Source organism: Mycobacterium sp., from assembly GCF_965277065.1.
Taxonomy (GTDB): domain Bacteria; phylum Actinomycetota; class Actinomycetes; order Mycobacteriales; family Mycobacteriaceae; genus Mycobacterium.
Window position 1 is genome coordinate 1,312,230 of sequence record NZ_CBDIBT010000019.1, and the last position, 57,671, is coordinate 1,369,900.

54 protein-coding genes and 1 pseudogene (2 of these 55 cut by a window edge) are annotated in these 57,671 nt (G+C 66.8%); 31 read left to right on the plus strand and 24 right to left on the minus strand.

The features are described 5' to 3' along the window. A protein-coding gene (locus ACQY5A_RS23635; protein WP_428342688.1) for a hypothetical protein crosses the window boundary here: on the minus strand, positions 1-445 show its 5' portion. It extends 782 nt beyond the left edge of the window; 445 of the gene's 1,227 nt are visible here — the first part of the coding sequence; it begins with the start codon at positions 443-445; its stop codon lies off the left edge, out of view. Between the two features lie 38 nt (positions 446-483). Between ACQY5A_RS23635 and ACQY5A_RS23640 the strand changes: the two genes are divergently transcribed. After that, positions 484-1,095 carry a TetR/AcrR family transcriptional regulator gene (locus ACQY5A_RS23640; RefSeq protein WP_428342689.1) on the plus strand — a complete coding sequence of 204 codons (612 nt, stop codon included), beginning with the start codon at positions 484-486 and terminating at the stop codon, positions 1,093-1,095. 75 nt (positions 1,096-1,170) lie between these two features. Continuing rightward, positions 1,171-1,656 carry a nuclear transport factor 2 family protein gene (locus ACQY5A_RS23645; RefSeq protein WP_428342690.1) on the plus strand — a complete coding sequence of 162 codons (486 nt, stop codon included), beginning with the start codon at positions 1,171-1,173 and terminating at the stop codon, positions 1,654-1,656. A gap of 24 nt (positions 1,657-1,680) precedes the next feature. Here ACQY5A_RS23645 and ACQY5A_RS23650 read toward each other — a convergent pair whose 3' ends face one another. Beyond that, the gene (locus ACQY5A_RS23650; protein WP_428343311.1) at positions 1,681-2,337 is read right to left on the minus strand and encodes a L,D-transpeptidase family protein; all 657 of its coding nucleotides are present in this window, start codon (positions 2,335-2,337) and stop codon (positions 1,681-1,683) included. A gap of 161 nt (positions 2,338-2,498) precedes the next feature. Between ACQY5A_RS23650 and ACQY5A_RS23655 the strand changes: the two genes are divergently transcribed. The 7 genes from ACQY5A_RS23655 (at position 2,499) to ACQY5A_RS23685 (ending at position 10,187) form a co-directional block, all read left to right on the plus strand. Beyond that, positions 2,499-4,952, plus strand: a complete 2,454-nt coding sequence (locus ACQY5A_RS23655) for an ATP-binding cassette domain-containing protein (RefSeq protein WP_428342691.1) — start codon at positions 2,499-2,501, stop codon at positions 4,950-4,952. Next, positions 4,952-5,434: a hypothetical protein gene (locus ACQY5A_RS23660; RefSeq protein WP_428342692.1), complete on the plus strand. Its 483-nt coding sequence runs from the start codon at positions 4,952-4,954 to the stop codon at positions 5,432-5,434. The genes ACQY5A_RS23655 and ACQY5A_RS23660 overlap by 1 nt, the downstream gene beginning before the upstream one ends. A gap of 26 nt (positions 5,435-5,460) precedes the next feature. After that, positions 5,461-6,126, plus strand: a complete 666-nt coding sequence (gene bluB, locus ACQY5A_RS23665) for a 5,6-dimethylbenzimidazole synthase (RefSeq protein WP_428342693.1) — start codon at positions 5,461-5,463, stop codon at positions 6,124-6,126. 67 nt (positions 6,127-6,193) lie between these two features. Beyond that, positions 6,194-6,952 (plus strand): hypothetical protein, encoded by a 759-nt coding sequence (locus ACQY5A_RS23670; RefSeq protein ID WP_428342694.1) that lies wholly within the window; start codon positions 6,194-6,196, stop codon positions 6,950-6,952. A gap of 91 nt (positions 6,953-7,043) precedes the next feature. After that, positions 7,044-8,453, plus strand: coding sequence for a sulfatase family protein (locus ACQY5A_RS23675; protein ID WP_428343312.1), 1,410 nt, complete (start codon positions 7,044-7,046; stop codon positions 8,451-8,453). 34 nt (positions 8,454-8,487) lie between these two features. Continuing rightward, positions 8,488-9,291: a trehalose 2-sulfotransferase gene (gene stf0, locus ACQY5A_RS23680; RefSeq protein ID WP_428342695.1), complete on the plus strand. Its 804-nt coding sequence runs from the start codon at positions 8,488-8,490 to the stop codon at positions 9,289-9,291. Between the two features lie 5 nt (positions 9,292-9,296). Further along, on the plus strand, positions 9,297-10,187 hold the full coding sequence (locus ACQY5A_RS23685) for an amidohydrolase family protein (protein WP_428342696.1): 891 nt from the start codon (positions 9,297-9,299) through the stop codon (positions 10,185-10,187). A gap of 1 nt (position 10,188) precedes the next feature. On the opposite strand, the gene eccE is transcribed toward ACQY5A_RS23685, so the two are convergent. From eccE to ACQY5A_RS23750, 13 genes are all read right to left on the minus strand, one after another. Then, positions 10,189-11,175, minus strand: a complete 987-nt coding sequence (gene eccE, locus ACQY5A_RS23690) for a type VII secretion protein EccE (protein ID WP_428342697.1) — start codon at positions 11,173-11,175, stop codon at positions 10,189-10,191. After that, entirely contained in the window at positions 11,172-12,563 is a 1,392-nt protein-coding gene (gene mycP / locus ACQY5A_RS23695; protein ID WP_428342698.1) for a type VII secretion-associated serine protease mycosin, read from the minus strand. The genes eccE and mycP overlap by 4 nt, the downstream gene beginning before the upstream one ends. Beyond that, positions 12,560-13,984 carry a type VII secretion integral membrane protein EccD gene (gene eccD / locus ACQY5A_RS23700; protein WP_428342699.1) on the minus strand — a complete coding sequence of 475 codons (1,425 nt, stop codon included), beginning with the start codon at positions 13,982-13,984 and terminating at the stop codon, positions 12,560-12,562. Before eccD ends, mycP begins: the two co-directional genes overlap by 4 nt. Before the next feature lie 74 nt (positions 13,985-14,058). Then, positions 14,059-14,928 carry an ESX secretion-associated protein EspG gene (locus ACQY5A_RS23705; RefSeq protein ID WP_428342700.1) on the minus strand — a complete coding sequence of 290 codons (870 nt, stop codon included), beginning with the start codon at positions 14,926-14,928 and terminating at the stop codon, positions 14,059-14,061. 55 nt (positions 14,929-14,983) lie between these two features. Further along, positions 14,984-15,274: a WXG100 family type VII secretion target gene (locus tag ACQY5A_RS23710; RefSeq protein WP_428342701.1), complete on the minus strand. Its 291-nt coding sequence runs from the start codon at positions 15,272-15,274 to the stop codon at positions 14,984-14,986. Between the two features lie 27 nt (positions 15,275-15,301). Next, on the minus strand, positions 15,302-15,595 hold the full coding sequence (gene esxG / locus ACQY5A_RS23715; RefSeq protein ID WP_285186679.1) for a type VII secretion system protein EsxG: 294 nt from the start codon (positions 15,593-15,595) through the stop codon (positions 15,302-15,304). Positions 15,596-15,644: 49 nt separating this feature from the next. Beyond that, positions 15,645-17,072, minus strand: coding sequence for a PPE family protein (locus ACQY5A_RS23720; RefSeq protein ID WP_428342702.1), 1,428 nt, complete (start codon positions 17,070-17,072; stop codon positions 15,645-15,647). Between the two features lie 2 nt (positions 17,073-17,074). Further along, positions 17,075-17,380 (minus strand): PE family protein, encoded by a 306-nt coding sequence (locus ACQY5A_RS23725; RefSeq protein WP_428342703.1) that lies wholly within the window; start codon positions 17,378-17,380, stop codon positions 17,075-17,077. 25 nt (positions 17,381-17,405) lie between these two features. Next, positions 17,406-21,368, minus strand: a complete 3,963-nt coding sequence (gene eccCa / locus ACQY5A_RS23730; protein WP_428342704.1) for a type VII secretion protein EccCa — start codon at positions 21,366-21,368, stop codon at positions 17,406-17,408. Next, complete coding sequence (eccB, locus tag ACQY5A_RS23735) at positions 21,365-22,945, minus strand: type VII secretion protein EccB (RefSeq protein ID WP_428342705.1); 1,581 nt, start codon at positions 22,943-22,945, stop codon at positions 21,365-21,367. The genes eccCa and eccB overlap by 4 nt, the downstream gene beginning before the upstream one ends. Then, positions 22,942-24,783 carry a type VII secretion AAA-ATPase EccA gene (eccA, locus tag ACQY5A_RS23740; RefSeq protein WP_428342706.1) on the minus strand — a complete coding sequence of 614 codons (1,842 nt, stop codon included), beginning with the start codon at positions 24,781-24,783 and terminating at the stop codon, positions 22,942-22,944. The genes eccB and eccA overlap by 4 nt, the downstream gene beginning before the upstream one ends. A 269-nt stretch (positions 24,784-25,052) precedes the next feature. Further along, the gene (locus tag ACQY5A_RS23745; RefSeq protein WP_428342707.1) at positions 25,053-25,958 is read right to left on the minus strand and encodes a class I SAM-dependent methyltransferase; all 906 of its coding nucleotides are present in this window, start codon (positions 25,956-25,958) and stop codon (positions 25,053-25,055) included. A gap of 120 nt (positions 25,959-26,078) precedes the next feature. Next, on the minus strand, positions 26,079-26,972 hold the full coding sequence (locus tag ACQY5A_RS23750; RefSeq protein ID WP_428342708.1) for an oxygenase MpaB family protein: 894 nt from the start codon (positions 26,970-26,972) through the stop codon (positions 26,079-26,081). A gap of 71 nt (positions 26,973-27,043) precedes the next feature. Here ACQY5A_RS23750 and ACQY5A_RS23755 point away from each other — a divergent pair, with 71 nt between their 5' ends. Next, positions 27,044-27,685, plus strand: a complete 642-nt coding sequence (locus ACQY5A_RS23755; RefSeq protein ID WP_428342709.1) for a TetR/AcrR family transcriptional regulator — start codon at positions 27,044-27,046, stop codon at positions 27,683-27,685. A 4-nt stretch (positions 27,686-27,689) separates the two neighbouring features. Here the strand turns inward: ACQY5A_RS23755 and ACQY5A_RS23760 are convergent, their stop codons facing one another. Beyond that, entirely contained in the window at positions 27,690-28,265 is a 576-nt protein-coding gene (locus ACQY5A_RS23760) for a VOC family protein (protein WP_428342710.1), read from the minus strand. Positions 28,266-28,404: 139 nt separating this feature from the next. On the opposite strand from ACQY5A_RS23760, the gene ACQY5A_RS23765 reads away from it, so the two are divergent. The 5 genes and pseudogenes from ACQY5A_RS23765 to ACQY5A_RS23785 all read left to right on the plus strand — a co-directional run bounded on the left by ACQY5A_RS23765 (position 28,405) and on the right by ACQY5A_RS23785 (position 33,646). Next, positions 28,405-29,046: a TetR/AcrR family transcriptional regulator gene (locus tag ACQY5A_RS23765; RefSeq protein ID WP_428342711.1), complete on the plus strand. Its 642-nt coding sequence runs from the start codon at positions 28,405-28,407 to the stop codon at positions 29,044-29,046. Between the two features lies 1 nt (position 29,047). After that, entirely contained in the window at positions 29,048-30,181 is a 1,134-nt protein-coding gene (locus ACQY5A_RS23770; RefSeq protein WP_428342712.1) for an alpha/beta hydrolase, read from the plus strand. Next, positions 30,157-30,559: pseudogene (locus tag ACQY5A_RS23775) on the plus strand (hydroxyacid dehydrogenase); the annotation flags it as partial. The gene ACQY5A_RS23770 and the pseudogene ACQY5A_RS23775, both read left to right, overlap by 25 nt. Before the next feature lie 80 nt (positions 30,560-30,639). Next, complete coding sequence (locus ACQY5A_RS23780; protein WP_428342713.1) at positions 30,640-32,814, plus strand: acyl-CoA dehydrogenase; 2,175 nt, start codon at positions 30,640-30,642, stop codon at positions 32,812-32,814. 322 nt (positions 32,815-33,136) lie between these two features. Then, positions 33,137-33,646, plus strand: a complete 510-nt coding sequence (locus ACQY5A_RS23785; RefSeq protein ID WP_428342714.1) for a DinB family protein — start codon at positions 33,137-33,139, stop codon at positions 33,644-33,646. Positions 33,647-33,664: 18 nt separating this feature from the next. Here the strand turns inward: ACQY5A_RS23785 and fadD2 are convergent, their stop codons facing one another. Then, positions 33,665-35,341 (minus strand): long-chain-fatty-acid--CoA ligase FadD2, encoded by a 1,677-nt coding sequence (gene fadD2, locus ACQY5A_RS23790; protein ID WP_428342715.1) that lies wholly within the window; start codon positions 35,339-35,341, stop codon positions 33,665-33,667. Positions 35,342-35,407: 66 nt separating this feature from the next. On the opposite strand from fadD2, the gene ACQY5A_RS23795 reads away from it, so the two are divergent. From ACQY5A_RS23795 to ACQY5A_RS23820, 6 genes are all read left to right on the plus strand, one after another. Continuing rightward, positions 35,408-36,628: a DNA polymerase domain-containing protein gene (locus ACQY5A_RS23795; protein WP_428342716.1), complete on the plus strand. Its 1,221-nt coding sequence runs from the start codon at positions 35,408-35,410 to the stop codon at positions 36,626-36,628. Between the two features lie 23 nt (positions 36,629-36,651). Continuing rightward, the gene (locus ACQY5A_RS23800) at positions 36,652-37,629 is read left to right on the plus strand and encodes an ABC transporter substrate-binding protein (RefSeq protein WP_428342717.1); all 978 of its coding nucleotides are present in this window, start codon (positions 36,652-36,654) and stop codon (positions 37,627-37,629) included. Positions 37,630-37,631: 2 nt separating this feature from the next. Beyond that, positions 37,632-38,243: a 5-oxoprolinase subunit B family protein gene (locus ACQY5A_RS23805; RefSeq protein ID WP_428342718.1), complete on the plus strand. Its 612-nt coding sequence runs from the start codon at positions 37,632-37,634 to the stop codon at positions 38,241-38,243. A gap of 4 nt (positions 38,244-38,247) precedes the next feature. Continuing rightward, positions 38,248-39,123 (plus strand): 5-oxoprolinase/urea amidolyase family protein, encoded by an 876-nt coding sequence (locus ACQY5A_RS23810; RefSeq protein WP_428342719.1) that lies wholly within the window; start codon positions 38,248-38,250, stop codon positions 39,121-39,123. A gap of 32 nt (positions 39,124-39,155) precedes the next feature. Further along, entirely contained in the window at positions 39,156-39,701 is a 546-nt protein-coding gene (locus ACQY5A_RS23815) for a GNAT family N-acetyltransferase (RefSeq protein WP_428342720.1), read from the plus strand. A 75-nt stretch (positions 39,702-39,776) separates the two neighbouring features. Beyond that, positions 39,777-40,925, plus strand: coding sequence for a uroporphyrinogen-III synthase (locus ACQY5A_RS23820; protein WP_428342721.1), 1,149 nt, complete (start codon positions 39,777-39,779; stop codon positions 40,923-40,925). Positions 40,926-40,965: 40 nt separating this feature from the next. On the opposite strand, the gene ACQY5A_RS23825 is transcribed toward ACQY5A_RS23820, so the two are convergent. Next, the gene (locus ACQY5A_RS23825) at positions 40,966-41,481 is read right to left on the minus strand and encodes a DUF302 domain-containing protein (RefSeq protein WP_428342722.1); all 516 of its coding nucleotides are present in this window, start codon (positions 41,479-41,481) and stop codon (positions 40,966-40,968) included. Positions 41,482-41,744: 263 nt separating this feature from the next. On the opposite strand from ACQY5A_RS23825, the gene ACQY5A_RS23830 reads away from it, so the two are divergent. The 5 genes from ACQY5A_RS23830 (at position 41,745) to ACQY5A_RS23850 (ending at position 46,083) form a co-directional block, all read left to right on the plus strand. Next, on the plus strand, positions 41,745-42,068 hold the full coding sequence (locus ACQY5A_RS23830) for a hypothetical protein (protein WP_428343313.1): 324 nt from the start codon (positions 41,745-41,747) through the stop codon (positions 42,066-42,068). Between the two features lie 103 nt (positions 42,069-42,171). Then, entirely contained in the window at positions 42,172-42,468 is a 297-nt protein-coding gene (locus tag ACQY5A_RS23835) for a hypothetical protein (protein ID WP_428342723.1), read from the plus strand. Between the two features lie 79 nt (positions 42,469-42,547). Beyond that, entirely contained in the window at positions 42,548-43,378 is an 831-nt protein-coding gene (locus ACQY5A_RS23840) for a hypothetical protein (protein ID WP_428342724.1), read from the plus strand. A gap of 42 nt (positions 43,379-43,420) precedes the next feature. Continuing rightward, on the plus strand, positions 43,421-45,337 hold the full coding sequence (locus ACQY5A_RS23845) for a fumarate reductase/succinate dehydrogenase flavoprotein subunit (RefSeq protein WP_428342725.1): 1,917 nt from the start codon (positions 43,421-43,423) through the stop codon (positions 45,335-45,337). Further along, positions 45,337-46,083, plus strand: a complete 747-nt coding sequence (locus tag ACQY5A_RS23850; RefSeq protein ID WP_428342726.1) for a succinate dehydrogenase/fumarate reductase iron-sulfur subunit — start codon at positions 45,337-45,339, stop codon at positions 46,081-46,083. The genes ACQY5A_RS23845 and ACQY5A_RS23850 overlap by 1 nt, the downstream gene beginning before the upstream one ends. Positions 46,084-46,104: 21 nt before the next feature. Here the strand turns inward: ACQY5A_RS23850 and ACQY5A_RS23855 are convergent, their stop codons facing one another. Next, on the minus strand, positions 46,105-46,593 hold the full coding sequence (locus ACQY5A_RS23855) for a flavin reductase family protein (protein ID WP_428342727.1): 489 nt from the start codon (positions 46,591-46,593) through the stop codon (positions 46,105-46,107). Between the two features lie 41 nt (positions 46,594-46,634). After that, on the minus strand, positions 46,635-47,639 hold the full coding sequence (locus ACQY5A_RS23860) for an isopenicillin N synthase family dioxygenase (RefSeq protein WP_428342728.1): 1,005 nt from the start codon (positions 47,637-47,639) through the stop codon (positions 46,635-46,637). A 210-nt stretch (positions 47,640-47,849) separates the two neighbouring features. Here ACQY5A_RS23860 and ACQY5A_RS23865 point away from each other — a divergent pair, with 210 nt between their 5' ends. Next, positions 47,850-49,688, plus strand: a complete 1,839-nt coding sequence (locus ACQY5A_RS23865) for an acyl-CoA dehydrogenase (protein ID WP_428342729.1) — start codon at positions 47,850-47,852, stop codon at positions 49,686-49,688. A gap of 158 nt (positions 49,689-49,846) precedes the next feature. On the opposite strand, the gene ACQY5A_RS23870 is transcribed toward ACQY5A_RS23865, so the two are convergent. Next, positions 49,847-51,199 carry an acetyl-CoA C-acetyltransferase gene (locus ACQY5A_RS23870; protein WP_428342730.1) on the minus strand — a complete coding sequence of 451 codons (1,353 nt, stop codon included), beginning with the start codon at positions 51,197-51,199 and terminating at the stop codon, positions 49,847-49,849. A gap of 107 nt (positions 51,200-51,306) precedes the next feature. Here ACQY5A_RS23870 and ACQY5A_RS23875 point away from each other — a divergent pair, with 107 nt between their 5' ends. Next, positions 51,307-52,674, plus strand: coding sequence for a 3-oxoacyl-ACP reductase (locus tag ACQY5A_RS23875; protein WP_428342731.1), 1,368 nt, complete (start codon positions 51,307-51,309; stop codon positions 52,672-52,674). Next, on the plus strand, positions 52,674-53,516 hold the full coding sequence (locus ACQY5A_RS23880; RefSeq protein WP_428343314.1) for a MaoC/PaaZ C-terminal domain-containing protein: 843 nt from the start codon (positions 52,674-52,676) through the stop codon (positions 53,514-53,516). Before ACQY5A_RS23875 ends, ACQY5A_RS23880 begins: the two co-directional genes overlap by 1 nt. Here ACQY5A_RS23880 and ACQY5A_RS23885 read toward each other — a convergent pair. The 3 genes from ACQY5A_RS23885 to ACQY5A_RS23895 form a co-directional block, all read right to left on the minus strand. After that, positions 53,513-54,736 (minus strand): chloride channel protein, encoded by a 1,224-nt coding sequence (locus tag ACQY5A_RS23885; RefSeq protein ID WP_428342732.1) that lies wholly within the window; start codon positions 54,734-54,736, stop codon positions 53,513-53,515. The two genes, ACQY5A_RS23880 and ACQY5A_RS23885, sit on opposite strands and share 4 nt — an antisense overlap. A gap of 5 nt (positions 54,737-54,741) precedes the next feature. After that, the gene (locus ACQY5A_RS23890) at positions 54,742-55,371 is read right to left on the minus strand and encodes a TetR/AcrR family transcriptional regulator (RefSeq protein WP_428342733.1); all 630 of its coding nucleotides are present in this window, start codon (positions 55,369-55,371) and stop codon (positions 54,742-54,744) included. Between the two features lie 68 nt (positions 55,372-55,439). Continuing rightward, a complete protein-coding gene (locus ACQY5A_RS23895; RefSeq protein WP_428342734.1) occupies positions 55,440-56,582 on the minus strand; it encodes a glycoside hydrolase family 3 N-terminal domain-containing protein in 1,143 nt (380 codons plus the stop codon). A 93-nt stretch (positions 56,583-56,675) separates the two neighbouring features. Between ACQY5A_RS23895 and ACQY5A_RS23900 the strand changes: the two genes are divergently transcribed. After that, the gene (locus ACQY5A_RS23900; RefSeq protein ID WP_067342410.1) at positions 56,676-56,849 is read left to right on the plus strand and encodes a DUF2613 domain-containing protein; all 174 of its coding nucleotides are present in this window, start codon (positions 56,676-56,678) and stop codon (positions 56,847-56,849) included. Between the two features lie 13 nt (positions 56,850-56,862). Next, positions 56,863-57,671, plus strand: partial view of an alpha-(1->3)-arabinofuranosyltransferase domain-containing protein gene (locus ACQY5A_RS23905; protein ID WP_428342735.1) — the 5' portion only. 3,391 nt of this gene lie beyond the right edge of the window; the window shows 809 of its 4,200 coding nt (coding positions 1-809); it begins with the start codon at positions 56,863-56,865; its stop codon lies beyond the right edge, outside the window.

Below are 57,671 nucleotides of genomic sequence, written 5' to 3' on the forward strand. Positions count from 1 at the left end.
CGCGCGCATTGGTTGCGACCGCGGTCGCGTCGAAGGTCGGGTCCTCGATCGTGTGGCACATGCCGAAGACGTAATCGGGACCCATCGGCTCCACGTCGAGCAGCGCGCCGCAGTGGTCGAGATGGAACTCGCCGTGCCAGCGGTCGTGAATGGTGTACCGAAAGTCCATGAACTGGGGCGGCGCCCCGATGTCGAGCTGTAAGCCCTTGAAAATCGTGAAGATGTCGACACCTTCGTAGTTCAGCGCCCGCTGCATGCGTCGGGTGTAGATCGGGCTGGCGCCGGCCCACTCCTCGATGGCGATCTGCACCATCTCGTCACGCCCGAACTCCTGGATGCACCAAGCCATTCCGGAGCGGTCGATCATCTGCCCAATCAACAGCAGCTCGGGAAGCAGAACGGCGAGCTGTTCGCGGGACAACTGGGCATAGCGGGATCGGCTCACCGACCAAAAATAGAGCTGACTATGTTATAAAGTCAACAATGTCCATCTCCGCAGGCCAGAAGGCCAGCTCGCCCGTCGGCCCCACCCGGCGGACGAGTGCGCCCCGCAAGCGCGGCGACGACACTCGCGCGAAGATCATCGACGAAACCGTCCGCTGCATCGTGGAGGAAGGCTATGTCGCCGCGACCGCGAAGCATGTCGCCGAACGCGCCGGCGTCACCTGGGGAGTGATCCAGTATCACTTCGGCGACCGCAACGGCCTGCTGATGGCCGTCGTCGACGACGGGGTGGCCCGGCTGTTGGAGAGCCTTTCGTCGGCCGATGTCAGCGAACTGCCGATGCGGGAGCGCATCGAGGTGGTGGTCGACACCGCGTGGAGGTGCTACAGCAGCCCCACGTCGATGGCGGCGTTCGAGATCCTGCGGGCCAACCGAGCGGGCTCGTCGCGCCGGCACCTACTGGAGATGAACGCGGCGATCAATCAGCTCGGCCGCCTCATCACTGAGGACCCCGCCAATGACGGCGTGGCCGATGTTATTTGGGCCATGCTGCGCGGTGTGGTGTTGGCGCAGATGATCATCGGGACACCGGTCGACTGGCAACGGGAACGGCACGCGCTCATCGAGATGGTCACGCTCTACCTGCGCTGAGCACTACCCGGGGAATCTTTGCGGCGATTCCCGGATGCCCGGAGAATCCCCATCGGTATGTGCTGAAATGACGAGATGAGCTCCCGAGATCACAGCGCCTGGCTCGCCGACGTGACTGCGATAGAAACGATCAAGTACCGCTATCTGCGTGCACTGGACACCAAGCGCTGGGACGACTTCGCCGACACCCTCACCGAGGATGTGGTCGGCGACTACGGCTCGTCGCTCGGCAAAGAACACCACTTCACCAACCGCACCGACCTGGTGGAGTTCATGCGCTCAGCGATGGGCCCGGGCATCATCACCGAGCATCGCGTCACCCATCCGGAGATCGAGGTGAACGGCGACGAGGCCACCGGCACCTGGTACCTGCAGGACAAGGTGATCGTGGCCGAATTCGACTTCATGCTGATCGGCGCGGCGTTCTACCACGACCGATACCGTCGCACCGCCGATGGCTGGCGGATCAGCGCGGTCGGATACGACCGGACCTACGACGCCACCCTGTCGTTGAAGAACCTCGACTTCAAGATCACGCCAGGTACTGCGCTCGCTTTGTGATCAGAACCGTTGGGGCGCAACCAGTTACTGAGTGATCGCGATAACCGCGCCGGGCCGTAGCCACTGGATGACCTGAACCAACTTGGCATCGTCGATCGCGACACAGCCTTCTGTCGCGCCGCCGTCGGTGGTGTGGAAGAAGAACGCCGCGCCCTTGCCGGGCTGACGGTCGGGGTTGACGCCCATCACGACCGCGTGCTTGTACTGCGGAATCTGGAGGTTCTCGCTCGCTCCGGTGTCGAACGGGCACTGCGCCCGATGGCACACCTGCATGGTGTTGAACGTGGCGCTCCCGTCGTCGCCGTTCCACCAGTGATTCGAGTCGACCTGAACGTATTTGAGACCGCCGCCGGGGTTGGGCGCAGTCCCGAAGGCAAATGGCAGCGTGTAGACGCCCATCGGCGTCGCGGGGTATCCGCTCTTGGCTTGTGGCGCAAGACCTGCCGAGCCGATATGAGTCGGAATGCCGGCCTCGACCGGTTCCCAGCCGGCGTTAGTTCGTTGAAATATATCCATTTTCGCGTTCGAACCGCCGGTTCCGACGACGGAGACCACCTGGGTGGCGTTGCCGACCTGCGGTGCAAACCAGGGTGCGCCGACTGCACCCCCCGTCGGAGCTGTCGCCACGGGTACGACGGCTGCGCATACCGCAGCGCACAGTAGACCCAGCAGTCGGCGCACCGCCTTATCGTCGGCGCAGCCGGATCGGGAGGTCAAGTCAAGGTTTAGCGTCGATCGGGTCACCGCGCGGCTGCGACACCACGCTCGTCACCTGTCGTTGCTGGTGCACCGATATGTTCGTAGGCGTTATCGGTCGGATTCCCGGGTATAGAAAGCGATGGATGTCACCGACAGATCGCCGCCGTCAGGCTGCTGAGGGCAGCAGTACGACCAAGCTCGCCATGGCGGGCGGCGTCAGCGTGCCGCCATTGACGGTCTGGCTCGGATCGGCGATGTATACCTTCCCGATCGACCGCGACGTGGTGGTAGGCCGCGACCGCAACTGCGACATCTGCTTTCACGACGTCAATCCCGAAGACCTGACCCTGATATCGCGGGTGCACGCGATTCTGCGGTTCGACGGTGACCACTGGGTGGTCGTCGACAAGAGCCAGAACGGCATCTTCGTCGCCGGCTCGCGGTCCAACCTGATCCCCATCCGCGATCGCCTGAGCGTCGCACTGGGTGGCCCGCGTGGGCCGGAGTTGACCTTCCGCGTCGCGACGCCGGCCGCGGGCTCGCCCACCCGCGCCGACAGCCCCGCCACCGAGATGTTCCGTCCGCCGACACCACCACCGCCTGCGCCTCCCCCGCCGGCGTGGCGGCCGCAGTCGCCGGCGTCGGCACCCCCGCCGAGCCGGCCGGCTCCGATCCGGGACCTGGCCTCGGCGACGATCGGCCGTGCCAAGAGCAACACCATCGTCGTCGAGGACGCCCTCGCATCCCGCGTGCACGCGATGCTCACGTCCACTCCGGCCGGGCTGGAGATTCGCGACAACGACAGCAGCAACGGCACTTTCGTCAATGGCACGCTGATCACCAGCGCGAGGCTGCGCGACGGCGACGTGGTCACGATCGGCAACACCGACTTGCTCGCCACCGGCAACACCCTGGTCTCTCAGCCCACCGCGACCCGCACTAGCGGATTGACCGCACACGGACTGGCACTGACGGTCGACGGTCGCCAACTGCTGCAAGACGTCACGTTCTCCGCGAAGCCCGGGACGCTGACCGCTGTGATCGGACCGTCCGGCGCCGGGAAATCCACCCTGGTCAAACTGGTCGGCGGCGCGATGCCGCGCAGCGCGGGCCTAGTCGCGTTCGACGGCCACGACGTGCACGCCGAGTACGCGTCGATGCGCTCGCGGATCGGGATGGTGCCGCAGGACGACGTGGTGCACCGCCAGCTCACCGTCGAACAGGCGCTGAACTTCGCCGCCGAACTGCGGCTGCCCCCGGACACCACCGCCGACGATCGACGTCAGGTGGTCGAGCGGGTGCTCGACGAGCTGGAGTTGGCCCCGCACAAAGGCACTCGCGTCGACAAGCTGTCCGGCGGGCAGCGTAAGCGGGCATCGGTGGCGATGGAACTGCTGACCGGCCCGTCGCTGCTGATCCTCGATGAACCGACCTCTGGCCTAGACCCGGCGCTGGACCGTCAGGTGATGACGATGCTGCGGCGGCTCGCCGACGCCGGCCGGGTGGTCATCGTCGTCACGCACTCGCTGACCTACGTCGGGATGTGCGACCAGATCCTGCTGCTGGCCCCCGGCGGCAAGACCGCCTTCGCCGACCCGCCCGCCCAGATCGGGGCGGTGATGGGAAGCACCGACTGGGCCGACATCTTCGCCCGGGTCAGCACCGACCCCGACGGCGCACATCGCGCCTATCTGTCCCGCCATCCCGCCTCCCCGCGCCGACCGTCGCCGACCGCCGGCGCGGCGCCGCTGGGAAAGCCGCCGCGAACCAGCTCGTGGCGCCAGGTCATGACGCTGGTGCGGCGCCAGACCCGACTGATCACCGCCGACCGCGGCTACTTCGCGTTCCTGGCGGTGCTGCCGTTCGTCCTCGGCGTGCTCTCGCTGGCAGTGCCCGGTGGCACCGGCTTGGGGGCGACCAGTCCGGCCTCGGCGGAAGAGCCGATCGACATCCTGATCCTGCTCAACATCGGCGCGGTGTTCCTGGGCACCGCGCTCACCGTCCGCGATCTCGTCGGCGAGCGGATGATCTTCCAGCGCGAGCGGGCCGTCGGGCTGTCCGCGTCGTCGTATCTGATCGCCAAGGTCGTGGTCTACAGCATCGCGGCCCTGATCGGCACCGCGGTGATGGTCGCCATCATGACGATCGGCAAGGGCGCGCCGTCGCACGGCGGCGCGCTGCTGGGACACGGCGTGCCGCACGCCGTCGTGGAGCTTTACCTGGGCCTGGCCCTGACCGCGATCACCTCGGCGATGGTGGGGCTGGCGCTGTCGTCGCTGGCCCGCTCCACCGAGCAGGTGCTGCCGATGCTGGTGGTGACCATCATGGTGTCGATGGTGCTGGCCGGCGGCCTGATCCCGGTGACCGGACGGCTGGTCCTGGATCAGCTGGCCTGGTTCGTGCCCGCGCGCTGGGGCTTTGCCGCGTCGGCGTCGACGGTGGATCTCAACAGCGTCGAGGCGGGGCTGCCCGTCGACAGGCTGTGGCGCCACGCGGCCGACGCGTGGCTGCGGGACGTCGGCGTGCTGACCGCTCTGGCCGTCGTCCTCGCCGGCCTGGTCCGCTACCGGCTGCGGCTGGGGAATCGGGCCCAGTAATGCCGGTCTTCGTCCGCAAGCTCTTCGGCATCGGCAAGCTGCCCGCCGACGTGCGCGCCGCGGTCGAGGCCGAGGGGCTGATCCATCTCGCCGACTTCGTTCCCGTCACCCGCCGATTCAGCGGCGCCATTCCGGGCCTGCGGTCGGCACACAGCGTCGCCAGCTATGTCGGCTCGGTCGCGTTCACCTCGCAGCGAGTTCTGGCGACCCTGTCGTCACTGCCGAAGTTGGCCGGCCCGACGGTCGACGTCCGTTGGGACGCACCGCAATCCGGTGTCGCGGCCGCGGAGATCTCGGCGGCCGGCCTGCAGGTCGATGCCGATGTCGATGAGCTGGATCAGACCTTCACCGGGCATCTGTCGCTGCACTACAAGCTCGCGCTTCCCGATGAGGTGCTGAACCGACTCCCCCGCCGCTTGCTGGCCTTCGACATGCCACCGGAATACGTGCTCCGCGCCGTCGGGGTCACCTACCGGCCATAGCGCGGCACAGTTCCTACGATGGGTTGGTGGACGAGCACGCATTCAGCACGCCGGAGCGCCAGGCGATCTATCGCGTGATCGCCGAGCGACGCGACATGCGCCGGTTCGTCCCCGACAGCAAGGTCTCCGACGCCGTCCTGGCCCGCCTGCTGCAGGCCGCCCACGCCGCTCCCAATGTCGGGCTGATGCAGCCCTGGCGATTCATCCGGATCACCGACGGCGCGTTGCGGCGGCGCATCCACGCGCTCGTCGACGAGGAACGCCGGCAGACCGCACACGCGCTGGGCCAACGCGCGCAGGAATTTCTCGCGCTCAAGGTCGAAGGCATTCTCGACTGCGCCGAGCTACTGGTGGTCGCGCTGTCCGACGGGCGGGACAGCTTCGTGTTCGGCCGTCGAACGATGCCGCAGATGGATTTGGCATCGGTGTCCTGCGCGATCCAAAACCTTTGGCTGGCAGCTCGATCCGAGGGTCTCGGAATGGGATGGGTATCGCTGTTCGATCCGCTGACGCTGGCCGCGCTGCTGTCCATGCCCGCCGACGCCGAGCCGGTGGCGATCCTGTGCCTCGGCCCGGTGCCTGATTTCCCCGACCGGCCGTCGCTGGAATTGGACGGCTGGGCGCTGGGACGCCCACTGGGTGAATTCGTGTCGGAGAACGGCTGGGGTCAGGCGCCGCACCGCGCGAGGTGATCGTCAGCCCGGGCACAGCTGCATCGCTCATCGGGAGCACTGGGCCGGCGGCGGTTACGATTCCGGGGTGCAACCACCTCCGCCGGGCCCCCCTCCGCAGTGGGGACCGCCGCCAGACGATTCGTCAGGGCACATCGGGCCTGGCTTCGGCGCCCAACCGGGGCCGGAGAGCTACGGTCAGCAACCGCCACCTCCCGGGCATGCACCGCCGCAGTGGGGCAGCTACGGCCCGCCGGTGCCGGCCGCGACGTCGCAGCAGGCCTTCGGCTGGATCACCCTCGCGACCATCGGGGTGCTGGGATTGCTCGGCGGGATCCTCACCCTGACCCTGTGGATCAACCTGCACAGCGCGGTCAGTCGCGCCGCCGACGTCTGCAACCGGTTCGGCGGTGAGTACGGCAACATGTGCCGCCAACAGATCCACAACATGGTTCCCACCGTGCCGGTGGCCCTGGTCGTGTGCCTCTTCTTGATCATGGCGGCCTGTCTTGCCGTTGCCGCCGGCGCCGTGATGCTCTTTCTCAAGAGGCCGCTGGGGCAGTTCGTGATCCTTGGCGGCGGCATCGTCATGCTGGTCTTGTCGATCGGCCTCGAAGCGCGCTACGGCGCCACGGGTCGAGTTACCTACGACTTGATCGCAGGTCTGATCATCGCGGTCGCCGGCGGTCTGATGTTCATCGCGGCCTTCCGCGTGCTGTTGGGCCTTCCACCGCACTTGACCACGCGACCCGGCGGATACCCAGGCAGCGGACCCTGGCCGCCCCGGCCACCTCAACCCCCGCCCTACGACCTTCCCGGCCCTCCCGGCCCGCCGCAACAGTGGTGAGCGGCCGGGCTGGAAAGGCCCCGGCACACGCCGCGACCCGCCGAGACCGATAACGTCGGCGGGGCCCGGCAAAGCTCAGGAGGTGGCGGCGATCGGCGGCACAGACGCAGACCCAAGCGCGGCGCATCCGCAACGCGACAACGTGTTGCTCGTGCACTGGCACGACCTGGGCCGGTACCTCGGCGTCTACGGTCACCCGGATGTCTGCAGTCCCCGGTTGGACCAACTTGCCGCCGAAGGCATCCTGTTCACCCGCGCGCATGCCACCGCGCCGCTGTGCTCCCCGTCGCGCGGGTCCCTGTTCACCGGCCGCTACCCGCAGAGCAACGGACTCGTCGGACTGGCACACCATGGGTGGGAGTACCGCCCCGGTGTGCGAACGCTGCCGCAAATCCTCTCCGAACACGGTTGGTGCTCCACGCTTTTCGGGATGCAGCACGAGACGTCTTATCCGTCCAGGCTGGGGTTCGACGAGTTCGACGTGTCGAACTCCTACTGCGAGTACGTTGTTGAACGGGCTCAGCAGTGGCTGCGCGACCACGACCCCGACCAGCCGTTCCTGCTGACGGCCGGGTTCTTCGAAACTCACCGGCCCTATCCCCGAGAGCGTTACGAACCCGCCGACACCGACGCCGTCGATATGCCCGACTACCTGCCCAATACCGTTGAGGTACGCCAAGATCTGGCCGAGTTCTACGGATCCATCACAACCGCCGATGCCGCGTTCGGTCGAATCCTGGACACCCTCGCCGCCACCGGACTCGACGCCAGCACCTGGGTGGTCTTCCTCACCGACCACGGTGCGGCGTTCCCCAGAGCCAAATCGACGCTGTACGAGGCGGGCACCGGGATCGCGATGATCGTCCGTCCGCCGACTCGAATGAATTTGGCGCACAAGGTGTACGACGATCTGTTCAGTGGGGTGGATCTGCTGCCGACACTGCTGGAGCTGCTCGGAGTCGCGACACCGTCCGACATCGAGGGTGTGTCGCATGCGCAGGCGCTGACCGCCCGCGATCACCGCGAGCCGGTGCGCGACCATGTCTACACCGCGAAGACCTACCACGACTCGTTCGATCCCATCCGCGCGATCCGGACGAAAGACTTCAGCTACATCGAAAACTACGCGCGCCGGCCACTACTGGATCTGCCGTGGGACATCGAAAAGAGCCCGTCCGGGCAGGCCGTGGCACCGTTGGTCACCTCCCCGCGGCCGGAACGCGAACTCTACGATCTGCGCGCGGACCCCACCGAGACCACCAACTTGCTGACCGGGGACGAAACCGACGGCGCCGACACGGTCGCTGCCGATCTTGCTGTCCGCCTGCATGATTGGCGGCAGCAGACCAACGACGTCATCCCGTCCGACTTCGCCGGCAGCCGCATCGCAGCCCGGTACACCGAGACGTATCTGCAGATTCACCACAAGGTACCGACCAGCCGGTCCGCGATCGCCGCAGATCGCGGTATCGATGATGCCACCCGTCGAACAGATCCGTAGTGGCAGCCATCGGGTGTGCGGTTAGGCTCTCTCGGTGCCCGAGCATCCGACGTCCTATCTCGTGCTTGCCTCGCAGCGCTGTGGCAGCACGTTGTTGGCCGAGTCGCTACGTGCGACCGGTACAGCAGGGGAGCCGCAGGAGTTCTTCCAATACCTGCCGACCACCGGGATGGCGCCGCAGCCGCGTCAGTGGTTCGCCGACGTCGAGGACGAGACGATCCTGCATCTGCTCGAACCGGTGGACCCCGGCACGCCGGATACCGCGTCGTCAGTCGCCTGGCGCGAACACATCCGCAGTTCGGGACGGACGCCGAACGGCATCTGGGGCGGCAAGCTGATGTGGAATCAGACGCCGCTGCTGCAGCAACGCGCGTCGTCGCTGCCCGATCGGTCCGGGGATGGTCTGCGGGCCGCCATTCGGGACGTGATCGGCGGCGAGCCGGTCTTCGTGCACGTCCACCGGTCCGACGTGGTTTCACAGGCGGTGTCGTTCTGGCGTGCCGTCCAAACCCGGATGTGGCGTGGCCGGCCGCACGCCGAGCATGGCTCGCGGGCCACCTACCACGCCGGTGCGATCGCGCATGCGGTGCATATGTTGCGCGAGCAGAACGAGTGCTGGCGAGCGTGGTTCGCCGAGGAGGGCATCGAGCCGATCGATGTGCCTTATCCGACGCTGTGGCGCAACTTGACCACGATCGTCGCGACGGTGCTGGAGGCCATCGGCCAGGATCCCCGGCTGGCTCCGGCCCCGGCTTCTGATCCGCCGGCCGATGAACACTGGGATGAGTGGGTCGAGCGCTACCGCGACGACGCCCGTCGCTTGGGACTACCGGAGTAACGAGGATGGGCGACGAAGACGAAGCCGCCGAGGTGCGGCAGGTGTGGTCCGCGCTGGGCTTGCCCGGCGTGATCGACGTGCACACCCATTTCATGCCGAAATCGGTGATGGACAAGGTGTGGCAGTACTTCGATTCCGCCGGTCCGTTGGTGGGTCGTGAGTGGCCGATCAACTATCGGACCGCGGAATCCGAACGTGTGCAGGTGCTGCGACAGTTCGGGGTGCTCGGGTTCACCGCGCTGGTCTATCCGCACAAGCCTCAGATGGCGGCGTGGCTCAATCAGTGGGCCGCGCAGTTTGCCCGGGAGACCCCGGATTGCCTTGCCACCGCAACGTTCTACCCCGAGCCGGATGCGGGGAAGTATGTCGCCACGGCGATCGCCGGCGGAGCGCAGGTCTTCAAGGCGCACGTTCAGGTGGGTGGGTACGAGCCCAACGATCCGCTGCTCGACCCGGCATGGGGCGCTATCGAAGACGCCAGGGTCCCCGTCGTCGTTCACTGCGGCTCCGGCCCGGCACCCGGCGAGCACACCGGACCCGAGCCAATACGGCTTCTGCTGCAACGCTTTCCGCGGTTGCGGCTGATCATCGCGCACTTGGGCATGCCGGAGTACGCCGACTTCATGGACATCTGTGAACACTCGTCCGATGTCCGGCTGGACACCACGATGGCGTTCACCCCGTTCGTCGACGAGCTCATGCCGTTCCCGTCATCGCAGCTGAATCGACTGCGGGACTTGGGTGATCGCATCCTTTTCGGCAGCGACTTTCCCAACATTCCCTACAGCTACGCCGACGCGATGCGCTCACTCACCCGGTTGCCCGGCGTCGACGACGCCTGGCTGCGCGGCGTCTTCTACGACAACGCCGCCGCCCTGTTCTCGCCGGCCGGCTAGGTCAGACGACCGGTTGCGGTTGCGCAGTGCTGGCCCAGCGCAACCGCTCGAGGAGCAGCGATTCGGGCAGCACGACGTGGCCGTCGAGACGCCGACTCGACAGCGGGTCCAATGCCGTCAACGCCGCACGCTGGATCCCGGACTTCGAGATCAATCCGGGCAGTGGCCCGCTCGCGCTGGGGGCGGCGTCGGTCAGGAACGCGCACGTTACCGCCAAGGTCTGGTCGTCGCCGGCTCCGGACACCTCGGCCGCGGTCCAGACTTCGCGGACCGGGTAGGACCAGATCGCGGCGAGCGTGTTGGGCAGCGCGGTGTCGACCGTGACCCCGTATGCCGCAATGTGATTGGAGCCCCCCTGACTGACGCCGGACCACGTCTCGCGGGCCGAACGAGGGTACGGCGTGGGAACGTCGTCGGGTTTCGCCAGGGCGGCCGTCCAACCGCTTTCCCGGAGGTGATCCGCCAGCCGGCGAGCCGCGACCTCGGCCGTCTCGCGCAAGGGAATCTGCGCCGAACGGGCTTGCAGCGCCGCAAGATTGTCCGCGGCGGAAAGGGTCACGCCGATCCACGTCTCCCGTTCCCGCGTGCCCACTTCGGATGTGCTGTCCCGGCTGGTCACGCGGATGGCGTCGGCGCGCAGGCCGTAGCGGTGGACGTAACCGGCGATCAGCGCCAGCGGTAGCGAGTCGGCATCGCCTAGCGGCGGCGCCACTCGCAGCAGTGCGGTGGTCCGGACATCGGTGACCGACTCCTCGGCCGCGCGTGCGCCCCGATTGGGACGCACGATCGCCAGGCGGCGGCGCAGGATCGTGGTGACAGGCAGCCCCTGCCATCGGGCCAGCAGCAGGATCACCGCCACGATCGCGACACCGAGCACCCAGCGCTCACGCACCGAATGCCAGGGGAACGCGGGGGCGGCGGCCACCATTGCCAACAACACCAGGGTGATCCGTCCGGTGGGCGGCGAGGTGGAAGGGTGCGCGCTCACAGCGATGGTTCCTCTCGTCGGCGTGCGGCGATCGCGGCGGCAGCCACGACGGCCAGTAGCAGAGCAGCCGTCCCACCGAATGCGACGATCCGGGGCAGTGGGCTCTTCGGTGCGGGTTCTGGCGGCGCCGCAACATGTTTCACCGGCGACCTCTCGCCGTTGGCGGCGGCGGGCAGCTCCCAGGTCAGGGCCGCCACCGGGTCCACGGCGCCGGCGCCGACGATGTTCGACGGCGCCCGGGCGCCGTTCTGTGCCGACCTGGTGATCCGCTCGATCACCTGCGCGGAGTGCAACTCCGGGTACTTGCTGCGTACCAGCGCCGCGACACCGGCGACGTATCCGGCCGCATAGCTCGTGCCGGCCAGCGGCGCCAGTTGCTGATGTTCGTTCGGCAGGCCGTTGGCGAGGCCGCCGTCGTCGCGGTTGCTCACCGACACGATGCTCTCGCCGGGTGCGGCGACACCCACCCACGGACCGGCCATCGTGAATTTCGACGGCTGGTCACCGGGCGTGAGGGATCCGACCGACAGCACGTAGGGCTGCCACCACGAGGGCACCGAAACCGACGTCACATCAGCCCAATTGCGCGGATCGTCGGGACGGCCCAGGTCGGTCAGCGGGTTCGAGTCACAGGCCGCGCCGCCGGCTGCACCGGCGGCACCGACGTTGCCGGCCGCGGCCACGATCACCGCGTCCTTATCGACGGCGGCGTACCGGATCGCCGCTCCGAGTGCACCTTGGTCGACGTTGCGGTCGGCGGGTAGGCAGGTGATCCCCGAGACAGTGATCACCCGCGCACCGAGATCGGCCGCGTGCACGATCGCGCGGCCAAGCGCCGTCACGTCGACCACGGCCCGCCCGAGGGCGGGATCGCCGCCCGCGCTGCGCGCCGAGAATTTCGCCGACGTCACCCGCAACGACACCAGCCGGGCGCCGGGTGCGATTCCGGCAAAGCCGTCATCGCTCGGCTGGCCGGCGATCAGGCCGGCCACCGCTGTCCCGCGCCCGTCGCAGTCGGTGAGCCCATCGGTCGACTCGACATAGTCTCCGCCCGGTTGAACGCCGGGCAGCCGTGGGCCCGGCCGCACCCCGGTGTCCAACACCGCGACCAGTTGCCCGTCGCCGCGGGAAAACCGCCACGCCGCAGACGGATCCAGAGTCTGCTGGCTTGGCGGCACCGCTTTGAAGTCGGTGCCGGAGATGACACCGGTCGCACTGCACTCGCCGTCCTTCTCCATCGGCGCCACCGGACCGGGTGCACCGGGGGGTGGCACCGCGCCGGAATCGACCTGGGGGCGGTCGATCGCCATTGCGGACGGGCAGGCCCACAGCGTGGCAACCAGAGCCGCTGCGAGACAAGCGAATCGCCGAGTGCGAGCAGAACTCATCGATCAAGCACCCAGGCGAACAGCCCCACCAGGTACGCGATCACCGGGATCAGCGACGCGTCGATTCCGGACGCGACGAATCCCACCAGTCGGCGCAGCGGCAGCGAGTAGGTCTCCGGCGCGGCGATGGCCGGGCTCAAGGCGACGACGACCCAGGCCGACACCAGCGCCGCGAGCACCACCGCGATCACCAGCGCGGTCAGGTAGTGCGCCGTCGCGGTGTAGAGGATTACCAACGCGCCACCGACCAGGTGCGGCTGGGCCAGCAGCCATGCCTTGATGGCCGCCGAGTCCCACACCCGCGCCCGCAGGGCGGCCGCGGCAGCGGTCGCGGCGACCACGTACCAGCCCCACGGAGACAGCGTTTCCGGCCGCCACGCGATGGTCAGCGAGCCGATCACGCTGAGCAGCACGGCTCCGGCGATGAAGCCGGTCTGGTGCGCGTCGCTGATCCGGACGCGTCGCGGCAAATCTGCGAGCACGCGGGCCGACGGAGCCGACGGGGTCGGGTCGCCGGGCGCGGGGATGACGGGCAGCGGGAATCGTGCCCACAGCGCGGACAGTTGCGGGGCTTCGACGGTGAACAGTAGCGCGACGACGAGGAGACCGGCACCGAGCGTCACCAGCGGCAGCTGCCACAGCACACTCGCGCCGGCAGCCAGCAGCACACCCACGCCCAGAACCGTGGTCGCGGTGAAAAAGCTGATGGTTCCGCGGCTTTCGCGATGCGGCAGGATCAGGCTGATCAGCGACCACGCGGTCACCCCGGCCGCGGCCAGCGTCACCTGTGGCGTGCCGAAGTGACCCGGCACCGCCAGGGCCAGTGCCGCGGCGATCGGCACCAGTGCGGCGGCGGACACGGCCGCACCGGCCCGCGGCGAGCGCGCCGCCAGACCCGCCACCACGGCGAGTAGCGCGATCGCGCCAACCACGAACGCTCCGACCGGCGAGCCGGTGGCCAGCCGATGGACCACTCCGAGACCTGTTGCCGCCCAAATCAACCCGACAAGGCCAGCGATCGCGCCGCGCTGGATGTGCGCAGTACCCCAGGGCTTCAGTCGCGACGTCGAGAAGATGACGGCGGCGTCGGCGATGTCCTCGACGATGCCCGGCGCTGCCGGCCCGACCGGGACCGGTTGCAACGCCAACAGGTCACCGTCGACCACGCCGACCGTCGCCAGACTGGCGTCCAGGCTGAACGGTGGACCGCCGATCGGAGCGAGGCTGAGCCGCGAAGGCGTCGCCGGCTCGTCGCCGGGACCTCCCGCGGCGGCCGCGTCATCAGCGACGGCCGGCACGACCAAACGTTCTACGGCCGGCAGGATTTCGCGCAGCGGCAAGTCCGCGGGCAGAGCGATCTCGGTCAGCCGGCTGTCGGCAAGGATGGCGACCCGCACGATGGGTATGACTGCGCTGGACATCACCGACTCCTCAGGATTCTGCGGAACATTGGTTCTCTTTCTCTTCGGGAATGACGATTGTTCTGGGTGTTGAGTCAGACAGTTTGCGGGTTGGCGCCGGTGAAGTCCCGGGAGAGCCGGTTGCCCTCGAACCAGTGACCTTGCGGCAGTTGGCTGGTGAGCTGTTCGACGGCGACGGCGATGGCGAACGGGGTGCCGGGGCTGAAGGTGGAGATCCATTCGCCGTCGAACGCACGCGACGGGCTCACCAGCACCCTGCCCAGGACGGTGTCGACAATGCTCACGCCCACTTCGGTGCTGGTGTGCCGCCCGTCGTGGTGACCGCCCGCCACGATCTCCACGTAGCTGCGCGGCCCGGTGAAGACGGATTCGACCACCGCACGCGCTGACTGCGGGATGCCCAGGTAATCAAGGACTTCGGCGAGCGGTGCGCCATTACGCAACCGCGCGTCAGCCCGCGCACCCACCTGGGCGGGCAGGCTGAATTCATCGAATCGTGCCGGCGGACGCTGCGCCAGGCCGACGCCGAGAATCGGCACCAGCGCGCGGGCGTCGTGAATATCCATCGCGGTGAACGTGACCAGCTGCGCGTTACGCAGTGCCACAACAGTTTTTCTGCCGCGCCGGGCGATGATCCCGCGCAGCAGGTCCGAACTTCCCGAGACGGCGGCCGAACCGACATAGCGCAGGTCCAGCCACCGCTCCGGAAAGCACACCACCCGAATCCAGTCGGCTACCGCCCGGTTGATGACGCCATCGGCCGACACCATGCCCATGCGGGCCAGCTCGGCGGTCTGGGCTGCGAGGAACGCACCCCGTTCAGCGGCATCAGTGTATGGCGTGGTGATCGCCAGAACCCACGGGAACGTTCCCGCTCCAACGGTTTCAGCGATGCACCACGCCTGGTCGACGGTCAGCTCGACGGCGTTGGGCTTGTTGGTCATCTACGTTGCGGATCCACTCGATCGATCCGCCCCACCAGCACTGCCGTCGCAGTGGTCAGCCGCCCCACTTGGCGCCTTCGGCCGAGTCGCGGGCCAGCATCGAGGTGGTGTTGTTCTCATGGGTGTTCGCCATCGCCCGATACGACAACACCAACTGCTCCAGCGCCTGATTCCACTGCGCCTGCCACGCTTGATAACTCAGCCCGGTGTCACCTTGCCACCCCGACTGCAACGCGGCCTGCTCGGCAGAGATATCGGCACCCAAGCTCTGCATCGTGCCCGCATACCCGGCCATGTCCGCCGCGTGCGCCAGCATCGCCGGGTAGTTGTACATGATTTGCGACATCACAAACCCTTTCGCTTAGAGGTCGACTCAGAAACCGGGGTAGCTGCTCGCCGCAGCACTGTCCGCGGCCACATACGTGCCCGCCGCATCACCCAAGTTGGCCTGAGCGATATCCAGCAGCGAATTCACCTTCGCCGCCGCCGCCACAAACCGGGCATGCGCGGCCTGAAACGCCGCCGCCGAATCACCGGCATGAAACGCCTGCGACGACATCGCTTCCTGCTCAGCCTGACCGATCGTCGACCGCATCAACCCCGCCTTGGCCCCAAACGCCGACTGCGACGCCACCAACTGCGGAATGTGAGCATCCAACAAACTCATCCCTGAAATCCTCTCCTCGTCCGATTACCGTTGCCACGCAAACATCCGCTCAGCTGTGGTCCCCCTCCCCCTCCGATGCCGCCGGACCCCATGTGCCCGGCACCATCGGCACGCGCGGACCATCGCCAAAATCGTTGCTGCTCAACATCGCCAGTCCCGAGGCTTCGGCAGAGGTGTCTATTTCCACCGTCCCGGCGAACCCCAGGGGGTCCGTACCGTTCTGCGAGGCCACCGTCGCGGCGACCGGCTCGCGGTCGCTCGGCGAACCCCAGTCCGGGTTGACGTCGATGTTCATGTCGGCGAATTCGTCTGCATGGTCATGCATCTCGGACTTTCGCCGCCGACGCGTCCGCGACTTCGCGGGACTCGCGGCGCTCACGGCCGCGGCGGCAGCGATGGAACCGGCCGGCGCCTTGTTCTCGTCGCGGTCGATCAAGGTCGGTCCGGGGCCGCCGTCGGGGCCGATGCCGCCGACCATGTAGGGGAAGCCGGCGGCAGGGGTGGTCGCCGGGGTGGCGCCCGCCGCCCCTGCGGCCGCTGATGTCGGAGCCGGAGCCGTCGCAGTCGTGGGTGCCGGAGCCTGCCCTGCGACCGGCGGAATGGGTGACGTCGACCCAGGGGTGACCGCGTTGCCGGCCGGAGCGATCAGCGTCGGCAACGCGGAGGGGTTGTTCAGCAGCTGCTGCAGCGCAGCCGGAAGCACGACCGCCAGGATCGCGGCGGCGGTCAACAACGGATAGGTAATAGACGCAGCGATGCTGGTCGCGACCTCGTAGGCGATGAAGAACAGCAGTGGGAAATAGGTACTCGGGTTGGCCAGGATTGCGGTGAGCGTCCCGCTTGGATCCTGGATGAGCTGCACCAACTGGTTGTAGATGTCGGTGAAGAAGTCGCCCCCCGATGCCGACGGGTTTGCCGCTGCCGCCGACGCATTGTTGGTCTTGAGCACCGGCGGCGCCGCCTCGGTGCGCGGAGCCGCCGCCAGCGCGGAACCCGCCACGCCTTGGTAGGTCGCCATCGTGGTGGCCGCCTGGATCCACATCCGGGCGTAGTCGGCTTCGTTGAGCGCGATCGGAATCGTGTTGAGGCCGAAGAAGTTCGTCGCGATCAGCACGCTGTGGATGACGCGGTTGGTGGCCAGCTCCGGAATAGTCGGCATCGCCGCCAGCGCGGCGGTGTAGGCGGCAGCGGCGACCTGGTGTTGAGCCGCGGCACCGGCGCTGTCGGCACTGGCCTCGGTGAGCCACGTCAGATACGGCTGGTGTGCGCTTACATATTCTTCGGCGCTCGGCCCGTGCCACGCACCTGCTTGGACCGCGCCGAGCAGTGAGGTGAGTTCGCTTGCTGCCGAGGCATATTCAGTGCCCAGCGCAGTCCAGGCCCGGGCTGCCGCCAGCAGCGACCCGGGTCCAGGACCGCTGCTGAGGAGCACTGAATGCACCTCAGGCGGCGAAGCCATCCACACCGGCGCGGTCATCGTCAGTGGCCGGCCACGTATGTCGCTGCGGCAGCGGCGTCGCCGGCTGCGTAACTCACACCGGCCTCGCCGACACCGACGCCGGCGCGGCCGAGCTCCTCGACGCCTTCGGCCGCGACCGCCGCGTGCTCGGTGCCCTGGGCGCTGAAGCCGGCCGCGGTCTGCAGCGAGACCGGGTCAGCCGCCGACGGAACGACGGCCGTGATGGCCGGTGCGGCGCCCGCGTGCGCGGCGGCCAGCCGGGCCGTGATGGCTTCGACGGCGGCGCTGGCCGACGCCAGACCTTCTGGGACAACGTGCAGTGTCATGACTCACTACCCCTTTCGCGGATACTCACCGGCCGCCATCGACGGCGGCACTTTCGTTGACGAGCGGATTGACCAATTGCACGTAGGTGGGGGTGTCGCTGTCGGTCAGCAGAATTGCCCGACCGGGTGGCAACCGATCGAACCGCTGACCGCGAACCTTGCCGCCGTCGACCGGGTTGCCCGACAACATCACCGTGGTCGCCTGCAGATCGTTGAGCCGGCGCAGCAACGGACTGGTCATCAGCGCATGCGCGGCACCGCTTGCCCGTGCGGTGACGATGACCCGCAGTCCCAGATCGCCGGCCTGTGCCAGCAGTTCGATCAGCGGGGTCCAAGGACGCTGGCCGACATAGGGTCCCGTCATCGCCGGAGAGTCCGGTATCTGGTCGACGTCGTCGATGATCAGGTAGTGGGTGTGACCTTCGAACGACCATCCGGTCAGCTGCGAGGCGTCCAGCCCCGCCGGCGGCCGCCGCTTCCCGATCAGCCCGGACAACCCGAGCATCGCCGGGGTCACCCGGTCGATGTTGGCGGTGTATTCGTTGTCGGGGAACAGCGGCTCGTCGACGAGGTGCAGCCGCCGATCCACCACCGTGAAGGCGACCCGGTCCGGCGTCGAGTTGTCCCGGATGGTGCGAATGATGTGCCGCAGCAAGGTCGTCTTGCCGGACCTGGTATCACCCAGCACCAACAGCAGCGGATCTTGGGCGAAGTCGATTTGCACCGCGGCCAGGTCTTCTTCGCGCTGACCGATCACAAGCCGATCGGCGCCGCCGTAAACCGGTTCGAGCACCTCGGGGTCCAGGTTGGTCGGGAGCAGCCGCACCGGTGGCGCGGTGATCCCTTCGTGCCGGGCATTGATCGCGGCAACCTGGTCGAGCGCGGGTGCGGCGATCAGGAAATGCTCGGCGGCCATGGTCAGACCGCGACCCGGCTGGTCGGCGGGCACGGCCTCGGCCGGGCGGTGCAGTGCACCGACCACCCGGACATTGCTGTCGCGCGCGTCGTGCAGCTTGAGTTCCAGTCGCATACCGAGACCGTCGCGCATCGCCAACGGCACCTCGAGCCAGCTGGGCGTGGTTACGATCACGTGGATGCCGTAGGCCAGGCCGACGTTGACCAACTCGGTCACCTTGCTCAGCAACGGGTTTCGGGTGCTGAATTGGTCGGTGTTGTCCCGGCTGAAGGCATACAGGTTGTCGATGACCAGGAACACCTGGCCCAGCCCGTCGTCCGGACCTTGTTTGTCGCGGAAGACTTCCCGCCGCTGACGTGAGCGCAGCAGCTGCTCGATCTCGCCGAAGGTGCGGCGGATGCGCTCGGGCTCCAGCGACGACGCGACGCTACCGACGTGGGCCAGGCCCTCCAGCGCCCGGAGTTGACCGCCGCCGTAGTCCAGGCAGTAGAAGCTCACCTCGCGGGGTGAGTGCAGGCTCGCCGCCGACAGGATGAACGTCTGCAGCGCAGTCGATTTACCGGACTTCGAGCCGCCGTGGATCAGCAGGTTGCCGGCCGAGGACCGCGCGTCGAACATCAGCGAGTCACGGCGCATCTGGAACGGCCGGTCGATCTCGCCCAGCGGCCAACGCCATTCGCCGCGGGGCACCGATGCGCGCGCAAGCGCCGCGCTCAGCGGAATCACCTCGTCGAGCGGCGGCAGCCACAGCTCGGGGGCGCGGGGCCCGAAACGCGCCAGCTGGTCACCGATGGTGGCAATCAGCTTGCGTGACGGCGCGATCGGCTCATCGTGTCCGTTCTTGGCGATGACCGTGGTCAGGTCGGGCTCCACCCGGCCCGCGGTGAACACCTTTGGTTCCGGAACCGAGTGCACCACAAGCGTTTTCGGCGTCTGCGGCGGGTCGTAGATACCGTCGACATAGGTGCTGCGGAATTTGATCGGTGCGGCCCCGGGCGCAGGCACCAGGAAGCCGACGCCCTTGTTCTCCCGGCCCGCATCGACGTGGTATGCGTCTTCCACACCGATGATCGACCGCGACACCGCGGGGCTGGCCACCTTCAAGCCGATCCGGTACGAGGTGTTCTTGTCGATGTCCTTGATTCGGCCGACATCCAGCGTCTGCGACGCGAACAGGATGTGGATCCGGAACGACCGGCCCTTGCGGGCCACGTAGTCGAACAACTCCGCGTATTCGGGATGATCGGCCAGCATCAACGTGAATTCGTCGGCGACGACGAACAGCGTCGGGATCGGAGCCAGATCGGATGCGCCGGCGGCCCCGGATTCGCGAGCGTTCTCGTATTCGGTCACCGAGTTGAACGCGCTGCCCTGGACTCTGCGGCCCGCTTCGCGCAGCAACGTTTCGCGGCGCGCTACTTCACCGCGCAGCGTGTCGGCGAACCGGTCGGCCAGCGACTTCTTCTCGGCCATGTTCGAGATGACCGCGACGACCTGCGGGAAGTTGCGGAAAATGTCCGCGCCGGCCTCACCCTTGAAGTCCGCGTAGATCACGATCAGCCGCTCGGCCGAGTGAGTCGTCAACAGCGCCAACAGGATTGACATCAAGGTCTGCGACTTGCCGGCGCCGGTCATACCGATCATCAAGCCGTGCGGTCCCATCCCGCCTTCGGCTTCGTCTTTGAGATCGAAGATCAGGGGCTCACCGGTGGCCGTGACGCCGATCGGGACTCGCAACTCGTCGTCGCGGTGTCGCGGTGCCCACAGCGTCGGGACGTCGAGCCGCGACGCGTCCGGAATTCCCAGCAACGTCGTGAAGGTCGCGCCGTGGGTGCCCCTCGACTGCAGGCCGCTATGGGTCGGGCTGGAGTCCCAGCGGGACAGCCGGCGCGCGACGTGCGCCGCGTCGTCGACGCCGAGCGAGTCGGCGCTGTCGATGTAGGGCCGCCAGCCGCCGGTCTGCCAGCGCTCGATCGCGCCGTGGGCGATCCGCAGGATCGGCCGCTCGGGATCGGAGTACTGCTCCCGGTGCGGTGCCGTGGCCGATCGGTAGACGACGGTGACACCAGCCCGCCCGGCCGCCAGCGGTGACGCACTCAGGTCGAAGTCCGGGTCGTCGATGATGATCAGCAAGTGCCGCAACGCATCCGCCGATCCGGCGGCGAACGCCGGCCGGTCGGTCAACGTCGGTCCGAGCAGCGCGGCCAGCTCATCGGGCTTGCTGGTCAGGTAGCGGGCCGGGCCCACCCCGTCGGCTTCGGCCGGGATGTCCACGTGTGGCAACCACTTCAGCCATGACCAGTCCGGCGACTCGAGGTCCGAGGTAGCCACTGCCACGCCGAGCACAGTGGGGTCGTGCCAGGTCACCGCCTGAGCCATCCACGCGCGCACCGCGCCGCGAACCTCGTCCTCGTCGCCGAGGACGGTGATCCGGGACAGCGTGGTCAGGTCGATTCCGGCCGGGACGTCGCGCACGGTCCGGTGAGTGTCCAGCAGGCTGCGTAATGCGCTGTGCGACACGGGCTCCAGGTCAACCTCGTCAGCGGTGTCGTTGACCCGCAGCGCGGTGTCCAACGCGGCCGAGTGCACGCCGGCCCGCACCACCAGGAAGTCGCCGTCCTGGGGGTCGCGTTCCCACTGCCGTCGCGAGCCGGGGATGGCGGCCAGATCCGCCGGCTTCGGGTGCGACCATTCCGCGGCGGCGCGCTGGGCGGCGGCCTGCGCACGGACGTTGTCCCGGACCACCGACAGGTAGCGCAGGTAGTCGGCGCGCTCGGCGTCGACCTCCTCGGTCCGCGACTTGTTGTCGCCCCCCCGAAAAAACGCCGTGGCGGCCAGCAACAGAACGAACGGGAAGAACAGTGTCTGCGGCGAGATGAGTCGCATTCCGGTGGCGACCATCGCGACGATCATCCCGACGATCAGCAGGACGATCACCACGGGCAGCGCCCGGCGCAGCAACGACGGCGGAATCACCCGAGGCAGTTCCGGCGGTGCTTCGATGTTGATGCTGCCCTTGCGGGTCACCGGCGAAGGCAGCCGACGGCGTGCCTCGAAGATCAAGCGGCTCATCGAGTTTGTCCTTCGGCAGAGGTACGGCCAGGTCGGGAGTCGGGCGCCAGTCCGTCATGTGCGAGCAGCGCGTCGGCTCGCGACAGGGTGGGCCCGGGGGCGTACAGCGACAGGACTGACCAGGGAATCGGAGTGGCAGGCTGCGTCAACCCAAGAGCGTCAGCGGTTTTCGCGTTTCCGGTGACTCCACCTTGGGCGGCCTCGTTGTCGATGCCGTACCGCACGCCGGTGTCAGAGATCCAGAACAGCGACCCGGCTGCCGGTGACGCCGCGTTCTGCCCGACGGGCTGGGCGAAGTACCCGGTCCCCGGCGCCATCGCGATCCGGCTGGCTGTCCCGCCGGCCCCTGCGCCGACCAGATCCTCGGTGTGCACCGCGTCGGGAATCGGCAGCGCCGAACCGGCAAGCAGCGTCAGCGAATTCGTGCTGGCGCCGAAGGCTTTGCTCCAGTGCGCGCAGGTGACGGGGTCGTGCGTCGCATCGAGCAAGCTGATGCGCTGCTCGGGGTAGCGGCTGGTGTCCAGCTGCCGGGAAACCGGCAGCTGGGCCACCTTGTCCGCACCCAGCCGCGGTGGCTGGTCCAGGCCGTAGGAGTTCGCGTTGCGCAGGATAGCGGCCAGCACCGGCGAGATCTGCTGCAGTCCGTCTGGCAGCACGGCGTAGTAGTTGGGCGAGTTACCTTCCAGCCCATGGGATTCGACAACGCCGCCGACGGGGGCGGGCACCGGGTAGTGGGCCGGTCCGCCGCTGTCGGGGATGGCGGGTGCGGCCAGTGGCGGCGACTCGGGGATCGCATTGAACAGACCGGGGGCCACCGGGCGCGGTGCGTGAATGTCGTTACCCAGGCCGAGCGCACTGGTGACGGCGTGGTCGGCGAGGTCGATCCGGCTGCGTCGGCCGTCCCACAGCAGCCAGACGCCGGCGGGGTTGTTGACCAGGACGGCCTTACCGGTTTCCAGCGCCGCGGCGCGTGCGCCAGTGCTGTCCGGAGCACCGGCGATCACCGTGACGCCGGCAGATGGCGCGGCTCCTCCTCGGTCCGCGTCGCACACCGTCCAGTCGGCGTCCTTGCGCGTGTTCTGCACCAACCGCTGCGGCGCACCCGGGATGCCGATCAGGTTGCCGAGCGGAAACTTATCCAGCTCACTGCTTTTCACCTGCGTGGGGTTGGCTGCCTTGCTGGCGATCAGCCGGGCCGAGGCCAGGTTGAGCACCGGATGCAGTTGATCGCCCACCCGCACGTACAGCGCTGCCGTCGACCGGTCGGCCAGGATGGGATTGTTGGCCGCCGAGCCGTTCGGCCGGATCAGCGAGAACACGAAGCAACCGACCAGGCCGGTGACCACGACGATGACGCCCATCAGGACCGCGCGCGCCTGGGTGCGCAGCGGGTCGACGAGCATCCGGGTGTCGTGCAAGGCAACACCAGAAGCGATGCGGCGCATGACAAATCGCCAGCCGGTCACTTGGTGGCGGGTGACGAAGCCCCGGCGGTAGACCACCTTTTGGGGGTTGTCGTTCACCGGGGTGCGCGAGGCGAACGAGCGCCGGTCGTCGCCGGATTCCGGGGCGGTCATGCCGGCGTCTCCAGCCGCAGACCCTCGAGCAACGGCGGCACGGTGTTAGCCACGTCGGCGGCGGTGATCGTCATGAGCTCCTCGTCGGTGAATTCACCGGTCTTTGCGTGTTCGGAGTGGTCCAACCGGAATTCCCGTTCCTCCTCCGACTTTTCGACGACGTTACGAACGAATCGACCATTACCGGCGATGTCGAGGCCGCGACGTTCGACGCCCACCGAATCTTGCTTCGTCGTGCTGGCCAGGTGAGCGAACAGGGCTTCGAGATCGTCGAGTGCTGCCTGCTCGAATGTGCTGTCCCGGCGGGTGGCCATGAAGTTGGCGATCTCGATCAGTTCAGGCGGTTGGTAGGACGGGAAGTCGATGGTCCGGGTGAACCGTGATCGCAGACCCTGGTTGGTGTCCAGGAACCGATCCAGGTCGGCACGGTATCCCGCGATGATCACCACCAAGCGGTCACGGTCGTTTTCCATCCGCGCCAGCAGGGTGTCGATGGCCACCAGGCCGAAGTCGTTCTTCGCGCCGGTGGCGACCAACGCGTACGCCTCGTCGAGGAACAGCACGCCGTCCAGTGCGCTGTCGATGATCGCGTTGGTCTTGGCTTCGGTCTCGCCGATGTGCTGACCGATCAAGTCGGCACGGTGGACCTCTTTGATGTTCTCTTTCTTCAAAAGGCCTAGGCCGCAATAGATTTTGGCGACCACACGAGCGATCGTGGTCTTACCCGTCCCGGGCGGACCGGTGAACACCAGGTGGTGGGTGCGCTGAGCCACCTCGAGTCCGCGCTCTTTACGGACCAATTCCATCGCCACCGCGCTCTTGAGCCGCGCGACCTGATCCTTGACCTTGTCCAGTCCGATGAACTCGTCGAGCTCACGCTCGGCCTCCGACAGCAGGACGGCCTTGCGCTCCTGGGCGCCGGGGTCGACGAAGTCACCGGGCTTGGGCTCGGTGCCGACGTCCCATGGATCGCTGCGGGCGTCGATACGGTCGGAGGTGGTGGGCACGATCCCGAAGCTGGTGTCCGTCAACGCCTCTTCGACCTGAGCGTTTTCCGGGTTGGCGGCGTACAGGTCCTGCAGCACCTCGCGGGCGGTGTCCTCGTCACCGTCGGCGCGCAGCGACAGCGCCTTGGCCAAAGCTCCGTCGACCGCCGCCACAACCACCGGGCCTTCCGGATCCTCGAGGTAGGACAAAGCTGCGGCGAACATGCCCAGCCGCGCCAGCGAGATCCCGAGCGCCACCTTCACCGCGTGCGCGAAGTGCGCGTCCAACTTGGGGTCGTTGACGATCGGCGACAAGAGTTTGACAACGTCAGCCCAGCGCTCGGCGCGGTAATGAATCGTCGAGGTCACCCAGCGGGCTTCGGGCGAACTCGGTCGACGACGGCTGACGTCGCTGACCAGTTGGAAAGCCGCAGCAAACCGGCCGTCGCCGGCGAGTGCCGAGGCGTAGGCAAGGCGGAAGTCGTCTGGTTCGGTCGCCCGGAACTTGAGGTACAGCCCGGTGTCGTAGCGGAAGCCGAGCGCACCCTCGCCCAGCTGGACTTGGCGCTGCAGCACACCCGCGGTCGCGGTGTTGTGCGAAAGCGCTTCCAGCACAGGCAGAGACGAGTCACCGGCGGCGGCCAGACCGACCCACGCGTCGGCCTGATCGTGAGCGATACGGACCAGTCCGGTGAACCCGGACCGCGCCGCGGCCAGGTCCGCCGGACGCGTGCGGTCGTACACGGTCAGCCCGAGCGCCCGGCAGCAGGTCGCGAATCGGCTCGCTACATCGTCGTCGACCCGGGCCGTTTTCGGCCGGGTGGCAATGATGCCGGTCTCAGCGGTTTCCACGCCTCAGTCTCCCCTTCGGACGTAGTATTGCCTAAGCTAACTTCGGCGAAGTTAGCATCGCACATGGCGCGTGTCGAGACGCACGTAACCTCTGGATATGTGGTCTCGTCGATTCAGTCGTGCAAACCGCGACGCTGCAGGTCACAACAGCTAACGATCGACTGGAACACGTTTTTGCCGTGACGAGACCACGAGGTTCTCGAACTTTCTCTAGGTCGAGCTTAATGAAAATGAGTGTCATTATCGCAAGACTGTACGGCATCGGGCCCTCACTCTTTGATCGCCCTGACCAAAGTGTTGCGCTCGATCATCGGCCCAGCCTCGATGTCCGGTCCGGGGACCGGACGACCCACCTCGCGCAGGTAATCCGCCAGCGGTGTCGCGGCCGCAGTCCAGCCGTGTTGGTCGAACCATCGCTGGGCCGGCTCATGCTGCTCGTTGTAGATCAGCTGAAAGAACAACCGCTCATCGCCGTCGGCCGCGGCCGCTCGCTCTCCAGCGACGGCAGCGTGGAACGCTTCGGCAGGCATTGTCGCGCTTTCTTCCACTGCGACGTGACTACCTGAACTGGCCAGCGCATCGACGCCGGTGAACAGCTGCTCCCGCGCGGCGACGGGCAGATAGATCAGCAGACCCTCGGCGATCCACGCCGATGGTTTTGCCGGGTCAAAGCCACTGTCTCGCAATGCCTGTGGCCAGTCCTCGCGAAGGTCGATGGCGATCTCACGGCGCTCGGCGTTGGGTGTGGCCCCCTGCTCGGCAAGCACCTCGCGCTTGAAATCGAGAACCTGCGGGCGGTCCAGCTCGAAGATCGTCGTCTCGTCGGGCCAGGCCAGCCGGTAGGCGCGCGAGTCCAGGCCCGCGGCCAGGATCACCACCTGACGGACCCCGGCCTCGGCGGCCTGCAGAAAGTAGTTGTCGAAAAATCTGGTACGTGCGCCCTGGAAGTTGACGAAATGCTGCCCCCAGTCGGGAGATTTCAACGGATGGTCGGGCACCGCGCCGTCGAGCACGTCGGCCGAGGGCCCGCCGACGGTCCGGCAGAACAACTCGGCGAATGAGTCGACTGCCAAGGGATCGGACTTCTGCGCTTCCAGTGCTCGAGCGGTAGCGACGAGTAACGCGGTCGCCCCGACGGTTGTAGTGATGTCCCAGTTGTCGTCGTGTGTACGCACGTCAACCGACCCTACGCGCGCGCAACGGCGCGTTCGGATAGCTCAATCCAGCCACAACGGGATTGAATACGACATCGCGTCGTAGACACAAGACCCCGTCCCGGTAGGGGGTATCGGCCCCTAGACCAGCGGGCGCCCGGCTTTGATCCGCCGGTCCAGGTCCCACAGCAGGACGTTGAACGGGAATCGCCGGACGAACCGCGGCATCGCGTTGTTCAGCGTGCGGAGCACATTGATCACGCGGTCGAAGCGCCGCTGGCTGGCCGCATCCCAGGAGAAGTGCATCTCGTCGCGGAAGCGCTGCGGCAGAAAGCCGGCGGTGAGCAGCAGACCGATTTTTTCCGGCTGCCGGCGTACCACCTCCGGTAGGCGCAGCGCCTGAATCCGGCCCACCGCAATGGGATACAGGTACTGACGGACGGCATCGTCGATGTGGACCTTGTCGAGCTGTTCGTTCCAGTAGCGGTCGAACGCGGCCCGGTCGGCGGGCCACATCTCCAGCGGCACCTGCAGCGTGGAGCCCAGCACTACCGCTTCTTGGTAGTAGCGATCGGCGTCCCGATCGTCCATCTCGCCGACGAATATTCGATAAAAGTCCACTCCACCTTTGTAAAGGCAAGCGGCGACCCACAATTGCAGGTCGACGTCGAAGGCGTTGTACTGCACGGGGCTGTCCGGAGTGGAGTACACCTGGGCGTGCGCACGGTTCACCGCGCGCCGAAACGCCGCCTTCTGAGTGTCCGTACCCGCCATCGCCACCGCAAGGTAGGTGATAGTGGTGCGGGTGCGCTTGATCGGGTGCAAGTCGATGCGACCGCTCTCGACGCGGCTCTCCAGCACGCCGTAGCCCACACCTGGCCGCGCCAGCTCCATGATCGCGTTGGCCGGGCCCAGCAGAAGGGCCATTCCCATCAGGGTGTCTCCGAGTTTCGGCGGCCGCCTCGGCCTGCGCCCAGGGGCCGGTGGCTCACCCACCGCACGCTCGACATGCCTGATTGGTTCGCTGACTGTCATCGCTGGTCTGCCCGTCAAATGTGAGAACGCTTGTTTCCTGATATTGCAGGTCCGCGGGGACCGATGTCAAGATGGGTTGCATGGCGACTGCCCCGACGACCAGCGCGCGGCCCTACGGCGGGGTCGATGCCGCCGACCGCTTGGCCGGCCGCCGGGCCAGCTTGCTGGAGGCGGGCCTCGATCTGCTCGGTGGCGAGGACGCCGAGGAGTTGACGGTGCGTGCCGTCTGCCGACGGGCCGGCGTGGCCGCTCGCTATTTCTACGAAAGCTTCACCGACAAAGATGAATTCGTCGCAGCGGTCTTCGACCGGGTGATCACCGAACTGGCCACCACCACTGAGGCGGCAGTGGCGGCGGCGCCGGCTGAGGAGCAGACCCGGACCGGTATGGCCAACATCGTCCGGACGATCGGCGGCGACCCGCGGGTCGGGCGGCTGCTGTTCAGCGCGCAACCGGCCAACGCCGTGCTGGTGCGCAAGCGCGTCGAATCCAGCGCGCTGTTCGCGATGCTGTCCAACCGCCACGTCGAGCAGGCGCTACAAGTGCCGGAGAACGATCGGATCAAGGCCGCCGCGCATTTCGTGGTCGGCGGGGTGGCGCAAACGATCAGCGCCTGGCTGACCGGCGATGTCCGGCTGCGCCCCGAACAGCTCGTCGACCACCTCGCGTCGCTGCTGGACGAGCTAGCCAACCCGAGCCTCTACCGCGACTGACACTCTAGTGGGTGGCCGGAATGCGCCGATCGGCCGACGTCTTGGGCACAGCTTGGGCGTCGTTGGCCGTGAATTCTTTGACCCAGCAGGCGAACTCGAGAGTAATCCCGTCGGGGTCCTGGAAGTAGAAGGATCGCACATACACCCCGGGATGCACGGTGGCCGCGACCTGCCGCTCGCTCTCGTCGTGGTTGAGCACCGGGCCCACCCGCACGCCCTTGCCTTTGAGCCGCTGACGGTAGGCATCGAACATCTCGGCCGGCACGTGAAACGCCAAGTGGTTCATGGTGCTGACGGCGCTGGTGATTTTTCCGATGCCCGGGATGGCCGCCGGCGACGACAAGCCTGGCACCCGGTCGGGTGCGTCGGCGAACCAGAAGAACGCAACGCAGTCACCGTCGCCGGCGTCGAAGAAGAAGTGCTGCCCGACTCCGCCGGGCAGGTCGAGCGATTTGATCAACGGCATGCCCAGGACGTTGCTGTAGAAGTCCACGGTGCGCGCCATATCCGAACAGACCAGTGCGACATGGTTGATGCCGCCGAGTTCGAATTCGGAATTGCGGTTGTGCGGCTTGATCATCCCCGGGGCTCCCGTCCGCTTTGCTGGTTCCGTGGCGAGGATCGGAATCTGAACCTAACATCAGCTTCAGGTCTATTCCAGAGAAGCGCCGTTCCCGGGATCGCGGCGATCCCACGGTCACGACGAAGGAGGCCCGTCGGTGTCGATTGTGTCCGACAAGCCCACCCATCGCACGCCGCTTCCGACCGACCGTGGCCGACGCACCCAAGCCGCCATCGACGCCGCCGCCCGAACTGTGATCGCCCGTAAAGGTTTCTTGGCCACCACCATCGCCGACATCGCCGGCGAAGCGGGCCGATCGACGGCGTCGTTCTACAACTATTACGACTCCAAAGAGGCGATGATCCGCGAGTGGGCGCTGCGCTTCCGCGACGAGGTAAGCGAGCGGGCGAAACCGGTTACCCGACAAGGCCTGTCGACGCGGGAGCGCACGTACCAAGCCGCGGCGGCGCACTGGCACACTTATAAACACCGGCTGGCCGAAATGATCAGCGTGTCGCAGTTGGCGATGATCAACGACGATTTCGCCCAGTGCTGGGCCGAAATCTGCGCTATCCCAACCTCATTCATCGCCGAAATGGTACGACGAGCCCAAGCGGACGGCTATTGTGCGGACGACGACCCGCAGTTGATCGCGGTGGCGGTCGTCGCGATGCTGAATCAGTTCTGCTACCTGCAACTGGCTGGCCGAACATCCACTGCCGAACCCGACGACGTAGCCTGCATCGCCACGCTGGCGAACATCTTCTACCGAGCCATCTATTACAAGGAGGGCCGCTGAGGTGACTCGCACCACCGGCACACCCGGGGTCATCCGCGAATTCATCGGCCTGCCGTCGCCGACCGGCCGACGGGCCGGCGCCGGTGGTCATCCATGCCAGGGGCTCTATTACCGCGGTGTCGGGCGTAAACCCAAGGTCGCGGTCATCGCCACCCACTACCAGATCGACTTCTCTGAGCATTACCTCGCTGACTATCTGGCCACCCGCGGGATCGGATTTCTCGGGTGGAACACCCGGTTTCGCGGATTCGAGAGCAGCTTTCTTCTCGACCACGCACTAGTCGACATCGGTGTCGGAGTGCGCTGGCTGCGCGACACCCAGGCTGTGGAAACGATTGTGCTGCTGGGCAATTCCGGCGGTGGTTCGCTGATGGCCGCCTACCAGGCGCAGGCGACCAACCCACACGTGACGGCGGTGCCCGGTATGCGACCGGCCGCGGGCCTGACCGATCTGCTGCCCGCCGACGGCTACGTGGCCAGCGCGGCGCATCCGGGCCGCCCCGACGTGCTGACCGCGTGGATGGACGGCTCCGTCGTCGACGAGAACGATCCGATCGCCACCGACCGCGCCCTCGATCTGTTCGATGACCGAAACGGTCCGCCGTACTCGCCGGAATTTCTTACCCGCTACCGCTCCGCGCAGGTCGCCCGCAACAACACGGTCACCGACTGGGTCGAGATCGAGCTGAAACGTGTTCGTGCAGCCGGCTTTTCGGATCGCCCATTCACCGTGATGAGGACATGGGCGGACCCGCGGATGGTCGATCCGACGATCGAGCCGACTCATCGACAGCCCAACTTCTGCTACGCCGGGCTGCCCGCGAAGGCCAACCGCTCGGCGCACGGCATCGCCGCAGCCTGCACGTTGCGCAGCTGGCTGGCGATGTGGAGCCTGCGCACCGCGCAGACCCGCGCCGAGCCACACCTGGCCCGGATCACCTGTCCCGCGTTGGTGATCAACGCCGAGGCCGACACCGGCGTGTTCCCGTCGGATGCCCAGCGCATCCACGACGCGTTGGCCAGCACCGACAAATCCCAGTGCTCGATCAACACCGACCACTACTTCACCACCCCTGGTGCGCGCAGCGAGCAAGCTGACACCATTGCCAAATGGATTGCCAAGCGGTGGCGCTGAGGGTCCTCGCTCACTTCGATCCAGGTCCCAAGGTGCTGGACTTCCCTGCGCCGGAGGCTGATTGACTCGATATTCGCTGGTGCACCGACGATGAGACGTTCTACCTAGTTACCCGAGGCCGAGGTGGTCTGGCATGTGCTGCGCCCGCTGTCGCAGGGCGATCTGGCCCGCGCCGCTCGCGCGCGGCCGGTGCACAAGTTCGGCGCCGGGGTGAACACCATCGATGTCGACGCCGCCACCAATCTGGCATCGCGGTGGCCAACATGCCCGGGGGCCAACGCACCGTCCGTGGCCGAAGGAACGGTGTGGCTGATGCTGGCCGCTCTGCGTCGCCTGCCGGTGCTCGACCGGGCCACCCGCGATGACCGTGGCTGGCCGATGTAGTCAACCAACCCACCGGTTGTTAGCTTGGGAGTCGAGCTGTCACAGGCCCCTCGAAATTCCACGGAAGGCGACCAATGCCGATCGCAATCAATCCTGAACATCAAGACCTGGCCGATTCGGTGCGCTCACTGGTGGCACGAGTAGCGCCACCTGAGGTCCTGCACGCCGCGTTGGAGACATCCATCGAGAACCCGCCGCCGTACTGGCAGGCCGCCGCCGACCAGGGCCTGCAGGGCGTGCATCTGGCCGAATCCGTTGGCGGACAAGGGTTCGGCATCCTCGAGCTGGCCATCACGCTGGCCGAGTTCGGCTACGGCGCGGTGCCCGGGCCGTTCGTGCCGTCCGCGATTGCAAGTGCCCTGATCGCAGCGCACGATCCGGACGCCAAGGTGCTCGCCGATCTGGCTTCTGGCTCCGCCATCGCCGCTTATGCGCTGGAATCCGGGCTGACCGCGACGCGGCAGGGCAGTTCGTTGGTCATCCGCGGTGAGGTCCGGTCGGTGCCGGCCGCCGCACAGGCGTCGCTGCTGGTGTTACCGGTGGCGATCGACAGCGGCGAAGAGTGGGTGGTGCTGCACGCCGACCAGCTCGAGATCGAACCGGTCACCAGCGTTGACCCGCTCCGGCCCATCGCCCACGTGCGCGCCAACGCCATCGAGGTCTCCGACGACGTCGCGTTAGGCAATCTCAACGCGGTGACCGCTCAGGCGCTGATCTCGACGCTGCTGTCGGCCGAGGCGGTCGGCGTCGCTCGATGGGCCACCGACACCGCCGCGGAATACGCGAAGATCCGCGAGCAGTTCGGCCGGCCGATCGGGCAGTTTCAGGCCATTAAGCACAAGTGTGCCGAGATGATCGCCGTCACCGAACGCGCCACGGCCGCAACGTGGGACGCCGCACGCGCCGTCGACGACGCCAGCGAGCACCTCGAATTCGCGGCGGCAGTAGCGGCCACGCTGGCACCCGCCGCGGCCCAGCACTGCACGCAGGACTGCATCCAGGTGCACGGCGGCATCGGCTTCACCTGGGAGCACGACGCAGGCGTGTACTACCGCCGCGCGCTGATCGTGGCCGCCAGCTTCGGGCGCGCGTCGGACTATCCGCAGAAGGTGGTGGACACCGCTACCACCACCGGTATGCGCCCCATCGACATCGATCTGGACCCCGATACCGAAAAGCTCCGGGATGAAATCCGTTCCGAGGTCACCGCGCTCAAAGAGATGGACCGCGAGCAACGCACGGTGGCGCTCGCCGAGGGCGGCTGGGTGCTCCCGCATCTACCTTCGCCGTGGGGCCGAGCCTCCAGCCCGGTGGAGCAGATCATCATCGCCCAGGAATTCGCCGGCGGGCGGGTCAAACGACCGCAGGTCGGCATCGCGGCCTGGGTCATCCCATCGATCGTCGCGTTCGGCACCGACGAGCAGAAGCAGCGCTTCCTGCCGCCGACGTTCCGCGGCGAAATGATCTGGTGTCAACTGTTTTCCGAGCCCGGCGCCGGTTCCGACTTGGCCGGGCTGAGCACCAAGGCCACCCGCGTCGACGGTGGCTGGCGCATCACGGGACAGAAAATCTGGACCACGGCCGCGCAGTTCTCGCAGTGGGGCGCGCTGCTCGCCCGCACCGACCCGAACGCACCCAAACACAATGGCATCACCTATTTCCTGCTGGACATGAAGAGCGAAGGCGTGACGGTGAAGCCGCTGCGCGAACTCACCGGCCAGGAGTTCTTCAACACTGTCTACATCGACGACGTGTTCGTGCCCGACGACTTCGTGCTCGGTGAGGTGGATCGGGGCTGGGAGGTCAGCCGCAACACCTTGACGGCAGAACGGGTTTCGATCGGCGGTAGCGATCTGACCTTCCTGGCCAGCCTGCCGCAACTCGTCGAGTTCGTGCGCGACGGCCAGTTCGACCAGGTCGCCCGTCACCGCGCCGGGCAGTTGATCGCTGAAGGACATGCCGCCAAACTGCTGAACCTGCGCTCCACGTTGCTGACCCTGGCCGGTGGCGACGCGATGCCGTCGGCGGCGATCTCCAAATTGCTGTCGATGCGGACCGGCCAGGGCTACGCCGAATTCGCCGTGGCATCCTTCGGTTCCGACGCGGCGATCGGCGACAAGAACACGCCGCCCGGCAAGTGGGACGACTTTCTGCTGTCCAGTCGCGCCACCACCATCTACGGGGGCACCTCGGAGGTCCAGCTCAATATCATCGCCGAACGGCTACTGGGGCTGCCCCGCGATCCGTAGGCCCGCACATCAATGAAAAAGTTGAACTTTTTTGAAAGGCGGCTGGCCTCGTTGGTCCAAGAACGGGGCCGGCCTTATTCCCCCTTGGTTAGAAGCCGCCGCGACCGAAGCCGCCGTGGCCCCAACCCCAGCCGCGTCCGAAACCGCCGCGTCCGCCCCAGCCATGGCCACCCCACGCCGGGGGCGACGCGCACCGGGCCGATGGCCGCCAGCGGGCCGGCGCGGCGTTGGCAGCGGGACGCTGCCGACCGGCTCGGCTACGCCCGAGTGACCCGGAGCATCCGCGAACGACGCTGATCTCGGCAGTGCTAGCTTCGCGGTCATGTCAGAAACCCAGCGCACCAATCGTCGCGAACAACACGTCATCGGCGAGCGCGCCAGCTTGGAAGCCTTCCTCGACGACTACCGAGACATTTTGGTGCGCAAGGTTTCCGGACTCTCCGACGCCGACGCTCGGCGGAATCTCGTCACGTCGGCGACGACGGTCGGCGGGTTGGTCAAGCACCTGCGCTGGGCCGAATACGGCTGGTTCGAACAATTCCTGCAGGGACGACGGGACGACAACCGTCGCACGCATGCGCGGGAATGGGAGTTCGAGATTCAGGCCGACGAATCACTGCCGGCCCTGGTTGCCGAGTACCAAGCCCAGTGCGAGCAGTCCCGCCGCGTCGCCGCGCAGTTTTCGCTCGACCACGAGCTGCGGCACCGTCGACTCGAGACGACGCTGTCACTGCGCTGGATTTACCTGCACATGATCCAGGAGACGGCCCGGCACACCGGGCAGATCGACATCCTGCGCGAGCAGCTCGACGGCGCGACCGGCTTCGAATGAGCCGACGAGCCCGCGAAGCTAGTCGGTGTCGATCTCGCGCAGCTCCCGCTTGAGGATTTTCCCGGTCGGGTTGCGCGGCAGCTCGTCAAGGAAAATCACCTCGCGCGGGACCTTGTACTTGGCCAGCTGATCCTTGACGTGCTTCTTGACCGCGTCCTCGTCGAGACTCGCGTTGCCCTTCTTGACCACGAAAGCCCGCAGCCGGTGGCCCCACTCTTTGTCCTCGACACCGATCGCGGTGGCCTCCACGACGTCGGGGAGCGCGCTGATGCAGTCCTCCACCTCAGCCGGGAAGACGTTCTCACCGCCGGACACGATCATCTCGTCGTCGCGCCCGCTGATGTAGAGCAGTCCGTGCTTGTCGAAGTAGCCGACGTCACCAGATGACAGCAACCCGTCGATGATCTGCTTGTTGCCGCCGCCGGTGTAGCCCTCGAACGGGAAGCTGGTGCCGACGAAAATCCGGCCGACCTCGCCCTGCGGCAATTCTTTGCCGTTCTCGTCGAAGATCTTGATCTTGACGCCCTTGACCGGCGGCCCGGCCGTCGTGGAGTTGAACTCGAGGTGCTCGGGCCCGGCGATCGTGGCGAAGGAGATCTCGGTCGAGCCGTACATGTTGTAGACGACCGGCCCGAGATCCTTGAGGGCGCGCTCGGCCACGTCGGCGCCCAGCGCCGAACCGGAGGCGAACACGATCCGCAGGCTGGACAAGTCGGGTTTGTCGTCGATCTTCTCCAACGCGTCAAGCATGCGCGACAGCATCACCGGCACCACGACAACGGCACTGACCTTGTGCTTCTCGATGTCCTCGAACACCTGCTCGGGCTTGAACTTGCTGTGCAGCACCAGCGTCGACCCGAGGAACATGCCGATGGTGGCGTGCAGGAAACCCAGCGCGTGGAACATCGGTGCCGGCAGCGAGGTCACCTCGTTGGCCTTGAACGGCACGTGCGACAGGATCCCGCCGATCGGCGCCAGGGTGGGCGGGGTGCTGCGATTCGCGCCCTTCGGCGTGCCGGTGGTGCCGCTGGTCAGGATGATGATCGACGAGTGCTTGGCGGCCTTCGGCGCCGCCGCCCTGCTGTTGGCGGCGACCACGTCGGCCAGCGTCTCGTCAGTGCTGCCGGAGTCGTCGCCGTTCGGATTGGCGCCCAGGGCCCGCATCTTGCCTAGCGGCGGGTCGGCTTTGCTGACGTCCTCGGTGTACTCGTCGTCGTAGATGATCAGCTTCGCGCCCTCGCGCTCGGACACCTCCTTGATCTGCGGACCGGAGAACGAGCTGTTGAGCAGGATGATGCGGGCGCCGACCCGGGCGCAGCCGAATTCCGCGATGGCGAACCACCGATGGTTGCGCGCCAGAATCGCCACCCCGTCACCGCCGCGCACTCCCTTGGCCAGCAACCCGTGAGCGACGGCGTTCGCGGCCTCATCGAGCTCCTTGTAGGTGAGCGAGCCGTCGTCGTCGATGATCGCCGCGCGATTGGGCGTGCGTCGGGCATTGAACGACGGCAACATGCCGATCTCGCCCCACTTCGCGATGTCGGCGGCCATCGCGGCGTAGTTCAGTGGGTTCTCCAGCCTGAACGTGCCGGATTCGATGATCTTTCGCAGGTAATGCAGTTCGGATAAGCCGCGCTCGGCATACTGCTGAATCTTGGCTACCGCCTGCCCAGGCAGAGCGATGGGATTAGGCATGTCGTCCACCCTATGTGACGTAGGTCGCACGGAGGTCGGAACGCTGTGCCGAATTACCATGTGCCCATGGCTCCGGTGTCGGTAAACGTCGGCGGTCGCCAGGTTGAGATCACCCACCCGGACAAGGTGGTGTTCCCAGAGCGGGACGGTCAGGTCGGTGTCACCAAGCTGGACCTGATCCACTACTACCTGGCGGTTGCTGACGGCGCGCTGCGAGGTGTCGCCGGACGGCCGATGATCCTCAAGCGGTTCGTCAAGGGCATCGAACAGGAAGCCGTCTTCCAGAAGCGCGCACCGGAGAAGCGGCCCGACTGGGTCGACGTCGCCGAACTGCGTTACGCACGCGGCACCTCGGCCAAAGAGGCCGTCCTCCATGACGGGGCTGGACTGGCCTGGGCAATCAACCTGGGCTGCGTCGACCTCAATCCGCATCCCGTGCTCGCCGACGATCTCGAGCATCCCGACGAACTGCGCGTCGATCTGGACCCGATGCCCGGAGTGACCTGGCGGCAGATTGTCGAGGTCGCGCAGGTGGCCCGCGAGGTGCTCGAGGATCACCGACTCACCGCGTGGCCCAAGACGTCCGGCTCGCGCGGCTTCCACATCTATGCGCGGATCACACCGGACTGGTCGTTCCGGCAGGTCCGACTAGCCGCCCAGACGGTCGCGCGCGAGGTGGAGCGACGCGCACCCAAACTGGCCACCAGCCGCTGGTGGAAAGAAGAACGCGAAGGCGTGTTCGTCGACTTCAACCAGAACGCCAAGGACCGCACCGTCGCGTCGGCCTACTCGGTGCGGGCCACACCGGACGCGCGAGTCTCCACCCCCCTCGCGTGGGACGAGGTTGCAGACTGCGACCCCGCCGCTTTCACCGTGGCGACCGTGCCGCAACGGTTCGCCGACATCGGCGATCCATGGGCCGCCATGGACTCCTCCGCCGGCGGTCTCGACCAGTTGCTCACGCTGGCTGAGGAACTCGGCCCCGCAGAGAAAGCACCGAAGGGCGCACGGCGTGACGGGTCGGGGCGACGCCAATCGCTGATGCCACTCATCGAGATCGCCCGCACCAAAACCAAGGACGAGGCGATGGCCGCGCTGGAGACCTGGCGCGAACGTCATCCCGCAGCGGCCGAACGTCTGCAACCGGCCGACATACTCGTCGACGGCATGCGAGGACCGAGTTCGATCTGGTACCGGATCCGCGTCAACCTGCAGCATGTGCCGGATGACCAGCGGCCGCCGCAGGAGGATTTGATTGCCGATTACAGTCCCTGGCCGACCCGTTGACCGAAACCCATTAGGCTCACGCCATGGGCGAGGAGTGGAATCGGCGAGGGTTCCTACGCGTCGGCGCCACAGCGAGCCTGCTCGTGCTCGCGGGATGCTCGTCGGAGAAATCGCCCCCCACGGCGAACGGCGGTGGCGGCCCGGTCACGATCAAACACATCTTCGGTGAGACGACCATCGCCGAACCACCCAAACGGGTCGTCAGCGCCGGATTCACCGGCCAAGACGACCTGCTCGCCCTCGGCGTCGTCCCCATCGCGGTGACCAACTGGTTCGGCCACCAACCGTTTGGCGTGTGGCCATGGGCCCAGTCCAAGCTCGGCAACGCCAAACCCGTTGTGCTCAACCTGGACAACGGTATTCAGTTCAGCCAGATCTCGGGCCTCAAGCCAGATCTGATCGTTGCCACCGACGCCGGTCTCGATCAGGACACCTATCAGAAACTGGCGGCGATCGCGCCGACCTTGGCGCAGTCCGACGGCGACGCGTTCTTCGAACCCTGGAAAGACCAGGCCAAAGCCATCGGCCAGGCGGTCTTCCAATCCGGCCAGATCGCCTCGCTGATCAGCGGGGTCGACAAGGGGTTCGCCGCCGTCGCGGAGAAGCATCCGCAGTTCAAGGACAAGCGGGCCTTGCTGTTGCAGGGGAAGTTGCACGACGAGAAGGTCGTCGCCACGACCGGATGGCAGACCGAGTTCCTCACCCAGATGGGTCTGGGCACCCCCACCAGCCTCGCCGCACTGGCCGTCGACCAGCAACGGGCCTTCATCCCGCGCGACAAGCTCAAGTCGGTCCTCGGCGACGCGGAGCTGCTGATCTGGTCGACGGAGAGCGACGCAGAGCAGACGGCGCTCTTGGCCAATCCCGATGTGGCAGAGCATCGTTCGCGCAGCGTGTTCACCACCGAGGACCAGGCCGCGGCGATCGCCTACGCCTCGCCGCTGAGCTACCCGCTGGTGGCGGACCAGTTGCCCGCGCTGATCGCCAACGTCTTGCACTAACCGTGAGTGTTCTCGACTACGGAGACCAGGCATTGCTGCTGCAATGCGACAGCACCGCAGAGGTTTTGGCGTGGGCTGCCGCGCTGCGCGACGCGGCGATGCCCGATGTGCTCGATATCGTCCCGGCAGCGCGCACGGTGCTGCTCACGCTCGACGGTCCCGGACGGCAGGCCATCATCCGCGGCGAACTCGGCGCGATGCAGGTGGTGGCCGGCGCCGAGTCGGCCGCGCCCGGCGAGCCGGTGGTGATCGACGTGGTCTACGACGGCGCCGATCTGGACGAGGTGGCCGAACTCACCGGGCTGACGACGGCGCAGGTCATTGACGCACACACAGCAAAGCCCTGGAACGTCGGATTCTGCGGATTCGCACCGGGTTTCGCGTACCTAGTCGGCGGTGACGCACGCCTGGCGGTCCCCCGACGGTCCGAGCCGCGCCCATCGGTCCCGGCCGGGTCGGTCGGCCTGGCCGGCGAATTCACCGGGATCTATCCACGCCGCTCCCCCGGTGGCTGGCAGCTGATCGGTCGCACCGAGGCCGCGCTCTGGGACATCGAGCGATCCGACCCGGCGCTGCTGACGCCGGGCACCTGGGTCCAGTTCCGGGCCGCGTAGACACATGACCGCCCTGGAGATCCTGCGCACCGGGCCGTTGGCCCTCGTTCAAGACCTCGGACGGGTCGGGCTGGCCCATCTCGGCGTCACCCGGTCCGGAGCCGCCGACCGCCGTGCCCACACGCTGGCCAACCGGCTGGTGGCCAACCCCGACGACCGCGCCACCATCGAGCTGACCATGGGCGGATTTGCGGCACGGGTCCGCGGCGGCGACATCGACATCGCGGTCACCGGCGCCGACGCCGGCGCGGCGGTGGGCTCAACAATGTTCGGCGTCAACAGCATTCAGCATATCCGCGACGGCGAGCTGATCGCCCTGGGCATTCCAAAGACTGGGCTGCGCAGCTATTTGGCGGTGCGAGGCGGTATCGACGTGGCACCGGTGCTCGGCTCGCGAAGCCACGACGTCCTGTCGGGGATCGGGCCGGCGCCGCTGCAACCCGGCGACGTGCTGCCGATAGCGGACCACACCGAGCGATACCCCGAGCTCGACCAGGCTCCGGTCGCGCCGATCACCAACCAGCTCGTCGAACTCATGGTGGTGCCGGGACCCCGCGACGACTGGATCGCCGATGCCGACGCACTGGTGCACACCGTCTGGGTGGCCTCCGACCGCAGCGACCGGGTGGGCATGCGGCTGCAGGGGAGCCCACTCGCGCACCGCGACCCGGACCGTCAACTGCCCAGCGAGGGCGCAACACGTGGCGCGATTCAGGTGCCGCCCAACGGATTGCCGGTAATCCTCGGCCCCGACCATCCGGTCACCGGCGGCTACCCCGTCATCGGCGTGATCGCCGACCACGACATCGACACCGTCGCCCAGGTACGACCCGGCCAGCAGATGCGACTGCGATGGTCACATCCCGTTCCATACCGGTAGCGGCGAACCAGCCGAACTGGTAGACCAACAGGGTGCATACCCAGGTTCACACCGCCCGCCTGGTCCACACCGCAGATCTGGAAAGCGACGCGCTGCAGCGCGCCCACGACATGGTGCGCGATGCATTCGGCGGCGACTTCACCGGTACCGACTGGGACCACGCCCTGGGCGGCATGCACGCGCTGATCTGGCATCGCGGCGCGATCATCGCCCACGGCGCCGTCATCCAGCGGAGGCTGATGCACCGCGGTGTCGCCCTTCGATGCGGCTATGTCGAAGCTGTTGCGGTGCGCGAGGATTGGCGGGGCCAGGGTCTGGCGATCGCAATTCTCGACGCATGCGAGCAGGTCATCCGCGGCGGCTACCAGCTGGGCGCACTGAGTTCCTCGGACCGGGGCCGGCGGCTGTATGCGCTACGCGGCTGGTTGCCGTGGCGCGGGCCGACGTCGGTGCTGGCACCCACCGGACCGACCCAGACTCCTGACGACGACGGATCGGTCTTCGTCTTCCCACTGCTGACCGATCTGGACCCGACCGCTGCGCTGACGTGCGACTGGCGCGACGGGGACGTCTGGTAAGCGCGCAAACCCGGAGCAACGCCGCGGAAATTGACCGGTAACGCCGCCGACATTCGGTTGGCATACACACTTCATATGAACCAACCCGAGGAGCCGGCGCTGGCCGGCTACCGGGTTGCCGTCACCGCGGCGCGGCGCGCCCGCGAGCTGTGCATCATGCTGCAGCGCCACGGCGCGACCGTCGCCAGCGCTCCGGCGATCACCATGCTCACCATGTCGGACGATCACCAATTACGTTCCAGCACAGAAGCATTGATCGCTAGCCCGCCAGACATCGTGATCGTCACAACCGGCATCGGGCTGCGCGGCTGGTTGGCCGCTGCCGGTGATTGGGGTCTGGCCGACCGATTGACCACAGCGCTGTCCCAAGCCCGCATCGTGGCTCGCGGACCGAAGGCCGCCGGTGCGATACGGGCCGCGGGCCTGCGCGAGGAGTGGTCGCCGGAATCGGAGTTCTCCCGCGACATCTCGCACTATTTACGCGAATCCGGCATCAACGGGTGTCGCATCGCCGTGCAGATGCACGGCGCCACAGATGACTGGGACCCGTTTCCAGAGTTCCTCGACGAGTTGCATTCCGCACGGGCCAACGTCACCCCGATCCGGGTGTACCGGTGGAAGCCGGCACCGGCCGGCGGCGAGTTCGACCAGTTGATCCAGGGGATCGCTCATCGCGAGTTTCACGCAGTGAGCTTCACGTCGGCGCCCGCGGTCGCCGCGACGTTGATGCGCGCCGCCGACCTCCGGATCTCGGGCCAACTGCTCGACGCCTTGCGATCCGACGTGCGGGCGATGTGTGTCGGCCCGGTGACCGCGGCGCCGCTGCTTCGACTCGGCGTGCCGGCGTCGTGGCCGGATCGCACGCGACTGGGCGCGCTGGCCCGCCACATCGTCGACGAGTTACCCGGGTTGCACACCCTGCGCGCCGCGGGTCATCGGATCGAGATCCGCGGCTCCCAGGTGACGGTCGACGACACGGTGCAGTCGCTGTCACCCGCAATGATGGCCATCCTGCGTGCGCTGGCGATGCGCCCGGGCTCTGTCGTCGCGCGCAGCCAACTGCTCCGCGCCCTACCGGGCAGCGCCGCCGATCCGCATGCGGTAGACACCGCCGTGCTGCGGCTGCGAAAAGCGCTGGGAGACAGGAACATTGTCGTCACGGTGGTCAAGCGGGGCTACCGGCTGGCAATCGACGAGACATCCGGAGCGGCCTTGTTCGGCTGACCCGAAATACGTGCTGGAACTCTCGCTTCGGATTCCTCGGTCAGTCGAAGGCCTGCCCGACGTCGACTCCGGCGACCCGAAGCAGGTTCACCACTTTGCGGTCGAGATCGCGACCGACTTGGGCCACCTCGTCGACACCGAGACTGCCGAACGCCGGGCCGGGCTGGTCCATCGTGAACACCGCGTAGCCGTCGGCATCGCTGTAGACCAGCATGCGCAGCGGGGCATACAACAATGCCTTGGGATCGTGGCGGAACATGGTCTCGGCAATGACATGGTTGCCGATCAGGTATTCGATCGCCGGCGTCTGGTGCCCGGCGATGTCGAAGAAACGTCTCGCATCGATCTTGGCGTAGACCATCAGATCGTTCGGCGCGTTCTCGGCGGCGGCGGCGCGCACGTCGTCCCAGTCCCCGCCGGCCGCGGCGATGCGCTGCAATGCCGTCCGGTCCACGGGTGGTGCCGCCTTCTCCAACGCCGCGATGAACTCCTCGAAAGGAATACCAGTGTCGACGTCGACGCGGGTCATCTCGTGCTGTTCACGCCGAAAGGGCATCGGAGTTGCTTCCCGTCTGGTTCATTCAACGAACTTTGAAGATCATATGGTTCGGTGAACGAACCTGCAAGCGTAAGGTGGCTGCGTGGCCCTCCCCCGCGGATACACGTCCGAAGTATGTCCAATCGCCCGATCGCTCGAAATCGTCGGCGAGCGATGGACCTTGCTACTGATCCGGGACGCCTTCTACGGAGTGCGCCGGTTTCAGTGACTTCCGCGCTCACCTCAACATCCCGAAAGCCGTTCTGGCCGAACGGCTTTACCTGCTTGTCAACGAGGGTGTGTTGGCCAAGTCGGAGGCGGGCGGCGAATACGCGCTGACGCCCAGGGGCCTGCGACTCTGGCCGACGATCTGGTCGCTGCTCAGCTGGGGCAACGAGAACTACGTGGAGCAGCCGAATCAACGCACCTATCGCCACGCGGAATGCGGCGGCAGGATCGGGGCGGACCGCGTGTGTGCGGAGTGCGGACGAGTTCCCGACGTCGCCGACCTTGTTCTGCACCCTCCGCGGCGGCCCCGCGATCACCGGAGCGATTCGGTCAGCATCGTGCTGCGTAAGCCGCACCGGCTGCTGGAGCCGATCTAGCCGCAACGGGCGCGCACGTGATCTGTCTCACGCGACCGCCGCGCGCTGGATAGTATGGGAGTCGCAGTGTGACCCATGGCACCTTCGCCTCCCGGGAGATCCGTTGTCTACCACCACCGAACTGGCCGAACTGCACGACCTCATCGGCGGCCTGCGGCGATGCGTGAGCATGCTCAAGGCGCGCTACGGCGACAGCCCGGCGATGCGCCGCATCGTGATTGACGCCGACCGCATCCTCGGCGACGTCGAATTACTTGACACCGATGTTTCCGAATTCGACTTAATGCGCGCTACGGTGCAGCAATCCGGCGAAAAGATCGCCATTCCCGACACCGATTACGACCGTGATTTTTGGCGTGATGTCGACGACGAGGGTGTCGGGGGTCACAACAGGTCTTGACACTTCAAGCCCGCCGGTAAACCTGGGGCTGAATCTGTGTACTCTTCGAATTAACAGCCCGTTCGAAGAGGAACAACTGATGAGCGCACCCACCGCGAACCATCCTGCGTCCGGCGTCTTTTCACCGACGCGCGCCGCGATACAGCAACGGACCCTACGCACCGACCGGTGGTGGCTGTCCCCGCTGCGGATCGACTTGGGGTTCGCCGCATTCGTCATCTACGCGACGTTCCGTGCCTTCCAGCAGAATTATTACTTCGTCCCCCAGTACCACTATCTGACGCCGTTCTATTCGCCGTGCGTCAGCCAGGGTTGTATCAAAGAATCCAGCGACTTCTGGCCGCAGATCCTGCCGGACGTGTGGTGGCTGCCGTACGCGACGTTGACGCTGCCGTTCCTGCTGCTGTTCCGCCTGACCTGCTACTACTACCGCGGCGCCTACTACCGCACGGTGTGGCAGTCGCCCACCGCCTGCGGTGTGGCCGAGCCCCGCGTGCACTACACCGGTGAGACCAAGTTCCCGCTGATCGTCCAGAACACCCACCGGTACTTCTTCTACGCCGCCGGCCTCATCTCGATCATCAACACCTACGACGCGATCGTTGCGTTCCACTCCGACTCGGGCCCGGGCGGATTCGGTTTCGGCCTGGGCAACGTGGTCCTGCTCGGCAACGTGATCATGTTGTGGATCTACACGCTGTCCTGCCACTCGTGCCGGCACGTCACCGGCGGGCGGCTCAAGCACTTTTCCAAACACCCTGTGCGGTACTGGATCTGGACCCAGGTGAGCCACCTCAACACCCGGCACAAGCTGTACGCCTGGATCACCTTGGGGACGCTGATGCTCACCGACGCATATGTTGCGCTGGTCGCCAGCGGCACCATTTCCGACCTGAGATTTGTTGGCTGAAAAGCCATTTCAGAATTACCGAAATAGCTGAGCGAGGATTTCATGGCTGAGGTCGAACGGCACTCCTACGACGTGGTCGTCATCGGTGCCGGCGGCGCGGGTTTGCGCGCGGTCATCGAGGCGCGGGAACGCGGCCTGAAAGTTGCGGTGGTGTCCAAGTCGCTGTTCGGCAAGGCCCACACGGTGATGGCCGAGGGCGGCTGCGCCGCAGCGATGGGCAACACCAACCCGAAAGACAACTGGAAGACCCACTTCGGCGACACCATGCGCGGTGGAAAGTTCCTGAACAACTGGCGAATGGCCGAGCTGCACGCCAAGGAAGCACCCGACCGGGTGTGGGAGCTGGAGACTTACGGCGCGCTGTTCGACCGCCTCAAGGACGGCAAGATCAGCCAGCGCAACTTTGGCGGGCACACCTACCCGCGGCTGGCACACGTCGGCGACCGCACCGGCCTGGAGCTGATCCGCACGATGCAGCAGAAGATCGTCTCGCTGCAACAGGAAGACCACGCCGAGCTCGGCGATTACGAAGCCCGGATCCGGGTGTTCGCCGAGACCACGATCACCGAGTTATTGAAAGACGGTGACGCGATCTCCGGAGCCTTCGGCTACGTGCGCGAAACCGGCAAGTTCATCTTGTTCGAGGCGCCTGCGATCGTGTTGGCCACCGGCGGTATCGGCAAGTCGTTCAAGGTGACCTCGAACTCCTGGGAGTACACCGGCGACGGCCACGCGCTGGCGCTGCGGGCCGGCGCCACCCTGATCAACATGGAGTTCGTTCAGTTCCACCCGACCGGCATGGTCTGGCCGCCCAGCGTGAAGGGCATCCTGGTCACCGAAGGTGTGCGCGGCGACGGCGGAGTGCTGAAAAACTCCGATGACACCCGGTTCATGTTCGGCTACATCCCGGCGGTGTTCAAAGGCCAGTACGCCGAGAGCGAGCAAGAAGCCGACGACTGGCTCAAGGACAACGACTCCGCTCGACGCACACCCGACCTGTTGCCCCGTGATGAAGTCGCCCGCGCGATCAACTCCGAAGTCAAGGCCGGCCGCGGCACCCCGCACGGCGGCGTCTACCTCGACATCGCCTCGCGGCTGACGCCCGAGCAAATCAAGAAGCGGCTCCCGTCGATGTACCACCAGTTCAAGGAGCTGGCCGGCGTCGACATCACCAAGGAGCCGATGGAAGTCGGACCCACCTGCCATTACGTCATGGGCGGCATCGAGGTGGACGCTGACACCGGCGCCGCCTCCGTTCCCGGGCTGTTCGCCGCGGGTGAGTGCTCCGGTGGCATGCACGGCTCGAACCGCCTGGGCGGTAACTCGCTGAGCGACCTGCTGGTGTTCGGACGTCGGGCGGGCCTGGGTGCTGCCGACTACGTGCGGGCGCTGAGCGGCCGACCGAAGGTTGACGACGACGCCGTCGAGACCGCCGCCAAGCGGGCACTGGCACCGTTTGAGACCCCGACGAACGGCACCGCCGCAGAGAACCCGTACACGCTGCAGCTGGAGTTACAGCAGTCGATGAACGACCTGGTGGGCATCATCCGCAAGTCCGAAGAAATCACCGAAGCGCTGTCCCGGCTCGACCAGCTTCGCGAGCGCTTCAAGCGCATTCACGTCGAGGGCGACCGCCGGTACAACCCCGGCTGGAACCTGGCGCTCGACCTGCGCAACCTGCTGCTGGTCAGCGAATGCGTCGCCAAAGCGGCGCTGGAGCGCACCGAAAGCCGTGGCGGCCACACCCGCGACGACCACCCGGGCATGGACTCCAACTGGCGCAAGGTGCTGCTGGTCTGCAGCGCCTCCGGCGACGACCCGATCGTGCCCGACGTCGCGGTCACCCACAAAGACCAGACCCCGATGCGGCCCGATCTGCTCGACGCGTTCGAGATCTCGGAGTTGGAGAAGTACTACACCGACGAAGAGCTGGCCGATCACCCAGGACGGAGAGGCTGATGACTTACGACGCAACTTTGCAGGTATGGCGTGGCGACGAGGCCGGCGGCGCCTTGGAGGACTACACCGTCGAGGTCAACGAGGGCGAGGTGGTGCTCGACATCATCCACCGCCTGCAGCAGACCCAGACGCCGGACTTGGCCGTCCGATGGAACTGCAAGGCCGGCAAGTGCGGGTCGTGCTCGGCGGAGGTCAACGGCAAGCCGCGGCTGATGTGCATGACGCGGATGTCGACGTTCGCCGAGGACGAAGTGGTGACCGTGACGCCGATCCGGACGTTCCCGGTGATCCGCGACCTGGTGACCGACGTGTCCTTCAACTACCAAAAGGCCCGGGAAATACCGTCATTCGCGCCGCCGAAGGATCTGCAGCCCGGCGAGTACCGAATGCAGCAACAGGATGTCGAGCGTTCCCAGGAGTTCCGCAAGTGCATCGAGTGCTTCCTGTGTAACAACGTCTGCCACGTGATCCGCGACCACGAGGAGAACAAGGAAAGCTTCGCCGGCCCGCGCTACCTGATGCGGATCGCGGAGTTGGAGATGCATCCGCTGGACACCCGCGACCGGCGCGACGACGCGCAAGAGGAGCACGGGCTCGGCTACTGCAACATCACCAAGTGCTGCACCGAGGTCTGCCCCGAGGGCATCAAGATCACCGACAACGCTCTGATTCCGATGAAGGAACGCGTCGCCGACCGCAAGTATGACCCGGTCGTGTGGCTGGGCGACAAGCTGTTCCGTCGCTAGAGCGCGACGGATCCGGGCAGGCTAGACCCCGAGGCGCCGAAAGACGCTGCGGTGGAACACGATCGGCGCAATATCCGGGTCGACTCGGACGTCGCTGACCTGTAGCACCACGATCGTGTGATCTCCGGCAGGGATGAGTTGCTCGATCGCGGTCTCCATCCAGAGGCTGGTGCCGTGGATGAAGACCGCACCACTGCTGTAGGACACCGTCTCCAGGTCGGCGAAACGATCGCCGGTCTTGGCCGCCAGCGTCCGGGCGGCGCCGTCGTGCGACTCCCCCAGCACGCTGATCCCCAGCGCGCGGACGTCTTTGAGTTTCGGCCATGTGGTCGAGGTGTTCTGCACACAGAACGACACCAGCGGCGGATCCAACGACACCGGCACGAATGTGCTGGCCGCGAGTCCCTCTCTGACGCCGTCGACTTCGGCGGCGATGGCAATGATGCCGGACGGGAAATGGCCAAAGGCCTCGCGCAGGGAGGTGGGCGTCAGCTTGTCAGGTGTATTCACCGGGCTTCACTCGCGTAGACGGGATTTCGTAGGAAACGACCCTACCCGTCGGGCGTTACAACCTCCGTGCTGCCCGTGACGTAGCCATGCGCGGCTGCGACGTCCGGATGCGCCCGTAGCCTGCTCTTCCAGGCATTGCGGCCATACACCGAGAAGATCGGGTCGGACGGGTCCACGCGTCGCTCGGCCCGCTGCGCCAGGCCAGCGGGCAGCCGCAGCCTCGGGATCTGCGCGTCCAGTCGCGGGTTGAAGAAGTAGGGCACCGAGATGCGGTCCGCCGACTGACGCAGGTTCACCCGGTGCTCGGTCGCTCGTAGGTAGCCGCTGGTGGCCAGCTCCAGCAGCTCGCCGATATTGACGATGAACGCGCCGTCTCGCGCGGGCACGTCCACCCAACTGCCGTCGCGTCCGCGCACCTGTAGTCCAGCACTGCCGGGCTCGGCGAGCAGCAGCGTCAGCACTCCGGAGTCCCGGTGCGCGCCGACGCCTTGTGAGCTGGCCGCGGTCGCCGGGTAGTGCACGACTTTGATCAGGGTCGCCGGCGTCGCCTCGAATGCGGCGTCGAAGACCTCCGCCGGACTGCCCAGCGCCACCGCCCAGTGCCGCAGCAAGCCGCGGGAGACCGCTGAAAGCGCCGCGTCCCACTCGGCGATGACGCCCGGCAGCTCCGGCAGTCCGGCGGGCCACTGATTGGGTCCCTGCAGCCATAGATGGTCGGGGCGGTCCGGCCCGCCGATCGGGTCGCGCTCCGGGCCGATGTCGATCTGCTCACGCCAGTCCACCTCGCCGCGGGTCAATTCGCCGCCCAGCCGGGTGTAGCCGCGGAAGTGCGGACTGCGGATCATCGCGACGGCGTCTTTGTCGGCTTGCGGCAACGCGAAGAATCGCCGGGCCGTTGCCAGCACCTGGCGGGTGAGCGATTCGGGGACCTGGTGACCGGTCAGGTAGAAGAACCCGACCGCGTGGGCGACCTCGCGCAAGCGGGGTCTCAGTTGGCCGACGGGGTGGCGGAGGTCTACTTCCGGCACTGCGGTGACGAGTGACACAGCTGACACCTATTCATCATTACCGCAGCTAGACGCCCACGCCACCATCGTGATCAGCACGAGGCCAACTAGTTGGTTGATTAGGTAGTGAAATTTAGCTCACAGTCGGTTGCGCACGGATTTCCGTTGGGTATAGTTAGCCAGTGTTACTGGTGGGTAACTTAGCCCAAGTACCCAACCACAAGTGGCGTTCTCATCGAGGAGGAACCAGTGAGCCACTATAAGAGCAATGTCCGCGACCAGGTGTTCAACCTGTTTGAAGTGTTCGGCATTGACAAAACCTTCGGCGAAGGCGAATACGCCGACTTGGACGTCGACACCGCTCGCGAGATGCTATCGGAGATGAGCCGGCTGGCCGAAGGTCCTGTCGCCGAGTCTTTCGTCGACGCAGACCGCAACCCCCCGGTATTCGACCCCGAGACGCACTCCGTGGCACTGCCCGAGTCGTTCAAGAAGTCGGTCCGCGCGGTCACCGAAGCCGGCTGGGACAAGGTCGGCATCGACGAGGAGCTCGGCGGGACGCCGGTTCCCAAGGCAATGGTCTGGTCGCTGCACGAGCACCTGCTGGGGGCCAACCCCGCGGTGTGGATGTACGGCGGCGGCGCCGGTTTCGCCAGCATCTTCTACCACCTGGCCACCGAAGAGCAGAAGAAGTGGGCGATCATCGCCGCTGAGCGCGGTTGGGGTTCGACCATGGTGCTCACCGAGCCGGACGCCGGCTCGGACGTCGGCGCCGGCCGGACCAAGGCCGTTCCGCAGGACGACGGTTCCTGGCACATCGACGGCGTGAAGCGATTCATCACGTCCGCCGACTCCGGTGATCTCTTCGAGAACATCTTCCACTTGGTGCTGGCCCGCCCCGAGGGCGCCGGTCCAGGCACCAAGGGTCTGTCGCTGTTCTTCGTGCCGAAGTTCTTGTTCGACTTCGAGACCGGCGAGCCCGGCGAGCGCAACGGCGTCTTCGTCACCAACGTCGAGCACAAGATGGGCCTGAAGGCCTCCGCAACCTGTGAGCTGACCTTCGGTCAGCACGACGTACCGGCCAAGGGCTGGCTCGTCGGCGAAGTGCACAACGGCATCGCGCAGATGTTCGAGGTCATCGAGCAGGCTCGAATGATGGTGGGCACCAAGGCTATTGCCACGCTGTCCACCGGCTACCTGAACGCCCTTGCCTACGCCAAGGACCGGGTGCAAGGCGCCGACCTGACGCAGATGACCGACAAGACGGCACCGCGCGTGACTATCACGCACCACCCGGACGTCCGTCGCAGCCTGCTGACCCAGAAGGCCTACGCCGAAGGTTTGCGCGCGCTGTACGTGTACACCGCGACCTACCAGGACGCGCCGGTCGCCAAGGCCGTCCACGATGTGGATGCCGACCTGGCGGTCAAGGTCAACGACCTGCTGCTCCCGATCGTCAAGGGTGTCGGCTCCGAGCAGGCCTACGCCAAGCTCACCGAGAGCCTGCAAACCTTCGGTGGGTCCGGCTTCCTGCAGGACTACCCGATCGAGCAGTACATCCGCGACGCCAAGATCGACTCGCTCTACGAGGGCACCACGGCCATCCAGGCGCAGGACTTCTTCTTCCGGAAGATCGTCCGCGACAAGGGTGTGGCGCTGGCCCACGTGTCCGGGCAGATCGAGGAGTTCATCAAGAACGAGTCCGGCAACGGTCGCCTGAAGGCCGAGCGGGCCCTGCTGTCCACCGCCCTGGCCGATGTTCAGGCGATGGCGGCGACGCTGACCGGCTATCTGATGGCCGCGCAGGACGAGATCTCCAGCATTTACAAGGTCGGCACGGGCTCGGTGCGCTTCTTGATGAGCGTCGGCGACCTGGTGCTCGGCTGGCTGTTGCAGCGTCAATCTGCGGTGGCCCTGGAGGCCCTCGACGCCGGCGATGTCAGCGAGGCCGACCGTGCCTTCTACGAGGGCAAGATCGCCGTGGCATCGTTCTTTGCGAAGAACTTCCTGCCGCTGCTGACCAGCACCCGCGCGGTGCTGGAGACGATCGACAACGAGATCATGGAGCTCGACGAAGCCTCGTTCTGATCCGCTAGCCAGCTGGACAGCGAAATCCCCCGTTCTGGGACGGGGGATTTAGCTGTGCGGGATTCGATTATGACGGAGGGCCGCCGCGGGATCCCCTCTTTCCGGCGGCGACCCCCGCGTTCGGGGGAAGCCCCGCGCTGCCATCGGGTCGCCCGCGATCAGGCCTCCAAGATGGCGGCGACGCCCTGGCCGCCCGCTGCGCAGATCGATATCAGTCCACGCAGCGGCTTGTCGGAGTCCTTCTGCTTGGTCTTGGCTTCGTGGAGCTGCTTGGCCAGTTGCGCGAGGATCCGCCCACCGGTGGCGGCGAACGGGTGCCCGGCTGCCAGCGACGACCCGTTGACGTTCAGCTTGGACCGGTCGATAGAACCCAGCGCGGCGTCCAGACCCAGACGCTCCTTGCAGTACTCCTCGGACTCCCAGGCCTGCAGATGCGCGAGGACAACCGAAGCGAACGCCTCGTGGATCTCGTAGAAGTCGAAATCCTGCAGGGTGAGGCCGTTGCGTGCCAGCAGGCGCGGCACCGCGTACGTCGGCGCCATCAGCAGACCGTCGGCGCCGTTGACGTAGTCGACCGCTGCCGTCTCGGCGTCGACGAAGTAAGCCAGCGGGGTCAGCGAGTGCTCGGCGGCCCACTCCTCGCCTGCCAGCAGCGCCACCGACGCGCCGTCGGTTAGCGGTGTCGAGTTACCCGCGGTCATCGTGGCATCGCCCGCCTTCACGCCGAACACCGGCTTGAGCTTGGCCAGCTTCTCCGCCGACGAGTCGGCCCGTAAATTGTCATCGCGGTACAGGCCCAGGAACGGGGTGACCAGATCGTCGAAGAACCCGCGGTCATAGGCCGCCGCCATGTTGCGGTGGCTGGCTGCGGCGAGCTGATCCTGGTCGACCCGCTTGATGCCCATCTCCTTGGAAGTGATCGCCTGATGCTCGCCCATCGACAGGCCGGTGCGGGGCTCGCTGTTCACCGGGATCTCGACGCCGAGGCTGGCGGGCAGCTTGCCAACCAGTTTCAGCCGGTCGACGTTGGACTTGGCGCGGCGCAGCCCGAGCAGGGTGTGGCGCAGGTTGTTGCCGAGCGCGATCGGCGCATCGGAGGTGGTGTCAACCCCGCCGGCGGCGGCGGCCTCGTAACGGCCGGCCGCGATGCCGTCGGCGGCGGCGACGGCCGCCTGCAGACCCGTCCCACACGCCTGCTGCAGATCGAAGGCCGGGGTGTACGACGACAGGGCTGAGCCGAGCACGCATTCGCGCATCAGGTTGAAGTCGCGGCTGTGCTTGAGCACGGCGCCACCGATCACCGCGCCCAGTCGTTCACCGGACAGATTGAACCGGTCGACCAGACCGCTCAGGGCGGCGGTGAACATGTCCTGGTTGGACGCCTGCGCGTAGGCGCGGTCGGAGCGTGCAAACGGGATCCGGTTGCCACCGAGCACCACCACGCGTCGTTTGGCGGCGGTCGACTGGGAACTTGCAGAGGAGCTTTCAGCTGGTGTGCTGTGAGTAGGCAACGCTTATCTCCGTCAATAGTTGGTTATCCGGTGTCGGGAGCCATCCTACCCACCGTTCTTACTCTGGAGTAAGTTAGCTCTCGACTACGGTACTGATACCCGACAGCATGGAAGGCAACTCAGTGGCACCCGATTTATTCTCTCAAGTCGTCAACTCCGGGCCCGGGGCGTTTCTCGCCAAGCAACTTGGCGTACCGCAGCCCGAGACGCTGCGGCGTTATCGGGCAGGTGAGCCGCCGCTGGCCGGATCGTTGTTGATCGGCGGCGAAGGCAGAGTGGTCGAGCCGCTGCGCGCGGCGCTGAGCGGCGACTACGACGTGGTGGGCGCCAACCTCGGCGGCCGCTGGGCGGACTCCTTCGGTGGGCTGGTGTTCGACGCCACCGGCATCACCAATCCGACCAGGCTGACGACGCTCCATGAGTTCTTCACGCCGCTGCTGCGCAACATCGGCCACTCCGGTCGGGTGGTCGTCATCGGCACCACCCCCGAGGACGCCGAGAGCAGCGACGAGCGGATCGCACAGCGCGCGCTGGAAGGCTTCACCCGCTCGCTGGGCAAGGAGTTGCAGCGCGGCTCGACGGTCTCGCTCGTCTACCTGTCCCCCGATGCCAAGCCCGCCGCCACCGGTCTCGAGTCGACCGCGCGGTTCCTGCTGTCGGCCAAGTCGGCCTACGTGGACGGCCAGGTGTTCTACGTTGGCGCCGCCGACTCCACCCCGCTTGCCGACTGGGACAAGCCGCTGGCCGGAAAGGTCGGCATCGTGACCGGTGCCGCGCGCGGTATCGGCGCGACGATCGCCGAAGTGTTCGCCCGCGACGGGGCCCGCGTCGTGGCGATCGACGTGGACTCGGCCGCGGACGCGCTGGCCGAGACGGCCACCCGGATCGGCGGCACGGCGCTGGCGCTCGACGTCACCGCCCCCGACGCCGTCGAGCGGATCACCGAACATCTGCGCGGGCACTACGACGGCCACGCCGACATCCTGGTCAACAACGCCGGCATCACCCGCGACAAGCTGCTCGCGAACATGGACGACGCACGGTGGAACTCGGTGCTGGCCGTCAACTTGCTTGCGCCGCAACGTCTCACCGAGGGATTGGTCGACAACGGCGCGATCGGCGAGGGTGGCCGGGTGATCGGCCTGTCCTCGATGGCCGGCATCGCGGGTAACCGCGGGCAGACCAACTACGCCACCACCAAGGCGGGCATGATCGGGCTCACCCAGGCGCTGGCGCCGCAACTGGCCGAAAAGGGCGTCACGATCAACGCCATCGCTCCCGGGTTCATCGAGACCCAGATGACGGCGGCGATCCCGCTGGCCACCCGCGAGGTCGGGCGCCGGCTCAACTCGCTGTACCAGGGCGGCCAGCCGGTCGACGTCGCCGAGGCGATCGCCTATTTCGCCAGCCCGGCCTCGAACGCGGTGACGGGCAACGTCATCCGGGTTTGCGGCCAGGCCATGCTGGGGGCGTGATGACGCAGCCAAGCGGACTGAAGAACATGCTGCGCGCGGCGGCCGGAGCACTGCCGTTCGTGCCGCGCGACAGCCAGCTGCCGGATCGGACGGTGACCGTCGACGAGCTTGCGATCGATCGCGCGAACGTGGCCGAGTACGCGGAGGTCACCGGTCTGCGTTACGGCGACGCGGTCCCGCTGACGTATCCGTTCGCGTTGGCCTTCCCGACGGTGATGTCGCTGGTGAGCGGGTTCGACTTCCCCTTTGCCGCAATGGGATCCGTGCACGTGGAGAACGAGATCACCCAGTACCGGCCGATCCGGGTCACCGACACGGTCAACATCGCGGTGCACGCGGAAAATCTCCGCGAACACCGCAAGGGACTGCTGGTCGACCTGGTCACCGACGTCAGCGTCGGCAATGAGGTGGCCTGGCACCAGGTCACGACGTTCCTGCATCAGCAGCGCACCAGCCTGTCCGACGAGCCCAAGCCGCCGCAGAAGAAGCAGCCGAAGTTGCCTGCACCCAAGGCGATTCTGCGGATCAGCCCGGGACAGATTCGCCGGTACGCCGCGGTGGGCGGTGACCACAATCCGATCCACACCAGCTCGGTCGGGGCCAAGCTGTTCGGCTTCCCCACCGCGATCGCCCACGGAATGTTCAGCGCGGCAGCGGTACTGGCGAACCTGGAAGCCAGCCTTCCCGACGCGGTGACCTATTCGGTGCGATTCGGCAAGCCGGTGTTGCTGCCGGCCACCGTCGGGTTGTACGTCGATCATGTGCAGGACGGTTGGGACCTCAGCCTGCGCAACATTGCCAAGGGCTATCCGCACCTGACCGGTTCGCTGCGGGCGCTTTAGCGGCTGCGCTTGACCAGCAGTCGCAGGCCGTAGGTGCTCAAGGCGGCCGTCAGGAACACCAGCAGCAGCCACAGCGGCGGCCTGGCCAGTTCCCAGACAAAGATCGCCGCCCACAGCGGCGCACTTTGAGTGATGGCGAGCACGCCGGCAGAGCCGGCCAGCGCGATGGCCGGAACGTGAAATTGCGTTCCGGCAACGGCGTTGATCGACAGCACGAACAGCGTCCCGGCTGCCGCGCCGGTCGCCAGCGCCGGGGTGAACAGTCCGCCTCGCGCACCGGCGCGCAGAAACACCGCCGTCACAACGAGTTTGAGAACCACGATGATGGCCGCATTGTTCAGGGTCATGCCTCCGGCGAGAATCGAGTTGAGAATCGATCGGCCGTTGCCAGGCAGTTCGGGCCACCAGTGTGAGCACACACCGACCAGCAGCCCGGCACCGGCGATCGACGGGATCAACAGCCATGACCCGTGCAGCACACGCTGACCCGCCCACCCCATGAGTCGGTTGAACACCAGTCCGACCACCAGCGCCAAGGGCGCCAGCGCCGCCGCGTAGGCGATCAACAGGTAGGACACGTTCGGGTTGGGCCAGTGCAGGTTCGGCTGATCGTGGGTGACGATCGACGACACCGAGACGGCCAGGCTCGAGGTGATCAGGGCGGCGCCCACCGCGCGGGGATGCCAGCTCTTCAACATGATTCGCAGGGTGAACAGTGCGCCGCCGAGGGGCACCGCGTACACCGCCCCGAGTCCGGCCCCGGCGGCACACGCCAGCAGGATCTCGCGGTCGCGTTCGGAGAGCCGCTTGATCCATCCGGTGACGAGATTGGCCAGCGCGACCGCGAATTGGCGCGGCGCCACCTCACGACCCAAGGATGCGCCGGAGCCCACCACCAACACCTGCAGCGCCGCGTCGAAGGTGAAGGGCAGCAATCGGATACGTTCATGGTGTGTGACGGCCGCCGCCAGCGGCGCCACCTCGGTGCGCGACCGAAGGATCCACCACCCCAGGCCGGCCAGCCCGCCGCCGATCATCGGGCCGACGGCCCGACGGATGGGGCTGCTTGCGGTGACGCCCTCGAGCAGCGTTCCGAAACTGTAGTGATAGGTGAGATGCTCGACCAACCGCAACAACGACGTCGTCGCCAACCCGGCGCAGCCGGCCAGTAACCCGACAATCATTACCGCACAGAAGAACTCAGCGTTGCGGCTGCGCATCACCACTAGTCGGATTCGGCGACGGACTCGGCGGCGTCTTTGTCGGTCGGCTTGCCCTTCAGGCCGCGCCAGAACAGGTTGATCATCACGTCGGCCGCCCCGTCGACGTCGGTGTCGCCGGTGCTGAGCCGGGTCGCGATCGCTTCACCGGCGCCGACCAGAGCTGCCGCGATCATCTCGAAGTCGGTGTCGGGTTCGGGATTCCGGGTACCCGCCTGCAGGACTCGGACCACCAAGGCACTGATTCGCTCACGCCCTTCGCGCACGGTGTGGGCAAACGCCTGCGAGTTGGTGGCTTGTGCGTACATCACGATCCACGACGCCCGGTTGGCGTCGATGTAGCGCATGAACGCGACAATCGTGTTGTGCAGCAATTCTCTCGGACTCTGATCGAGGTTGATCTCCTCGCGCACACCATCGATGAATCGGGCGAGTTCACGATCCAGGCACGCGCCGAACAGTTCCTCTTTGGAGCCGTAGTACAGGTAGAGCATCGGCTTGGAGATCTCAGCCTTGGCGGCGATCGCGTCCATCGAGGTGTCGTGATAGCCGTTGATGGAGAACATTTCCACCGCGGCGTCCAACATCTGCTGTTCTCGGACAGCACGCGGTAGCCGTTTGGTTCCACCGGCCATGCTGTCCCCTCCTAGCGGACCACTCTTCAGTTCTTCAGGGTAAGCAATTCGACGTCGCCCCGCCGAATTTAGGGTCCGCAGTCGGACTTGGGGCCTTTGAATTTGGCGATCCGCTGCACCGATGAGTCGACCGCGGGAACCGTCAACTCGGCTGCGGCGACGGCCTTCTCCAGCCGGTCCAGTACCGCGGGCACCTCGTCGGTGGTCACCCACAGCGCAACGTCGACGCCGGCCTGCAACGTCTTGAGCACCGCGTCGGGAACGCTGTAGCGGTCCTTGATGGCGGCCATGCTGGACAGGTCGTCGCTGAACACCGGGCCGTCGAAGGCGGGGGCTTGGTAGCCAGTTCCGGTGCGCAGCAACTGCACGGCGGCCCGGTTGACACTGGCCGGTTCGTCGCCGGTGAGCTCGGGGACCTGCAGGTGGCCGACCATGACGCCGATCGGGGCGGCGGTCACCAGCGTCCGGTACGGAATCAGGTCGTCAGTCTGCAGCGCCGACAGCGGTGGTGTGACCACCCCGCCGGTGTGTGAGTCGCCGGAGCCGTGCCCATGGCCGGGGAAATGCTTGATCACCGGCAGCACGCTGGCGTCGCGCAGCCCCCGGGCATAGGCGGCGGCGTACTCGGTGACCTTCGCCGGGTCCGAGCTGAACGACCGGTCGCCGATCACCGTGTCGTCGGGGGCATTGGTCACGTCGACGTCCGGCGCGAAGTCGACGGTGATGCCGAGGCCGCGCATCCGGTGACCCCGGTCGAGGGCCATCGCGTAGACCTCGTCGGGGGTGTGCTTCTGGGCCAGTTCACGAGCCGACGGCGCCGGCCCGATCAGCTTGGACAGTCGGGCCACCCGGCCGCCCTCCTCGTCGACGCTGACCGCCAGGGGCAGCGCGGTGCTGACGCTCAAATCCTTGACCAGGTTGGGTCCCAGCATCGACAGGTCGGTCCAGCTACCGATGAAGATGCCGCCGACGTGGTAAGTCGCGACCACGGTTTTGGCGTCGTCGCCATTGCGCACGCCGACCATCAACAGCTGGGCCAGCTTGTCTCGCAGCGGTATGGCGGCCGGGTCTCCGCACGCGGGTCGGGCCGGTGGAACCGGCTTGGCCGGCGAGGAGGTCGCCGGGGCGGACGCGGGCTTCGAGGAGTGGCTGCAGCCCGTCATCAGTGCTGTGACGGCGGCGACTACGGCCAGGATACGTGGCAAACCCATCAGGCCATGCTGTCATGGGCCCGATCCGGCCATACCACCAGCGACCTCAGCGGCCGCGACCTCGTCTTCTGCGCCCTCTGCTAGTTTGCAGCTATGAATCGCTTTGTTGCGCCCGCCGCCGCCAGTGTCGTGGTCGGTCTGTTGCTGGGTGCCGCGGCGATCTTCGGGATCACGTTGATGGTGCAGCAGGACACCAAGCCACCGCTGCCCGGAGGCGACCCGCAGTCGTCGGTGCTCAACCGGGTCGAGTACGGCAACCGCAGCTAGCCGCCCGACGACGATGCGGGCCGAACCAGGGCCCGTCGAGGTCACGCAGGCGTCCCGACGCTGGCTGTGGTTGGTCACCGCGATCGCGCTGACGCTGAGCTTCGCCTCCGCACCCGGCCGGATCTCCCCCGACACCAAGCTCGACCTGACCGCCAACCCGCTGCGTTTCCTGTCCCGCGCGACCAACCTGTGGAACAGCGAGCTGCCGTTCGGGCAGGCGCAGAACCAGGCCTACGGCTACCTCTTCCCGCACGGCACGTTCTTCCTGGCGGGTCATCTGCTCGGGCTGCCGGGCTGGGTCACCCAACGGCTCTGGTGGGCGCTGCTGTTGACCGTCGGCTTCTGGGGACTGCTCCGGGTCGCCGAGGCGCTGGGCATCGGCAGCCCGACGTCGCGGGTGATCGCGGCTGCCGCGTTCGCGCTGTCGCCGCGGGTGCTGACCACGTTGGGCTCGATCTCGTCGGAGACCCTGCCGATCATGCTGGCGCCGTGGGTGTTGCTGCCGACCATCCTGGCGCTGCGCGGCAGCGACAGATCGGTGCGCCGACTCGCCGGCCAGGCCGGGGTGGCTGTCGCGCTGATGGGTGCCGTCAACGCGATCGCGACGCTGGCCGGGTGCCTGCCCGCGGTGATCTGGTGGGCCTGCCACCGGCCCAACCGGCGGTGGTGGCGCTACACGGTGTGGTCGCTGCTGGCGATCGTGCTGGCCACGACGTGGTGGGTGGTGGCGCTGATCCTGATGGCCCGGATCAGCCCGCCGTTCCTGGATTTCATCGAATCGTCCGGGGTGACGACGCAGTGGTCATCGGTGGTCGAGGTGCT

Coding starts and splice junctions, on each gene's coding strand:
- ACQY5A_RS23640 (WP_428342689.1), top strand. CDS start 484: ATGTCCATCTCCGCAGGCCAGAAGGCCAGCTCGCCCGTCGGCCCCACC.
- ACQY5A_RS23645 (WP_428342690.1), top strand. CDS start 1,171: ATGAGCTCCCGAGATCACAGCGCCTGGCTCGCCGACGTGACTGCGATA.
- ACQY5A_RS23655 (WP_428342691.1), top strand. CDS start 2,499: ATGTCACCGACAGATCGCCGCCGTCAGGCTGCTGAGGGCAGCAGTACG.
- ACQY5A_RS23660 (WP_428342692.1), top strand. CDS start 4,952: ATGCCGGTCTTCGTCCGCAAGCTCTTCGGCATCGGCAAGCTGCCCGCC.
- ACQY5A_RS23685 (WP_428342696.1), top strand. CDS start 9,297: ATGGGCGACGAAGACGAAGCCGCCGAGGTGCGGCAGGTGTGGTCCGCG.
- mycP (WP_428342698.1), bottom strand. CDS start 12,563: ATGAGTTCTGCTCGCACTCGGCGATTCGCTTGTCTCGCAGCGGCTCTG.
- eccD (WP_428342699.1), bottom strand. CDS start 13,984: ATGTCCAGCGCAGTCATACCCATCGTGCGGGTCGCCATCCTTGCCGAC.
- ACQY5A_RS23705 (WP_428342700.1), bottom strand. CDS start 14,928: ATGACCAACAAGCCCAACGCCGTCGAGCTGACCGTCGACCAGGCGTGG.
- ACQY5A_RS23710 (WP_428342701.1), bottom strand. CDS start 15,274: ATGTCGCAAATCATGTACAACTACCCGGCGATGCTGGCGCACGCGGCG.
- esxG (WP_285186679.1), bottom strand. CDS start 15,595: ATGAGTTTGTTGGATGCTCACATTCCGCAGTTGGTGGCGTCGCAGTCG.
- ACQY5A_RS23720 (WP_428342702.1), bottom strand. CDS start 17,072: ATGACCGCGCCGGTGTGGATGGCTTCGCCGCCTGAGGTGCATTCAGTG.
- ACQY5A_RS23725 (WP_428342703.1), bottom strand. CDS start 17,380: ATGACACTGCACGTTGTCCCAGAAGGTCTGGCGTCGGCCAGCGCCGCC.
- eccCa (WP_428342704.1), bottom strand. CDS start 21,368: ATGAGCCGCTTGATCTTCGAGGCACGCCGTCGGCTGCCTTCGCCGGTG.
- eccB (WP_428342705.1), bottom strand. CDS start 22,945: ATGACCGCCCCGGAATCCGGCGACGACCGGCGCTCGTTCGCCTCGCGC.
- ACQY5A_RS23750 (WP_428342708.1), bottom strand. CDS start 26,972: ATGACAGTCAGCGAACCAATCAGGCATGTCGAGCGTGCGGTGGGTGAG.
- ACQY5A_RS23755 (WP_428342709.1), top strand. CDS start 27,044: ATGGGTTGCATGGCGACTGCCCCGACGACCAGCGCGCGGCCCTACGGC.
- ACQY5A_RS23760 (WP_428342710.1), bottom strand. CDS start 28,265: ATGATCAAGCCGCACAACCGCAATTCCGAATTCGAACTCGGCGGCATC.
- ACQY5A_RS23780 (WP_428342713.1), top strand. CDS start 30,640: ATGCCGATCGCAATCAATCCTGAACATCAAGACCTGGCCGATTCGGTG.
- ACQY5A_RS23785 (WP_428342714.1), top strand. CDS start 33,137: ATGTCAGAAACCCAGCGCACCAATCGTCGCGAACAACACGTCATCGGC.
- fadD2 (WP_428342715.1), bottom strand. CDS start 35,341: ATGCCTAATCCCATCGCTCTGCCTGGGCAGGCGGTAGCCAAGATTCAG.
- ACQY5A_RS23795 (WP_428342716.1), top strand. CDS start 35,408: ATGGCTCCGGTGTCGGTAAACGTCGGCGGTCGCCAGGTTGAGATCACC.
- ACQY5A_RS23800 (WP_428342717.1), top strand. CDS start 36,652: ATGGGCGAGGAGTGGAATCGGCGAGGGTTCCTACGCGTCGGCGCCACA.
- ACQY5A_RS23810 (WP_428342719.1), top strand. CDS start 38,248: ATGACCGCCCTGGAGATCCTGCGCACCGGGCCGTTGGCCCTCGTTCAA.
- ACQY5A_RS23820 (WP_428342721.1), top strand. CDS start 39,777: ATGAACCAACCCGAGGAGCCGGCGCTGGCCGGCTACCGGGTTGCCGTC.
- ACQY5A_RS23825 (WP_428342722.1), bottom strand. CDS start 41,481: ATGCCCTTTCGGCGTGAACAGCACGAGATGACCCGCGTCGACGTCGAC.
- ACQY5A_RS23840 (WP_428342724.1), top strand. CDS start 42,548: ATGAGCGCACCCACCGCGAACCATCCTGCGTCCGGCGTCTTTTCACCG.
- ACQY5A_RS23845 (WP_428342725.1), top strand. CDS start 43,421: ATGGCTGAGGTCGAACGGCACTCCTACGACGTGGTCGTCATCGGTGCC.
- ACQY5A_RS23850 (WP_428342726.1), top strand. CDS start 45,337: ATGACTTACGACGCAACTTTGCAGGTATGGCGTGGCGACGAGGCCGGC.
- ACQY5A_RS23875 (WP_428342731.1), top strand. CDS start 51,307: ATGGAAGGCAACTCAGTGGCACCCGATTTATTCTCTCAAGTCGTCAAC.
- ACQY5A_RS23880 (WP_428343314.1), top strand. CDS start 52,674: ATGACGCAGCCAAGCGGACTGAAGAACATGCTGCGCGCGGCGGCCGGA.
- ACQY5A_RS23885 (WP_428342732.1), bottom strand. CDS start 54,736: ATGCGCAGCCGCAACGCTGAGTTCTTCTGTGCGGTAATGATTGTCGGG.
- ACQY5A_RS23890 (WP_428342733.1), bottom strand. CDS start 55,371: ATGGCCGGTGGAACCAAACGGCTACCGCGTGCTGTCCGAGAACAGCAG.
- ACQY5A_RS23895 (WP_428342734.1), bottom strand. CDS start 56,582: ATGGGTTTGCCACGTATCCTGGCCGTAGTCGCCGCCGTCACAGCACTG.
- ACQY5A_RS23900 (WP_067342410.1), top strand. CDS start 56,676: ATGAATCGCTTTGTTGCGCCCGCCGCCGCCAGTGTCGTGGTCGGTCTG.